Origin of the sequence: Halobacillus seohaensis, assembly GCF_042663045.1 — a bacterium.
GTDB lineage: Bacteria > Bacillota > Bacilli > Bacillales > Halobacillaceae > Halobacillus_A > Halobacillus_A seohaensis.
Map to the genome: position 1 here is coordinate 1 of NZ_JBHSZV010000031.1, position 52,509 is coordinate 52,509.

Below are 52,509 nucleotides of genomic sequence, written 5' to 3' on the forward strand. Positions count from 1 at the left end.
TGAATCTACTTTGGGATTCGATGTTAACGAATGGCGCTCCTCAATTTGAAGCTTACGATCGAGGAGAATTGGCGTTTGAAGATGCCGTTCGATATTTGATCCTAATGGATGAAGCTCATCACATCATTAATACAAAGAAGAAAAGTGAAAGTGCGCTTGATTTCCTCACGAAGTTTAGTCGAGAAGCTCGGAAATATTTTGGCGGCTTACTCTATGCGAGTCATACCATTCGGGACTTTGTGCCAGAGGGGTCGGATCAAAGTATGGTGGAAGAAATCAAGAAGCTTTTTGAGCTCACCCAATATAAAATCATCATGCAGCAGGATAGCAATAACTTAGAGATGATGCAGCAGATTTTCACCGGGCAGTTAAGTCAAAGTGAATTGCAAGCTATTCCCTACCTTCAAACAGGGGAGACGATGTTAAGCATACGGGCTGTTGAAAATATTCGCTTTAAGGTGGAGGTATCCGATGAAGAGTTAGCTTTGTTTGGGGGAGGTGCTTAACCATGCCTTGGTCATTATTGCTAGGGCTTGTCCCTCGAAAAGTATGGCTATGGTTGATCGGTTTGACCTTGGCTCTATTTCTTCTTCAAATCATCTTATTTGCGTCAGCTATCACCACATTAATTGGCTTTCAAAAGAGCCATTCCAGCGATGATGTTCAGTCAGTGGATGTGGTGGATGGAACGGCTCAAGTATCAGCTGCGGTGGAGCAATACCGGCCTTTATTTGAAGAGTACGCTGCCCAATATGGAGTGTCAGACTATGTGGAACTCTTAATGGCCAAGACCATGCAAGAGTCTGGAGGTAAACTCGATGATGTCATGCAAGCGAGTGGTGCGAAACGTTTCTCTATAAGTGCTTTTTGCACGAAATGAGAGGGTAGCTTAATCTATTAAGCTATCACAACTAATATATCGAGAGTTGGAATGAAGACCGTCATGTTGAGTCAAAACAACTTCGTTAAGTCTCCTGCATGCATAATTTATGAGTAGATAAATTATGTGTGAAGCCAGGTGAAGTCGGCTGAACAAGCCTAAGTAGCAGTATGCTATATGGCGTAGGATAGGCCGGACGGCTGAAAAGGTAACTATGGTGAGAATGTCCGGAAAAGGACTGACGAATTTGCGAATGTACGGGTCTAAACTTGCACTATATCGAAAGATATAGCATACGACAGTATGGTGGGATACCGAGAAGTAACTATCGCTTGGTCTGAACCTCGGGGTAGGCAACAAGGAGTCTACAATCTCACAGGCCCATAGCAAACACCTAAGGTTATCATGGATAGCTAGATATATTGGAACGTGGTAAGCAAGAAACTGTCAAACAAACATCTACTACTGGGCAGGTGTAAATAAGGCATGAGCTGAAATTACTTTATTCTTGTGAAAGTAGGGGCACAGTACCGAAGAAGCGTTTAACGAACGTGGAGGGATAGCCCCAAGTCTTATTTGTTTATGTTTGATTTCAAGAAAATGAAGTTCAACGGTCTGGTAGGAATGTGGGCAAGCACCGAGGAGGTGTCCACAGTTGAGCACAACAATGAGGTATTGGGAATATTACAACATGCAAGAAACTTTCGATAAGTTATTTGAAGAGAGTCAAGAAAACAGCTCTTTTTATGGCCTATATGAATTGATAACTTCCGAGAACAATATTTTATTGGCATATCGGACAATTAAATCCAACAAAGGTTCAAAAACCGCAGGGGTAGATTCTTATACAATTGATGATTTCAAACTAAAGGATAAAGAGACTTTCTTATTATTGGTTCGTCAGAACTTATCAAACTATAAACCTAACGCGGTTAAAAGAGTTCTTATTCCAAAACCAAATGGAGATCAAAGACCTTTAGGTATTCCAACTATGTTTGATCGTTTGATTCAGCAGATGATTAAACAAATTTTAGAACCCATCTGTGAAGCAAAATTCTATGAACATAGTTATGGATTTCGTCCCATGAGAGGGACAAGACATGCCGTTTCAAGAGTAATGTTTCTTATTAGCCGGAATAGTTTCCACTACGCCGTAGACATTGATATTAAGGGATTCTTTGACAATGTCAATCACACATTACTACTGAAACAATTATGGAATATAGGGGTTAAGGATAAGCGAGTACTAAAAATTATCTATTTGCTCCTAAAAGCTCCTATTAAAGGAATAGGAATACCGACTAAGGGAGTTCCTCAAGGAGGAGTCTTGTCTCCAGTATTATCTAACCTGGTTTTGAACGATTTGGACCAATGGATAGCAAAACAATGGCATTATTTTGAAACGGCCAACACTTACGCAAACGACGCAAACCAAAAACGCGCTATGAAAACAACCAAACTCAAAGAAGGATTCATCGTACGATATGCAGACGACTTTAAAATCCTAGCAAAAGATTTCCGAACAGCTCAGAAGTGGTTTTTCGCCACAAAATCTTATTTGAAGGAACGATTGAAATTGGATATCTCGCCAGAGAAATCTAAAATAATCAATCTTAGAAAAAACAAATCAGAATTTCTCGGGTATTCGTTATATGTTGTACCTAAAAAGAAGAAATGGGTTTGTAATTCCAAAATCTCAAATAAGAAAAAGAAACAAATAAAGACGGAAGTCAAGAAGAGGATTAAAGCCATTCAGAGAAACACAACGCGGAAAAATGTCCAACTATATAATGCGTATGTACTAGGGTTGCGTAATTATTTCAGATATGCCACACATGTCAATATTGATATGAAAGAGCTTGCTTTCAACCTATCATTGGTAATTTTCAATCGTCTTAAAAGTATTGGGAAATATGAGATACCCACTAAAGCACCTCCGGTGTATAAAAAATTCTTTAAGAATAACTACCGAACATTCAAGGTATGTGGAATTTATTTATTTCCACTAGCAGATATCCAAACCGTAACTATATGGAACTATACGCAGAGTCAAACACCTTACACCTTAAAAGGAAGAAGTATCGCCCAGCATAAGGAGTTGGACAGAGGAGTGTTAGTGGAGCTATCCAGATTATTAACTGCGAATATTCCAAATAGAAGTCTTGAATATTTAGATAATCGATTATCTAGGTACTCCATGACCAAAGGGAATTGTGAGGTATTTAAGGAATTTATAGTTGCTTCGGAAGTGCACTGTCACCACTATATTCCAAGAGAATTGGGTGGAACGGATAAGTATGAAAACCTTAGAATCATCCACAAAGATATTCATAGGTTAATCCACGCAACAGACAACCAGACGATTGAAAATTATCTAAAGAAATATCTTCTGACTGTGGAACAAGTCAAACAAATAAACCAATATCGAAACGCTTGTAATTTAAAAGAAATCAAACACTAAACGAATGAGATGGAACGCCGTATGAAGCGAAAGTTTCACGTACGGTGTGGGTGAGGGGAAAACATGGAGATCATTTCAAAGTGTTACCTATTCACATAGTCATTAGGGCTGCCTCCGAATACGATTGAAGATCCTGAACGAAGCATCGATGTAGGGATCGAATACTTTGCGGACATGTTAGAAAAGGCTGGCGGTGAGGTGAAGCTTGCCCTTCAAGCCTTTAATTTTGGAGGAGGCTTTATTGACTATGCTATTGGTCATAACAATGGCGAATACAGCAAGGAGTTAGCCGTTGAATTCTCTCAAATGAAATACCAAGAATTGAAGCATACCGGCATGTATTCCTGCATCCGTCCCGAGTCCGCTTCCACGGGTGCTTGCTACGGTGATATTGGTTATGTAGATGCTGTCTTGCGTTATCTCAAAGGAGGAATCGTTGAAGAAGATGTGCAACCAACCGGGAGTTGGGTGATGCCTATCTCAGGGGCATTAACGCAAACATCTGACTATGGAATGCGGTCGGATCCGTTTGACGGAACGAAGACCATGCACCGTGGAATTGACTTCGCTTGTACGAATGCGGTGACTCCAATTCGAAGCGTAGATAACGGTCAAGTGGTGAGTGTTCAAAGGGGAAGTTCCGGCTATGGAAATAGCGTCATTATTAAACATGAGGATGGATTATATAGTCATTATGCGCATCTGTTTACAATTCGTGTACAGAACGGAGATAGTATTCAAAAAAATGAAGAAATCGGAAAGTGTGGATCGACGGGGAACTCGACAGGACCTCATTTACATTTTGAAGTCATGACCGAAAATCAATACCGTTCGGATGTAGACCCAGCCCCTTACCTTGACCTATAAGAAAGGAGAAAGCCATGAATAAGCGAGTGATTTTTATCTTGTTTCTAATGCTCTTAATGGCTATCACAGCATTTAATGTGTATGCGCAACGCACAGCATCGAATGATGATCTGCAAGCTGACATTCAACAACTGCAAGAAGAAAATCAGCAAGTAGCTGAAGAGAAAAATGAATTAAAACAGACCCTCGACCAACAAGAGCCTGCTGAGATCCAAGCGTATCACAACGCCCTCGTCAAACAAGTTTCTGAATTTGTAGAAACGGCTTTTGTGCAAAACAAAGGGACGTACCAAGAACGAAAAGAGAAGGCGAAAAAGATCATGAGCGAAGATTTGTTGGAAACATTTTTCCCTACAGATACCTATAAAGGAGAAACGAAAGCTAGCGTGGGTAACATCGAATTGTTTATCAAAACGGGCCATCTCAGCAGCAACCATGCAACGGTATTAGTAAGGTTGGATCACACCCTTCATTCTTTACAGAATGATCAAAAGCAAGTCTCCCCGGTGTTTATAGAAGTGAAAGCTCAACGTCAGGAAGATCATTGGATGATGACGGAATTTACGGAAGCCATGAAGGAGAGGGATCCATGAAACGACCAACAAACATCATTACAGAAAGCACATCAAAAAAGTATGTAATTGGATTAAGCACCATGGCTGCGGCGCTACTTTTTTTCTTGTTTTCCGGTTTTGTATTTGGAAATCAAGATCGTGCAGAAGTTCAACAAACTCCGTTGCATGAACCGTTACATGTAAGAGGCGCGGGAGAGTTAATTATTGAAGAGTGGACCTATAATTCAGATGAAAACCTTATGGTTGTCACCTTGAATTTGGATCAATCAACGACCTTGTTAAATGATCAATTAATCTTTACTGCGCAAGAAAAAGAAAACCCGCAACGCGAGCTTCCTACCAGGATAGAGTATCACGATGAGTACCGATATGTGATCAGTATTCAAGAGATTAGTTCTTCTTTTGATGTGATCGCTTTAGACATCGCTAAGGACAAACGAAGTGAACATTCCTATGTTCAAGATGAACAATCAACATTTAAAGGAGGTGATGAAAGGGAAGAGTTAGCACGCGTTTATACCGACCAACGAAAGGTCAAAACCGATCAAACATTGAGTCTCCAAACAGAACAAGAATATGAAGTAGGTGCTGTATCACAGGAGATCAAAGAAGCAAAAAAATCAATCAAAGATAAGAAAGAACAGATTCTAACGATCGATGAACGATTAAAGGAAATGGATCAAAAGATTGTTGAATTAGAATCTGAACGACTCTTTGAAACGGACGAGGAAAAAGAGCGAACCACTGCTCGAATTGAAAAACTTGAAAACGAAAAAGATAGACTTCTTCGAGAAGCAACAGAGAACGAAACGATGATTCAAACGATAAAAGAGAAGCTCACCATGTTGGAAGAAAAACGAGAAATGATTGCGAACTAAAACGATAAGAATTAAGAGGAAGCATCAACACAAGGGCCACACAACCCTTGTGTAGTGACCACACACCCACGGGGGATAACGAAAATATGTTCCTATTCTAGCCTCACAGCGACTGCACATCTGGCAATTTTCTTGTGCCCTCGTTTTGCCCGGCTCTGCCGGGATTCACACGTAAAGTGGGAACAAAAACCCCTTATGCTCTTCTCTTTATTCACTAGTATCAGTGTCTTTATAAAAAGGAGTGATTGTAATGGAAGTAAGAATTCGTTATATGGATCCGAAAACTGTTCAACGAATTGACGAACTTGCGGAAGAAAAAGGTCTAAGTCGGCAAGAGTTTTTACATGCTCAGTTGCATCAGTTAGCTGTCTTTCGAGAAGAGAACAATCGTGAACAAAGACTCCAGCAATTAGTCGATCGAAACATTCAAACGATGGCTCATTGTTATACAGCGATTCGAGAAATGAACGATCTCTTACAGATTGAAGAACCAGGTGAAGAAGCATGAGTGAAACCGTAACGCCTGGAGTGGTTTTAAAAACAAAATTCGTGACAGCTAATAAGGAAGAATTCCAAGATTATGTGCAGTATGTGGACCGTGAAGAAGCGAAAGGCAAGGGGGAAGCACATCCGTCCATGTTTAGTTTATATAATCACTATATGGACGATCCGGGTAAAACATCTGCTTTGTTTACTCAGCAGTCGGACCATTTATCGTTGGAAGGAAAGCAGGGCATTAAATCATTGTTTGAACAGGCTCAAACGAAAAACAGTATCATGTGGCAAGATGTCATTACATTTGATAATGATTGGCTTCAAAAACGAGGTGTTTATGATTCAAAGACACACACCTTAGATGAAGATGCTTTGAAGCAAGTGACACGGAAATCCATGCAGTCGATGGTGAAAAAAGAGGAATTACAAGAGAGTGCTGTTTGGTCGGCAGCCATTCACTATAACACCGATAACATTCACATTCATGTGGCCACAGTCGAACCAAACCCGACTCGTGACCGTGGAAAGCGAAAGCCGAAAACTCTAGACGCGATGAAAAGTGAAGTCGTGAATGGATTGTTAGATCGAACGCAAGAACGAAATCAAATTAACTCGTTGATCCGTGACCATATGGTGAATGAAAAGAAAGAGGATAGCAGCATGAAATGGAGCAATAGAGAAATGAAACCTTTGTTTCTCGACGTATATAATCACTTGCCTAAGGATAAGCGACAGTGGCACTATGGCTATCAAACGCTGAATCCTATTCGACCAAAGATTGATGAATTCACGACAAGGTATTTAGATAAGTATCATGGCAAAGGTATGAAGCAGCTGCATGATAAATTGGATCAAGAAGTGAACGAATTAAAACAGGCCTACGGGGATGGGCCTAAGGATAAGAAGCGATACCAACATTACAAACAAAACAAGATGGATGATCTCTATAAACGAATGGGCAATGCATTCTTACAAGAAATGAAACGGTACGATCAACAGCAGTATCCTAGACAAACGACACAAACAAATGCCTCTTATAAGTCCATGCCATCAGGAATTCAATTGCAACGTTCCTTGAGAAGCATTCAACGTTCGATGGGACAAACATATGATCAGTTTATTAATGACTTGGATCATCAGAAGTTGGAACGAGATATCGATAGAGGAAGGTAGGGTTACAAGGATGAAACGACGTCAAAATGTCACGCTTCATGAAGAGACGATAGCGTTAATTAAAGAGTATCAGGAACAGCATCATATCCGTTATCCTGGTGAAGCTTTAGACCGTATGATTGAGGAATGGGAAGCGCAGAAGGCAACCGACCATTCGCAAGAATATCTCCTGAGTTTGATGGCTCAACGATTCCAAGAAGTATTTTCTGAAGAAGTAAAACGGTTGCGATTAGCAGCCAATCGAAGCGATAAAAATACACAGGTACTTCTTGAATTAATGAACGGTTTTGCGATGGATCAAAACTTAGAAAGCTGTGTTACGACACCAATTTTTGAGAGTCAAGCGATGAAGGATGCGAAACAAGCGGTGGAAGAAAGGATCAGTCATCAGCGTCAGAAGAGAATAAGCGCAACAGAGACTCAACCAGCATCAAGTTAATGGGTTGAATGAGTAATTATCCAACAAAGGAGTTGAAGGAATGCTTTTGTTTAATAGCGATTATGAAGTAGGTGTGTTTAAGCGTTTAATTGAAAATAATGAGCTCGTGATGGACGTGGGACAAGAGGAATATACCTTAACGTTAAGTGATGAGGAAATGGATGATCTTGAGCAGCATTTAGTAAATCAAGAAAACCTACTCATTCCTTTTAACAAGAAAACAAAGGAACTGATATTAAATACAGAACCTGATTACGATGAGGAAGAAATGGAAGAACTCATGAACATCAGTGAGGGAGCTGGGGATCATGGCGAAGACTAAACGATCCTATAAACAGAAATCACCGGAAAAGGTCAAAGAGGAGATCAATCGACTGACAGAGGGGATGGAAGAAAGTATTACTATACACTTTCATTCTCCTGAACAAATGAAAGAGTATCTAGACTTTATGGGGAAGTTCCATCGTTATTCTCCACGTAATACCGCACTGATTGATTCACAGTTTCCGGGAGCTGAAGCTGTAGGTTCCTACGCCTTTTGGAAAGATAAAGGGTTTTCCGTAAACAAAGGAGAGAAAAGTCTAAAGGTTCTCGTGCCCAATCGATTAGGCGAACAGTTTCAAGATGAAGAGGGCGAATGGAAACCTTTGAAATATGCAACGAAAACAGAAAAGCAACAAGTCAAAGACGGTCAACTCGACAAACGAGATGGCCGTCTTGTTTATTCTACCGGGAGTGTGTTTGATGTTTCCCAGACAACGGCCACTCAAAAAGATCTGCCTCAAATCTTTCCTAATAAATGGATCGATGGGGAGGTGGAAAACTACAATCACCTTCGACAAGGGATGGAGGCTATAGCCAATAAAAATAACATTAAAATTATAGAGCCTCATGAAGAGTTAGGAGCAGCTAAAGGAGTAAGTTACACCGGGCTAGATGAAGTCGCTCTGAATCCTCGCAACTCTGAGCGACAAGATACAAAGTCTCTGTTACATGAACTGACTCATGCCAAGCTTCATACAAAGGAAAATATAAATGACTACACCAAACCAGAGAAAGAATTTCAGGCGGAAATGACAGCTTATACCGTTGCTTCTTATTTCAATATTGATACCAGTGACTACTCATTAGATTATCTGCATCACTGGACCAAGGATCATGAATTTAAAGACCATGAAAGCCTGTTACAAGAAGTTCAGTCAACAGCTAAAGAATTTATTACAACCATTGAAGAATCTATGGGCCAAGAAAAGGAAGGGGAGAAAGATATGGGTATTAAAGAACAAAAACATGAAATCCAAAAGGAGAAACAAGAAAGAGAGGTATTACCTTCAGAAAAGCTTCGGGAGTTGTACAGGAGCCAAGTGAGCAAGGGTGAGAAGGATAGCGGGCCTTTTGGTAAGGAAGAAAAGGCCGAAGAGGAATATTCTCATCAAGACTTCAAAGACGCTTATAAAAAGGAGTTCATGAACTTTATTGAACCAACAGTCGGAAAAGAATTAGATAAAGAAGAAAACACAGACCGACAAGAACGTTTGGATCAGATGCGTGCTTTTCAAGAGACTCACAGTAAAGAAGAGGTGTACCAAATTAATAAGGAATCTCTTCAAGAATTAAAAGAGCTACCTTTAACGGATCGTGGAGAGCAGCGACTATCTCAAATCGAAAGTAACCTGGATCGAGAATTTCATGAAGAGAAAGGGAAGGAAAGCACCAGTTCGGAAATGAAGAATGGAAAGGAGAACAAGGAGGCTTTTCAGCAGAAGGAAAAGCAAAAAGAAAAAGTAGAAGTTGAACGATAGACAGGGAGTTTTCTTCCTGTCTTTTTTTATATCTAATTTTAGAAAGGAGGAAGTGCTGCATGGCCAAACATGTAAGCGCGGACCAAGTGGAGGTTGCTCGTAATGTGGATCTTATAGACTATCTGGAGCGTAAAGGGGAGCCATTGAAGAGAGAGGGACGATACTACCGACACCAAGTGCATGACAGCCTAGTGATTAAAGACCAAATGTATGTCTGGAATTCTAGAGACGAAAAAGGAGCTGGGGTCATAAATTTTGCGAAAATGTTTTACGGTATGAGCTTGCCGGAAGCTGTTCTCGATTTGAATGCACAAGGGTATAAAGAAATAGACAATCTCCAAGAGCAAAAGCCCAAGGAGCCTTATCAATATCCTTCCCATTATGAAGTGAACGATAAGAGAAAAGCAAAGAATTATCTTACGAATGAACGGAAAATTCATCCTAAGATTGTTAATTGGCTTGATAATAAAGGCTTAATTGCCCAGGACAAGCTGGGTAATGTGGTTTTCAAGTGGAGCCAACAGGGAGAGGTCGTTGGAGCAGATCGCCAAGGGACCTCTCCTATGAAAGATGGGCGAATGTTTAAAGGTATTGATAGGAATAGCCATGGTTCGGCTGGATTTTCGGTTAATATAGGTAAACCTAATTCCATTTACCTTTTTGAAAGCCCAATCGATGCCTTATCTTATTGGAGTATTAAAAAAGAAATGCTGCAAGATACTCGCTTAGTTTCCATGTCTGGGCTAAAGCGTCAAACTATGATTGATGAAATTAAACGAATGGGGAAAGAAGGTCATAAGGTAAAACAGATAACTTTTTGTACAGATAACGATAAGGCTGGGAGGGAGTTTGCTAATAAATATCATAAGTTAATAACCAATAATTTATCAGCCGTGGATTTCTCTAAGAAAAAAGACTGGAGTGAAGAGGTAATTCAAAATTCTAATACAAAAGTCCAAAGATATTTAGATAGGACAGTGGATAATAGTAGGGTGTAAATTAAAATGACCAGTCTTAACCTTACATTATTCCCAAATGAAAATAGAAGATCTAGTAGAAATATGCGAAGGGGTGTGTATATTATGAAAGGAGGTTACTTCTTTTAATATAGTAAATTAGATGCGGAAAGAGTATGGTGAATAAACGATATTATGTAGATACAATGGGAGCTGATCGAATCCTTTTTGTATGGTATATTTTAGAGGCCAAGAAGGAAAATGCAATAAAATGTTACTCAATTATAAGGTAGAGTTTTTTAAGGGGGAAAACATTATTTTTGAAGTAAAAGCTAAGAATTTAATTGGCAGAGGATTGTTTGCTAAAGAGTTTCCTAAAGAGTTCTCAGTTAGAGGCATAGAAGACACTTTAGAAAAACTAGACATATCTAATGTGAAAAAGGACGAAAAAAAATGGACACAAAGTTGTAGCTTCTCTATACCAAAAGTTGAACATGCAAGACGTGTTATGAACGTACCAACGCCATATCACCAAATAAAGCTTGCAGAATTTATATATCAGAAATAAGTGAAGAATTAAACCAGTTTTTTGACTCCTCTTCACTTTCGCTTACTAAGCCAGTTATTTCTGAAACTTCTGGGAGAGCATTAGTTAGAGAGCATAAATTCAGAACTAAAACTGATAAAAGAGTTGAGAATATATCGGAAAGTAAATTCATTTTAAAAACTGATATCTCTCGATACTTTCAAACTATATATACTCATAGTATTCCTTGGGCTTTACATGGAAAAGATTTTGCAAAGGGTAACAGAAGTGAAAGGTATTCTGGAAATAAGTTAGATAGATTGGTAAGGAGTATGCAGGATGGGCAGACTCTCGGAATTCCGACTGGCCCAGATACCTCATTAGTCTTATCTGAAATTATAGGTACATATATAGATAATAGGCTAAAAGAGGAGATAAAAGAGGTTAAGGGGTTTAGGTACACTGACGATTTCGAATTATATTTTAAAAATAGAGCTGATGCAGAAAACGCATTAAATAAGTTGTATAGAATTACTAGCGAAATGGAACTTAAATTAAATCCTCATAAAACTGAAATTATTACTTTACCTGATATTATTGAACCAGAATGGATACCTGAATTAAAGCTATTTAATTTTAGAGAACATGAAGAGGGTGAAAAGTTCGATTTAATTAGCTATTTCAGCAAAGCCTTCGATATGGCTAAAAAATATCCTGATGATGCTGTTTTAAAGTATGCTATTAAAAGAATAGATTGGACTATAAAAGAAGATAATTGGTACATATTCGAATCTCTCCTTTTAAGTATTGGTTTAATTGATAGTATAACATTACCGTTAATTAAATATAATTTAATAGAGTACCAAGATTAAGACTATCCCCTTAATAGGGAGAAGATATCAAATAGCTTAAATGAAACCCTTCACTCAAACATTCAATTAAATAACGATTATGAGTGTGCTTGGGCTTTAACAATAATAAATTATTTGGATTTAGACATCGATCAAGGAATTGCTGAAAGAATATTAAGGACAGATAATTCGTTTGTTGCTATATTATCGTTAGATGCTTATTATAAAGGGCGTGTTAAAGATGTAGTAAGTTTAGATCGGTTAAAATCTAACATAAAAACAGATTCGTTGTACAATGGTAATTGGATCTTTGTTTATGAAGCAGCTTATAATGATTGGTTTACTAATGCAAAGGAAGTAGTAGAAGAGGATAGTGTGTTTTCACAATTGTTAAAGTATGGAGTGAATTTTTATGATTCAACTAACATAGGTGAGGATTGGAAGGATACTAATGTAAATGATTACTAAAATGGAACACACAAATAAGGGTGGATAACAGAATGGGATACGATCCCTGAAATGATGAAAACGAAAAAAGCCCCTAGCACAGGGGCTTTACTATTAATGAAAAGTTATTCAAACCAATTATCTAATTCATAATGATCGGTTAACTTAGTTTTTGTTGCTGAACCTTCATGTACCAATCTTCTTCGGTTACTCTCAACCAAATTCAGAAGTTCTTGGTCTTGTATTTTCAAGTCTTTTAACGTAAATAGGGTAGTTTTATTTGTAAATGTCATTTTTGGAGGGGCTTCACTATAAGCCTCTTTAAAAGATTTAACGACGAATTGTAAGCTCATCTGTCGAAATTCCTCCATTTTTTTATCACTCACATCTAAATCGATGTCAGTATTGAATAGTGAAGTGACTTTATTACAAAATATTAATATCTTCTTATCAGTAATTATTCTATTGCAAATTGCGTTTATTACCTCCCTGTCAAATATGTCAAAAAGATCGTTGTAACTGCTGTGAGCATATTGAACACCCTCGATATAATATGCAATAGTATCTAAGAAGTTTTCTATCTCTTTTTTAGAGCTATTTGATAATAAGATGTTCCACATTTTTTTATTCGCTTGGTTCTGTTGAATAGTTTCAATCAACAACCTAGAAAAGACCCTAATGCGTGTTTCTGAGTCACTCTGGACGAGCTTAACATAAAGTGGATAGTCAAATCTTTGAGTATTATGATTGTAAAGACAATCAATGAACTCTTTTAAGACTAGTTCAAAGGATTTGTCAAGACTCTTCCTTTCCAAAACCTCCACTATTATCCTGTCCCACAGTTTATAATTGTTATGGTGATAGCCATTCCACCATAACGGTTGTGGATAACCCGTGTGCACGTTAATACCAGTCTCTAATAAATTGAACTCAATTAGTTTATCTACAATAACTGTAACACCGTTTTCCAGGATTTCTTCATTGAAGATAGCAGTTTGGATTTCAGTAGGAACCTTATTACTATTGAGGGCTACTGCTCTGATCCAATTCAAGTCCTCTCTAGTAGAGTTTAGAGTCATGTATATCTCTCTCTTTTCGCCCTCAGATAATTGATCCCAATGGTATATAAAGGTGAAAATGTTTGTAGTAATAAAGTTTGTATTTGGCTGCTTAAGTAACTCTTTAAAGACTGGTTCTCTAATTGTGCTGTCTGAGCCTGTTCCTTCCATTAAATAACTAGCAACACTCATTCCATAGTCATGAGCTGTGTTATATTTCCAGTAGTTGTTTAGCCAATTAAGCCAAGTATTAGCTAAATCAACTATTAATTCCTTATCATCTACATACTTGAGAGATGATGTGGCAACTTCGACCATGTGGGGTTCGTTGAGCCTAATTTGTTTAGATGGAAATTTGTTTAACAGTTCAATAAATACTTCGTACCATGTTAGCCACAAACTTGTCTTATTTTCCTCATTTAATTTAGACCACTCTATACTGTCTGTCTTATATTCGTCATAGAAGTTCTCCAAAAACTTAATTGAACGTACTGCCACCGGGATAATACTTAGGGATTCTTTAAAGTAGGTTAAAATTAATTTTTTGTTTTTATCACTGTACTTATCCCAACTGTTTAATGCTCCTCTAAATAACATGAAAATTACATTAGGGTGTTCGCTGTAGTCCAAATATACATCAATATTCTCTTCTAAATTAAACATATGATTACTAAAAAGGTGAAAAACCGCTTTCTCTCGAATGAAACTTTCGTCATACGTCAATCCAAGTTTTGCGATTCTCAGAGTAAGTTCTTCATTCTTTAAGTCCTCACCAAAATCTAGTAAGTTCCATATTTCTTCTGGAGTTAAAGTTTCATCACCTTTAGCTTTTTCCAAAAGGATGTAAATATTTTTATCTAATTTAGTAACTGCAAATATATTTCTTTTATTAGAAGGGTTATAGTAAGCCTCTCCAGCTCTCCAGAGTATACCGGATTCTTCCACCTTCTCTTGGAATTTAACTGACCTTATTAACTCTCTTTCTTCATCATCATTTAATATTTCTAATTTATCGTCAAAAAACTCTATTGACCTGTCCTTTACTGAAGGAAAGATTGAGTATATGGATTTAAATATTATCTTTTTAACGCTGTCAACTGGGTGTAGGTTATAATACCATTCAAGGGTCGACAGAGCAGACATACTTGAGTTTTTACTAAGAGAAGATAGACTTGACTCAGCGTATGAAAGTGTCTGTGCACTATCGAATAGGTCATCAATACCTTCCGCAAATAATATCTTACTTGCATGGTGATATATAGGGTGTGTGAAAATAATAGACCTTTTAATTTTATCGATATATATATAACCATGGCTATTCAGGTACTTAATTTCTTGTTTGAAATCCTCGCTTAAATCGAAGTGCTTTTCATACTTAGGGAATTGATCCTCAAAATCTGTTTTGAAAGTCATCTCTTTACCAGGCTCTCTATCGTCTATTAAACTTGGTTTCTCAGATGTATTGCTAAGTATAAATGTCAAATCATTGATTGATACTTCCCTTAAAGTATTGGAGCTAAGACCAAGCGCTATGAATAGTTTTTTAATCGTTCCCCCCCGCTGGCCAATTTTTTCTGCGAGTTGTTTTGAATCTATCCTTGCTAAATCAATTATTGAAACAGCGCTTAGTTCTTGTAAAGATTCAAGGTTTTTCTTTTCATTAAATAGGAGTTCTATTTGTCCCGGTTGCAAAGAATTAACTCCTTCATTTATTGATAGCCAATGAGAAACATTATTTAAGATGTTCATAGAAGATGATGAACTACCAAAATATTTAGTCCAAAGATTTTCCATAAAATCGAAATTATCAACTGTGAGATCATACCATGAAGTTCCCGATAAATTGCAATCTGATACTACCGTTTTCCCCATTGTACCTAATAAGATATCTGTTCTGCTTGTTACAATAATTTTTTTACTAGGAGTACTATTGTTTATAAGTTGGCTTACTTTTCTTAATGCTTCAAGTGAATTCTCAGTTTTAGTAATGGACCCGAATGGATCATCCAGTATTAATAACCGGTCCTCTTTGGTAGAGTGTCTAAAGAAAGTTAAGGCACCTTCATCTCCGGATAGTTCGCCTGTAATTTTGACATTGTACCCTTGCTCTTGATAGTTTTGACCTATTTCTTCTGCGAGATAAGTTTTTCCACAAAGAGAGGATCCTGTAAGTAGCAATGCGTTACTTTTTTTAATATAGTCCAGACAATATTCTTTTTCTTGCCTATGAATTTTATATTCATCATATCTAAAGATTCTTGTCCCTCTATACTTTTCTAAAACGTCTATGATAATTTCAGTAATAGATACCCCGGAACCCTTTTCTTCTCTAACTATAAGAAGAAGTTCATTAATAGCTGATATAATTTCAGATTCTGGTACCGCGTAGCTTTTGTTTAATATACGTTTTAAATTTTCCTTGACATCCTCAAAACTAAATAAATCATATACTTTATTCCTTTTTAGTATGTTTCGAAAAGCATTATTGTTGTTTTTCTCCAAGAACCATTCTAAGAAATTTTTCCTTTTATTACTTAAGGTTTTTTCATCAGTATAAGTTTCAAGGATTTTCACTTTTAATTTTTTCAAAAAAGTATTGCTTAATCCAGTGTTAAGACTAGCATTAATTGAATCTTTATTGTTAATAAATTTACTTACATCGTCATTGCACCTTGCATTGGTATAATAAGAGACAAATCGATTTTTGTTTTGTTTTAACTTTGTGAATAGATTTTGGGTATGGCTATTTTTGTCAAAGTGGCTAACCCAATTTGCGAACTCTTTCAGGTCAACCTGCGTTTCCCTATGTTTAACTTGAACATCAATGATATACTGCTCGCCTTCTTCACTAAATCCAAGCTGTAAGTCTTCTCCATTCTCGCTTTCAACATATATTTCAATATTGTCTTTTTCAATGTATTTAACTGCTAAATAGGCTGAAACAAGATATTGGTAATCGTATCCTATTTGACCATGAATTTCGACCGACATTAATACCCCTCACTTTTCCTTAGGTTTTTGGTTAATACACAATATTCTCGTAAAAGACTGAAGTGACCTTCATTTTCTACTTTTTGTAATGATGTTAAGTAACAAAAATGCACACCTTCTATCCATTTGAAAGCTGTGGGATACTTGATCTACAAGATCATTAGGAGGTATGATGCCCATGACTCAAAAAGAAAAACGAATATTTTGGAAAGATCGGACTAGATCTAGGACCGTCGGGTGCATATAATTCCATTGAGGCTTTCATTAAAATGCATATTTCCTCTTCAGTAAAGATGTATGGGGTTGTCCGCCCGTGACATTTCCCAAACATCCCTTTTGGTGGCATCTGTGCCATAGGATCCTTCGGATTGTCTCCATCCTTCTTGCCAAATACCATCGTGAATGCCCTGGGTAGCTGGACGTGAATGTAGTAAGTATGCTTCAATAGCTTTGCCTGTAATAGCATGGAGTGGAAGACTTCTTTCAGAATGTGATTTTGTTTGTTTGATAATTATAGTTCCCTGTAGCCAGTCAAAGTCATCCAATGAAAGTCTAGCGACTTCCGAATATCTGAGACCTAAATCATTTAAACATCGTGCAATTGAGTAGTTGCGGGATCCAGTTGGATTTGACCGAAATGATACACCGTTGAATTTTCACTTGCTGGAGCGTTAGGATCTCCTTGCATTTTGTCCTCCACTACAAAGCCGCCACCATGAACATAAAAATTAGTTGGACGTTTTTCGTCAAATATACCTTTCGGTGTAAGGATATCTAAATAACTTCTTGGATATTTATCCCCGTATTGAATATTATTTGTTAACTGATAATTACCATCAATAATCGTGGTTTTAGAGTGCTCCTTTGCTTCGTAATAATTATGACCCTCCGTAACACTTTGAAAAAATGAAGTTATCGTAATTAAAACAATTATGGAAATCTACTTAAAGCGAATACGTCAGTGGGCTTATTTAGAAATGAAAAGGGCTAAAAAAGAAGTGGAGAATAAGAGACGAAGAAGAGTTTATTTAGAGTTATATCACAACCATAAACTTATTTATATGTTATGCATTTTATTTAACACTAACAGGTGGCTTTAGTAATTGACAGAGAGAACTTGCAGGATTTAATTAGAGAAACTGTGGAAAATTAATTAATTTTTCAATGCTATGTAATCGTGAATTAACGATTAAACGTCATTCCTTATAATGAATGACGTTCGAGTTAGAAGAGGCTAAATTATTCAATAACGCAGAAAAGTTTTTTCATTTGTTCGAGTTCAACAAGAGTACATACTGAACAACCAATGGAAGCCTTTTTCAGGAATAGCTTTTCTGTTAAATCGCCTGATTATGTTTGTGGAAATAAGTTCAAATTTTAATAAAGTATAAATAGAGTACACTTTGTTGGGGTTATTTTAATTTTGTTTAAGAGAGTGTGAAGTCTATTAATCTTTCGATCTACCTAGAAAGGAAAGAATTTTGAGCGTTAATTTGATATAATAGTCTGTAAATAAAATGTAAATTTCATTGATGAAAGAGGTCTATAGATGACAATTATTGATTTGGAAGATAAAATTTTTGAAATAATAAAACAAACTGACAAAAAGGATTTTTTATTTGAATTGCTTGATGTTTATGATATTCCGCGAGCTACTATTACACGCTTGAAAAACGGAAACCAAAACCTCGCAAAACAATCTGGTGAAGTTCATTTAAAGAACAAGGTTTGGTTTAAGGAAACAAATAAGGGTGAACTTTTTGGTGGTTTTAGTAAAGTAGAACAACAATCGGGTGAACTTTCAGCCAAGCCACGCTACCTATTAGTAACAGATTTTGATGGAATATTAGCAAAGGACACTAAAACTAATGAAGCAATTGATATTAAGTTTGAAGAACTGCCTCAATATTTCGACTTCTTTCTAGCATGGAAAGGAATAGAAAAAGTTGATTTTGAAAAAGAAAACCCAGCTGACATCAAAGCAGCTGAACGCTTTGCACGCCTTTATGATGTTATTTGCAGAGAAAATGAAATCTCTGAAAACAACAAAGAATTAGATTTGTTTCTTATTCGGTTGTTGTTTTGTTTATTTGCAGAAGATACCGATATTTTCACAAGGAACAGTTTTTCGAACGCTATCAAGACATTGACAGCAGAAGATGGTTCTGATTTAAACGATTTTTTCAGCGAATTTTTTAGTGTATTAGATGAAGTTGATAGAGATAACGTTAAGACTTACCTAAAAGAATTTCCTTATGTCAATGGGCAGTTGTTTACAGGACCACATAAAGAATTAAAATTTACTGCAAAATCTAGAATACTAATAATAGAATGCGGTGAATTACTAAACTGGTCCAAAATCAACCCAGACATTTTTGGTTCAATGATTCAAGCTGTCTCTTCTAAAGAAAACCGGAGCCATTTAGGCATGCACTACACGAGTGTTCCTAACATTATGAAAGTTATAAAACCATTGTTTTTAGACGACTTATACAAAGCTTTTTCAAAGGCTTATAACAGCATGGATAAATTGAACCTGCTTTATGAGAGGATAGGGAAAATAAAATTTTTTGATCCAGCTTGTGGCTCTGGAAATTTTTTAATTATAACCTATAAAGAATTAAGACGTTTAGAAATAAATATTCTCTTAAGACAAAGAGAATTGTCAGAATATATCATGTATCTCCCGTCTGTGACTCTTGATCAATTTTATGGTCTCGAGATTGAAGATTTTGCACATGATGTTGCGAAGTTATCGCTTTGGATTGCTGAACATCAAATGAATATGGAATTAGAAGAAATTTTTAATGATAAAGTCCGTCCTACTCTTCCTCTCCAATCTGCTGGTGATATACGTTGTGCAAATGCCTTGCATGTGGATTGGGAGGAAATTTGTTCTAACGGTAAAAATGAGGAAGTATATGTGTTTGGAAATCCTCCATACCTGGGGTCATACCGTCAAAAAGCAGAGCATAAAAGGGATATGGCTAATATTTTTAAAGAGATAAAAGGTTATAAAATATTAGACTACATTTCAGCGTGGTTTTTCCTTGGGGCTAAGTACATGGAGAATTCCAATACATCTTTAGCCTTTGTTACGACAAACTCAATTTCTCAAGGTGATCAAGTTGCTACATTATGGGGCGAAATTTTCAAGTGTAAGATTGAAATAAACTTTTCGTATAATTCCTTTAAGTGGAAAAATAGTGCGAGGAACAACGCAGGTGTTACGGTTGTAATTATCGGACTTAGTTATAAGCCTAAGAAAAAGAAAAAAATCTATTCTGAAACGGGTTCTAAAGTTGTGGAGAATATTAATGCGTATTTGACAGAAGGAGAAAATATTTTAGTAAAGAAAAGAAATAAATCGATTAATGGATGGCCAAAAATGTCATATGGAAATAAAGCAAATGATAAAGGAGGATTAATTTTCTCTATTAAGGAGTACGAGAATGCTATTAATAAGTATCCGGAATTATACGAGTACTTTAAAAAATTAATTGGAGCCGATGAATTTATCAATGGCGGATATAGATACTGTCTTTGGTTAAATGAAAAACAGTATGAGGAGATAAAAGATAATCCTATTATAAAGCAAAGAATGGAGTATATTACAAATATTAGAAATGAAAGCTCTGATTCTTCTGTTAATCGAATAGCTAATCAACCATATCGTTTCAGAGATATTAATGAAACAAATAGCTATTCAATAGTTGTACCTTCAACATCTTCAGAAAACCGTTACTATATACCGATGGGGATTGTAGATTCAGAAAAAATCCTTACTAATGCAGTTTATGCTATTTACGATGCAGAAATCTTCTTATTGGGTATATTAATGTCAAGAATGCATATGGTCTGGTGTAAAGCGACTAGTGGTAGACTTGAAACACGGTATCGGTATTCAGCTGGTCTTAGTTATCATACATTTCCATTTCCAGAAATATCAAAAAGGCGAAAAAGAGAAATCGAGAAAGAGGTACTACAAGTATTAGATATACGGGAGGAGATGGGTGGTTCCCTAGCCGATTTATATAATGTTAGTACTATGCCTAAGGAATTAAAAGAGGCACATGAAAGATTGGATGGAATAGTTGAAAGAGCATATCGCTCTCGTGCTTTTAATTCTGATGAAGAAAGATTAAAAGAATTACTAAAAATGTATAATAATGTAATTGAAAGCTAGGTGCTGTATGGAACATTTATTTGAAATTAAATACCATCAAACTGGTCAAAGTAAGAATATAAATAAATACGGTATGCGGGAAATGCAAGCAAGAGCTTTTGATAAACGTAATTCACAATACCTTTTAGTCAAAGCACCGCCTGCGTCAGGGAAATCTAGGGCGTTAATGTTTATTGGAATGGATAAGCTGATTAACCAAGGGTTAAAGAAAGTTATAGTAGCTGTTCCTGAACGTTCGATTGGATCATCGTTTAAAAATACAGACTTAAAAAGTTTTGGGTTCTATGCAGACTGGAAAGTTGATCCAAAAAATAACTTAACAACTGCTGGTGGAGGGAGTTCAAAAGTTAAAGATTTTATTCGTTTCATGGAATCAAATGACAAAATTTTGATATGTACTCATTCTACATTAAGATATGCATTCGAAAGAATCGATGATAAAGCTTTTGATAACTGTTTGCTTGCTATAGATGAATTTCATCATGTTTCGGCAGATGTTAATTCTCGATTAGGTGAATTGTTACGTAGTATCTTTCATAATTCATCTGCGCACATTGTCGCAATGACTGGCTCATATTTTCGAGGGGATTCGGTGCCAATTCTTTTACCGGAAGATGAAGAATTGTTTGAAAAAGTAACGTATTCCTACTACGAGCAGCTAGACGGATATGAATATTTAAAAGGATTTGGAATTGGATATCATTTCTATCAAGATAAGTACACATCTGCAATTAATGAAGTATTGGATACAAATTTAAAGACTATTATTCATATCCCAAATGTGAATTCTGGTGAATCAACAAAAGATAAATACGATGAAGTAAATCAGATCATAGATTTGATAGGTGAAGTGGAATATCAGGACGAAGAAACTGGTATCCTATATGTTAAAAAACATTTAGATGGGAAAATATTAAAAGTTGCCGATTTAGTTGACGACCAGGCTAGTCGTGAAAGCATCGTTGAGTATTTACGCAATGTTAAGGAGTCAAAAGACTTAGACATAATCATTGCTCTTGGGATGGCAAAAGAAGGGTTTGACTGGCCATTTTGTGAACATACGTTGACGGTAGGTTATCGTGGTTCACTTACAGAGATTGTTCAAATCATCGGTCGTTGCACTCGTGACAGCCCCAATAAAACTTATGCTCAATTCACTAATCTAATTGCAAAACCTGAAGCAAAAGATGAATTAGTAACACATACAGTAAATACAATGCTTAAAGCTATTTCCGCCTCCTTATTAATGGAACAAGTCCTAACCCCTGACTTTAAATTTAAACGAAAAACAGAAGATAGCAACCAGTCTTCCACACCAGGAGAATTGTTCGTTAAAGGAATGAAAGAGCCATCTACAGAAAAAGTTAAGAAGATTATAGAAAATGATATAAATGATTTAAAAGCAAAAATTATGCAAGATTCTCAAGTTCAAAAATCGTTTACGGGAGAAGTAGATTCCAAAGTCCTAAACAAAGTGTTAATACCAAAAGTGATTCAAAAGGTGTATCCAAACTTATCAGATGAAGAAATTGAGGAAGTTAGACAAAACGTTGTTTTAGATACTGTAATGAAAGGAGCTAAGTCTGAAGTTACAGGAAGCAAAGAATTCATTCGCATGGGAGATAAATTCGTTAATATTGAGGATTTGGACATTAACTTAATTGATACAATTAATCCATTTCAAAAGGCGTTTGAGGTACTTTCGAAAGAATTAAATTCACCAGTGTTAAAGCTGATCCAGGAATCTATTGATGCAAAACGCATAATATTTGATGAAGATGAATTAGTTTACATTTGGCCAAAGGTTGAGGAATTCTACCAATCAACCGGAAAACGACCCGATCCAAGGTCTGAAGATCCTATAGAAAGACGTATGGGAGAATCTGTAATCTATATGCAAGAACTAAGGAGGAAACGTGAGAATGGCAAATAGATACAATTCCATTGAAGAAATCATGAAGAGTTTACTATTTACTGAAATCACAGTGACCCCTAAAAAGGTTCCCGAGATTCAAAATGACCTTGAAGTTGAAAAATTTATAGAGATAGTTGATTTTGTTAAAGAAAATGGACATGAACCATATAAGGTTCCTAATGAACTATATGAAAGAAGTCTCGCAAGTCGATTGATTGGAATACGTAAAAACCCGGAACGTTTGGAATATTTGAAACAGTACGATGAAATTGGGCTACTAGAAAAGAAAGAAAGGGAAGTCGTAATTCCTAAAGTCTCTTCCGTTGAAGATATTCTAGATAGTGGTTCTTCAGAATTGCTAGGAGATAATTCTGTTAGCGATCAAGCAAGTTCTATTTTTGATACTAGCGAACTACCAAAAGTTACTACAATGCCTGATTATGTTGCAAAACGAAAAAAGTTGAAAGATTTCGCAAGGTATGAGGAACTTTTTAAAAGGTGTCACAGGGAGATTACAGAAGGAAAACGAAAAATTGTATCATTTAAGAATGAACAGGATATACAGCCAAATAGTTTTTATGTATTAAAAGGAGTACTCCTTTATGTTGAATATGTTGGGGAACGGAAAAAAGTAAAAGGTAAAGTTAATGCTAGACTTCGGTGTGTTTTTGATAACGGAACAGAATCAAATATGCTGCTCCGTTCTCTTTCTGCTGAATTATATAAGCATGGAAGACGTGTAACAGATAATGAAGACACTTTATTAGATAATGTTAGAGAAGATGATCTTTCTTCAGGTTTTATTTATGTACTAAAATCATTGAGTACAGATCCACAAATCCGTGGTATTAAAGACTTATATAAAATCGGCTTTACAACGGGTTCAGTAGAGAGAAGGATTAGGAATGCAGAGAATGAGTCAACCTATCTCAATTCTCCCGTTGAAATTGTCTCTACTTTTCAAGTGTTTAATATAAACGGCAGAAAATTTGAAACGGCAGTTCATCATACACTTTCTAATAAAAATTTGGATGTTTCTATTCAAGGAGCCAACGGAAAAATGTTAGATCCTAAAGAGTGGTTTGTTGTAACGTTAGAAGAATTGCAACAAGTGATTGACCAAATTATAATGATGGTTAATCTGTCTGATTAGAATATATTTTTATCAAATAAACTCCTATACGACTGGATTTTTCTCGAAAAATCCTAACAGCTAAAAGCCTCTCTTAAGATAATCAATCTTAGGGGAGGTTTTTTTATGTGTTCATGCTTTTTCCTTAGAATATTATCTTAATTTATTTTTAGCTTTTTTTAGTCTCGTTAATTTTTTATTGAACCTTAAATTCGATCCCTACCCATTTGCATTATTAGTATATTTCCATGGATTAAATAAGTCATCTTTGTCATTTATTATAAACGAAAGATTGTTGGAAAACGAAAAAATTTTTAAAAGAATTACTAGGGAAGGAACTTTCTATATTAAAATTGTGTTTTCTGACATACCTCTGACACATTCAGGTTTTATAGTGAAATCATAATTTAAATATTAAGAAATGAGGGCTTAGGAAATGAGAGAAAAGAAACAGTCTCTTTTTAAATTAACCGGGTTGTCTTTGTCCGCTGGTGTATTAGGTTCTGCGCTTACGTTAGGGATAACTTCTTACGGTGACAATACAGACGTGAATCCGACTGCTGTTGAAAGTACATCTGAAGAAACGGTTGATGTCGACGTATCACAAATGTCTACAGATTCATATTTGTCTACAGCTGATATTGTTGCAGATGCATCCGATGCAATAGTCGGAGTCGTTAATATGGCAATACAAAATGGTCCATTCCAAAATAGTGAAGATATAGTAGAAAGTGGAACGGGATCGGGTGTCATCTATAAGGTTACGGATGATGCCGCTTATATCGTCACAAATAATCACGTAGTAGAAGGGGCATCCGAAATTCAACTCTCTCTTAAGAATGGAAAAGAAGTGAGGGCTGAACTGGTTGGGGCTGATGCCCTCACTGATATCGCCGTATTGAAAATTGAGGGCGACTACGACATGACACCTCTGGCATTCGGGGATTCCGAAGATATTCGGGCGGGAGAAGAGGTTATTGCTATCGGTAATCCTTTAGGGCTTGACTTATCCAGGACCGTTACCCAAGGCATTATTAGTGCGAAGAATCGCACGATTTCCGTGTCAACTTCTGCTGGGGAGTGGGATCTAGATGTCATTCAAACCGATGCAGCGATCAATCCTGGAAACAGTGGGGGAGCACTTATCAATTCCTCCGGCCAATTGATTGGGATTAATAGTCTGAAAATAGCAAGTGATGATGCAGAAGGACTTGGCTTTGCCACACCTAGTAACAATGTTGAGGAGTTGATCGAAGATATCACAAAGGATGGCAAAGTAAATCGTCCATATCTTGGAGTCAGTGTGATAGGGATCGATCAAGTTCCTGCTTATTACTCACAGTCGCCTCCTGAGGATGTGAAAGAAGGGGTCATTATTGGGTCTATAGACGATATGTCTGCTGCGGCGAAAGCCGGACTGAAGAAAGAGGACATTATTGTATCTCTCGAGGATCAGTCAGTAACTAGTGCAAGTGATCTTCGCAAGTATCTTTACACGAATCACAAAGCCGGTGACAAAGTGGCCATCAAGTTTTATCGTGACGGAGAAGCACAGACAATCCAAGTCACGCTGACAGATCAGTCTGAATGATAATTAAACAAGGGGGAAGGTAGAATGAACAAAAAATTCATGATAGGAGGCGGAGCATTTATCGTTGCGGTAGTGCTCTGCATCTTCCTTATTTTAAATATGAATGCAGAAGAAAGTGTAGCGACTGTCAATGGAGAAACGATTGAGAAGGAAGAACTGTATGATCTGCTTGTAAGTCAATATGGAGAAGACGCATTGGACTCTCTAATTACAAGCAAAATCGTACAATTAGAAGCAGAGAAAAATGATATCGAAGTGAGTCAAGAGGATATTGATGACGAGTTGGCTAGCTATTACAATCAGTATGACGGTGAAGAAGGTTTTCAAAGTGCCTTGGAAGGAAGCGGTATGACTATTGCTGATTTCAAAGAAGACGTGGAAGAATATTTGGCTATGAATCAATTACTTAAAGATAGAATTTCTGTTACGGATGAGGAAAAGGAAGCGTATTTCGAAGAGAATAAAGAGAGCTTCAACCAACCAGAACAAGTGACTGCAAGGCATATTTTAACTGAAACAAAAGAAGAGGCACAAACGGTTCTTGATAAGTTGGAAGAAGGAGAAGACTTTGCTGATCTCGCTGCAGAATATTCGACAGATGACACCACGAGTGGATCTGGAGGTGACCTCGGTACCTTCGGCGAAGGAGAAATGGTGGAAGCTTTTGATGAGGCTGCCTTTTTCTTGGAAGATGGGGAAGTGAGTGATCCGGTGGAAACGGAATACGGCTTTCATATCATCGAAGTGACTGATCATACGAATGAGAAGGAGTCTGTCTATGAAGATGTGGAAGATGAAGTAACAGATGCACTGAACGATTCCAAGCTAAATGAAGAATACAGCGTTTGGCTCGAAGAAAAAATGACAGAGTATGAAATTAACAATAACCTATAAGATAAGTGGAGAAAAAAGATCAGTCGAAAAAACGACTGGTCTTTTTGTATAGTGGCGGATCACCGCTTATTGGTTTGTAGTCGAGCAATTACTTAATGGTGAAAAAAGTAAACACGTTCAGCACCTGCATGAGACGAAACAACGTGGTTGGTGCACAAAAGAAAAAGACACTAGTTTCCCAAATGTCTCACATGAATACAATGATGAGATTGGTCAAAAGAAAGTTAAGCGTAGTTGGATAGATTCGAAAGAACGCATGGGCAGCGTTATTGTAGCTGGTACGGAAAAGTGAAAGTCAAAGAACAGACGCTTATGAAAGCTGCCTGCCAGAATCCTTTTCGGTTATAAATTGTAACGGAGGACCCAGACCATAACACTCCCGAGGAAAACGGATACCCCGCAATATGGGTTTCACGAGCGCGCTCGGGCGTTCGTCCGCAGAAAGAGAATGGTCTGGTGCTCCTGAAGACAAGAATAAAGCTTGTAGAAAAACACGGGGTTTCTTACAAGCTGAAAAGACTGCCGATAGCTCGGCAGTCTTTGTTAAGCACGATATCTTTTAAAAAGGTTGATAAACACGGTTGTTCCAAGCAATAAGATGACTAGCACGGAAACGGAAATCAGGTTTCTTTTTTGTGAAGCTGTGTCAGCGGTTGAACTGCCTTCCATCCTGGGCATGCCTTGTGGTCTTTCTCCGCCCATGCCTTCAGGAAACCCCCCATCTGGCATGGCGGGTATTTCACCTTCCTGCCTTCCTTCTGGCATTTGACCTTCTTCCATTCCCTCTGGTCTATCACCATTTCCTTGTCCGCCCACCCCTGGCATGCCGCCACTGTTTTCACTGATTCCTTCTCCATCGTCATAGCTAGGAATATCTCCATCCAGTTGCTGTTGAACGTTCTCTATCCTTTGTTCAAGGAAGCTGGTGATTGCTGGATACCCGTCAACAGCTCCGCTGCCTGTATTAGCCTGGAATTCGTCATACGTATAAAAAGCAGTAGGGTCCTCCTTTACAGAATCACTGATTAAATCTTTCACTTCACTTACTCGTTGTTCAATATTATCGAGTTTATTTAATGTTTGTTGAATGTACGTGTGATAGGTTTCTTTATACTGGTCATCTGATAGCACGTAATCCGTCAAAGGGTGTTGTTCTACAGAACCTATCGTAGGTTCGTCGATAAGCATGGTGATTTGTTCTTCATCCCCCATTCCCCCTATGGACATGTTGTGGTCCCATGGAAGGAAAGTGAATATACCGTCTTGTTCATATAAGTAATAGTTGTGGCTTAAATTCCCCTGGTAGCTGTCCATATTTGCCATAACAGTACTGACCGCAAGATAGCGCAAATATGAATCAACATCGAAATAGTCTTCTACATTCTTTCCTTCATCGAGAGCTTCAATGAAATCAAGCAGGTCGGTATTTGTCTCCAGACCAATTTTCTGTTCGAGGTTCGTGCCTTCAATGCCCATGCCCTCTTCCCAAGAGAGGCCGGCTCCTATATTTGCTTTAAAGAGGTTGCCTGTGGAATTTCCGAAATGGCGCTCCAGGTAAGGTTCTTCAATGTTTTCAACACTCAAATACAATCCGTAAGATTTCCCGTTCACGGATACATGAACAAAGGAATACTCTGGTGTTTCAATTCCCATTTCTTCCATGATTTCATAGGTCAAGTACTCTCGCATATAGGAAGGATCGGCAAAGTTATTGTTCAAGTTAATTTTTGTGAATCCTTCTAAGTTCTGCTCTATATACTCATTGAATTTTAACTTGAAGCTGTAACGTTCGGAATCCGAGTTTGCTACAGAGTTTAGAGAAGAATTCCCCTTAAATCGTACTCCTGTGTAAGGAACGTCAATTCCGTTATAAGTGACAGCAGCTTCCTTGTATTCTTCCTCTAAAGGATTTTCCAGCATATCTTCAAAATCAGATTCTTCGATTTCAATATTTACTTCACTGATCTCTTCTTTGTTGAAGATGGACGTTTCCTCTGCGCTTATTGTTAGTGTAGTGGTGAGCAGTATAAGGATTACCATAGCACTTGCAGTAAGGTTTTTTTTCCACATTGGTAATGTCATCACCTTTCTATAAACCAAAAGGGTGCTCTCCCCATATGGGTGACACACCCTTTTTCTTATTATTGGACATAATCTCCGTTATAACTTAGTAAGACTGCATTCTCTACTCCTTGTACATTCGTTATGCTGTTGACGAAGCCAGCTTCTTTCTCCTTCAAACGGATTTCGAATGTGATTTCTGTCTCCGAGTCTGTGACAGATTTTTGCTTTATGTCGTAACGGTTGACGGCTTTTTTCATTTGGTCAAAGATGCTTTGTTCAGTATCATCTCCTGTGAAGTTGACGATAAATAAGTAAGGAGTCTCTGATTTTGACTTTTTCATAAAAACAAATAGGACAATACCGATAAGGATAGAGCCTAAGATAGCTAATGAATAGAAGCCTGCTCCAATGATGATTCCACTGGCGAGAGCCCAAAATAAGAACACTAGATCTGTCGGGTCTTTGATTGGGGTTCGAAAACGGACTATGGAGAGAGCTCCGACCATCCCAAGCGACAAGACAAGATTGGATCCTATCGCCATGATGACAAGCGAAGTAATCATAGAGAGCCCGACGAGTGTGATGTTAAAGTTTTTTGAGTACAGAACCCCGCTGAAAATCCGCTTATACAAAGTGTAGATAAACAGTCCTACTAAGAAAGAGAGAAGCATAGTAATTCCTATTTGCAGAAGCGAAATATCTGTATTGAAGTTGGATAATACTTCTGTATTTAAGAGATCTGAGAAAGATGTTTCATTATTATTGTTATTTTCCATTATTGATCCTCCCAAGCATTTGATTTAGTGAATTTGCGACAAATCGTGTACTTCGAAGCAGCCTGCCGCTGAAGTCCGTTTAATTGAAGGGCATCCCGAACATAATTGGGAATATACTCATCAAATTTCACTTCCATAATATAAACTGGTTCATCTAGAGCTTTCACTGGAAGTAAATCAGGATCAAAGGGATTAATTTTGTTAAGGCCGGTGCGCAAGTCCTTGTCAAAGGTAATGCGGACATTGCCTTCTTTTGCAACAAAGGCTTCCCTTATATAATCCACTATAACTTTCGGTCTTAATAGGCGGTTCTTCATTTCATGACGCACTTCCTTAAGAAGAGGAGAGGACGTACCATTTAGAACGGAGAATTCGTTATCTATGAGACGTTCCAGTGTATCCCTGGAGATAGCTGCTCTTTCCTTGGCGATGAAGGTATTCCGTTTAATCTTCTTCTCGAAGTGGATGACTGAATCACTCCTGTTATAGAGCCGAACTCGATATTTGTGCCGGTTTTTAATGCCGGCTTGCTTTTCTTGTAAAGCTTTATTCTCTATATCGTCAAAATAGACGCTTCGAATATGATATTCTCCTTTGTGATCAGCGTGGGTATCTTGCTTAAGAAAATGTTTCAGCCGGTGCCGGATCAAGTAGTATTGATGATAATTGACATAGTATTTCATCTCATTACGGAACTTTAATTTCTTGACCATGAATCATGACCTCCTTGCGTTAGTCTTACTTTAAACTCAGAATGTGTCAGGGAGATGGCAGGGGAATAAAAAGCAAGCAGAAGTTAAAAAGCTTCCTAATTATATAAGTTATTAAAGGATTCATGTTTGACATTCCGTTGACACACGATTGTGTTATTCTGAATCTAGATTGAACTGGAGAAGGTGAGCAGAAAGTGGAGAAAATAATGATCGTCGAAGATGAAATGCCGATCAGCCAAGTGTTGAAGGCTTACTTGAAAAAAGCGAACTATGAAACCGTGCAAGTATTCAGGGGAGATGAAGTTCTTAGAAGATTTGAGGAAGAATCCCCTTCTTTAATTATATTGGATGTCATGCTTCCTGGCATAAATGGGTGGGATGTCCTGAGGAAAATACGGGAGAAGAGCGACTGTCCTGTCATCATGCTTACGGCGCTGAGTGAGGTGGATGACCGTCTGAGCGGACTCAATCAGGGGGCGGATGATTACATTGCTAAACCTTTTGTAGGGGATGAGGTAGTTGCCCGAACCAAAGCTGTTCTTCGACGGATGGGAAAACAAACTTTGCCGGTTAAAAGCTTCGGAAAATTAGAGGTGGACCTTATTGGTCACAGGGTAAAATTAGGCGAGGAAGAGATCATTTTGACCCCACGTGATTTAACGTTATTGACATTTTTTGCAGAGCATCCTAATCAGACGTTTACGAGAGAACAGTTGATTGAAAAGGTATGGGGATGGGAGTACGAAGGCAGTGACCGTGCTGTCGATGTGAGCATCAAACGTATCCGAAATGCGCTTAGAGGCTGGCCGGTCTCTGAAGGGGAAATACGAACGCTTCGCGGGTTAGGATACCAGCTCAGTGTTTACTGATAAGAAAATTCCTTTGCAGCGGTATTGGACGACAAGATATGTTTGGACATTGGTGGTAGGACTCCTGGTAATCGGCCTTATTTCGGCTATCTGGATCCGGCACCAAACGTTAGAAAATCGTTTGAGCATGATGGAATTTGTAGCCGAACAGACGGCAGGTCGTTTGGTGAATGACGGAAGGGTTAAGCCGAATAAAGAAGAAGATATTTTTGTGCAGGGCCGGGAAGACTTCATGAATATGAACAGCAGACCTAACTTATATGTCGTGGATCAAGAGGGGAAAGTATTGTTTCAAGAACGTCCGGCTGGGCAAAATGCGCCTCATAGTTTCACTGCCTCCTTATTGGATGAGCAAGGAAGCGTACAAAAAGTAGATGCATTATCTGAAACCTTTTACCTTGTGAAAAAACCGATTGAAATAAACTCCACAATGTTAGGCTGGGTCATTGTCACCGAATCCAAAAAAAATCTGACGACGGTTGATCAAGAATACTGGCAGCTTTCCCTCATGCTTGTAAGTCTGGCTCTGTTAGGCTGGTTGGCGATTTATTTCTTATCCAGGCGGCTGTCGAAGCCAATCAAGGGAGTCGCTCAAGCGGCTAGAGAATTACAAGCAGGTAATTATGGCTTTCACATCCAGAGTGAGGACGTAAGAGAAGAAGAAATATATGACCTCATTCAATCATTTCAGGAAATGTCTTATAAATTAAAACGCCTCGAAGAGTTACGGAGTCAATTATTGGCAGGGGTAACACATGAGCTCAAAACTCCGGTGACCTCAATTAGTGGAATGCTGCGTGCAGTTAAAGACGGGATCGTGGAAAAGGAAGAAGCAGAAGAATTTATTGATATTTCCTTAAAAGAAACGGAGAAATTAGAACGGATGGTGCTCGACCTCCTCGCTTTCAATACTTTTGCTGCCAATTCTTTTCCTTTAGCTAAAGAAGTTCAATCCATCAACCGCACCGTGAAAGATGCTGTGCATCGCTGGGAAGTCGGACAGGAGAGAGAAGAACGGATTCATTTATCCCTACATCTCTTACCGGAGGAGATAGAGATACGAGTCGATCCTATGCGTTTTCAGCAGATCATGACGAACCTTCTTAATAACGCGTCCCACGCGATGGAGGGAGAAGGGAAGATCTTCATCAGACTCCACTCGGAGCAAGGGAAGATTGATATAGATGTAGAAGATACGGGCACAGGAATTAAAGAAGAGGAAAAAGATTTCATATTCGAGCGTTTTTATCGTGGAGAAGACAAAAAGTATAAAACTGGTGGGCTAGGTCTTGGTTTGCCATTCAGTAAAATGATCGCAAAGTCGCTGGGAGGAGACTTGATCTTGTATGAAAGCTCTTCAAGAGGAACGGTCTTCCGTATTACGTTACCTAAACAATAAACTAGGTAAACTCAGTAAATTAAATGTTACACTTGTGCCAAATGCCAGAGTGACTCAAAAATAAAGGTTATTTCGGCTGACAATATTGACGAAGCCCTACGAAAAAGGAACTGGACAGTATGTCGGATTTTGAATCGGATCCTTACAATGGTTTTTCTGTTGAATATTTAAGTCCATCAAATGGGGAAACAGCGCATCCGAACATTTCATCTAGGGTTCAGAAGCTGGAAGCAGGATTCCATTCTAAAGTTCACCGTCATACAAGATCTAAAGTCCTACACGTTTTTAAAGGAGAAGGTTATACAGTTATAGATAGTGTTCGATATGATTGGGAAGAAGGCGTCCTTCTCGCTATTCCGAACTGGGCGTGGCATGAACATGTTTCCACCTCCGCAGATGACACGTACTTGTTTACGGTAAGAGACCTGCCGAGGATGGAGAAGCTCGGTTTGGAGAGGGAAGAACCTTACCAAGAGAATGACGGCCATCAAAAAGGAAAGAAGTGTTTAATCCTAAATTGCAAAAGATATAAGGATGAGTTTCAATTAAATTATATGGTCAATCAGGTTTATGTCTGGTTGACTTTTTATATTGGTTATATATAGCGGAGACAAACTGAAGGAGAGTTTTTATTCAGGGACAGTAGATGACATACTCTTTCTCATTATTTGTTATTTTTATTCAGTCTTATTAAAAGAACTAAGACTGAATAAAGCTAGAACTCACATGTTATTTAGATATTATTTTTTGCTATTTATATGGATAAATCCATGGACGGCATGATGTGACAACCCCTAATCCTTGTATGTGTACTTGGTGTAAGATTAGTTAATGCGGTGATGGAAAATATATAGTCTAAGTATCTTGTGGGAGATTGCTTAACCTTATATAAACATGTAAAATAAGTGTTCACGTGCTTTTTTGCATAGTTAGAGCTTTTCACAGGAAAAATAAAGTGAAATATGTTTTTTCGTTTTTTCTTATTCGTGATTTTTCAGAAAAACACGAATAATATATGCAAAATAGGGTATTTGACTAATGACAAACATAAAAATAAGTATTAAAATAAACTAAGAGGGGGGTGTGTAAGTTGACTAATCCGACAGTAATACAAAATGCTACTATACATGACGTTGCTGATTATTTCCTTGATAAAGGAAATATGGGTACTGAAGAAGCAATTACACACTTAAAACTCCAAAAACTTGTCTACTATGCTCAAGCATGGTATGTAGCATTAAATTACGGTAAGAAACTTTTTGACTCTAGAATTGAAGCGTGGATGCATGGTCCAGTTTGTCCAGAGTTATACAATGAATATCGAAATTATGGATATAAAGAAATAGAACGACCAACTTCATCGCCAGAGTTCATTGATGGTATTACGGAAGTTTTAGAATCAGTGTGGGAAGTTTTTGGTTCGTACGATGGGAAGTTCTTAGAAGAATTGACTCACTCAGAAGATCCGTGGATAAATGCAAGGAAAGGTCTTCCGGAAAATGCAACAAGTAACAAGGAAATAAAAATTGACGATATGAAGAATTTTTACAGTGATTATTTAAACTAGGAGAGTTATAAGAACTCTTCTTTTTTAATGTACTTGGAGGTAAAAAATGTCATTATTGGTCGATATTACAATATCTTTGATGCTTATTATTTCTCTTATATACATAGTGAATTACCTAGTTATTGTAAATAACCTTCAAAAGTGTATTGACTACATTTCTGGAAAGAAAGCCAACTTTGTAGTAAGGCTGTACTATATTATAAGAGATTTTTGGTGTTATTATGCAGATAATGAGAAAAATGATAGGAAGTTGTATTTGTCCGAAAGACTTGCCCAGACATATTTAAAAATTAAGATTCTTATATCAAGGTTAGAATCGTTTCCTTTCTCCTTATTAGGATGTATAACAATTGTCTTTCTCTTTTTTTTGCTTTACTGGTTTATTCCACTTAATTCAATAATATTTTATGATTTATGGGTAGAAACATTCAAGATCATTGGTATTAAAGGTTATGTTGGAGGTAATGAAGCTACTATATATGAAATAATGAAAAGTGTAATAAAGGCTATGTCCATTGCATTTTCAGTACTTTTGACATTATACATTTTCACATATAGAGAAAGAAAAACATTTTCTGTGAGTTTAAATAACGCAATGAATAGCAACAACTTTAGCTTTCTGATAATATTAGTAACTGTTATTTATGGTAATCTTTTATTGGTATTGGTTAAATCCAATCAGTTATTTAATAGTGTACTATCTATTAATAGATTTATAACCTTACTATTATTGTTACTAATTTCAAGCTATGTTTTAGTGAAAGTTATCAAAGATATGATTTTGGGCATTGATTATAATTATACTATTAATAAATCCATAAAAGACATGGATGATCTTTCATATATTTCTCACCTTGCCCCAAATGGAAAACAAAAGGACTATATAGATGATTACGTGATAAGGCATATTGAGGGTTTTAACCAGGTTATTAGCTACTGCATAGATAATGATTTATATGATTACAGTAAGCTGCTTAATGAATGGGAGAAAATACTTGTTGCTTATAAAACCGGACCGCCAAAAGCAGAAGAGGTAATGAATGCTAACAGATTTTATCTAAGTAATAATGTGTCTGGCGATAAAGTATATAAGACTTTTATGAATATACATCTATCAATTATTCTCTACTTGGCTGAACATAATAGATATGCTGAAGCTATTACTTGTGTGGAACAATTAAATGACCTTCTTTCTCCAGCTAAAGGGTTTAATGAATTAAAAAACGTTTATCTTTCAAGCTTGCACAGGTTGTTTACAATTACACAAGAGGAACATCCAATTGTATCAACTTCAGTGTTAGATCAACTTAGTAAATACAGCAGTCATGAAATCTTAACAGATAAATTTATAAGTCTGGATATATTTACTGCAATAATGACTAGGTGTGTAGAGAAAGGCGACGTAAACCAACTTAGTATTTATGCTTATTCCATTTTAGATGCCAGAGAGATAAAAAATAAAGATCAGGTTATTAAAACCAAAACACAAATAGATGACAAGATGCTACAGTATCTCAGAAGAAAAATGACGAATCAAACGTTCAACAAAGCATACATATATTCAATATTTCAAGTATGTCTGAAGTCACTTGAAATAGGTAATTACCCAGCTGTAGGTTTTCTAATGAAATTTTTAATTACAAATTTTCATAGAACAAATGAATTGAAAGAGACCTTCACTAAGTTATATGAGAACAGAGGGGAAGTTAATCCTTATATACAACTTAAGGATAAAGACAATGATTATTTTAACCGATTCATTTTTAAAACTAGTGCAGATGAGTATTGCATACGTAAATTAGGGATTTTATTATTTGGACAACAAATTTATTCTGATTACTATAATCTACCTAAGAAAACCACTAATATTAAAAAGAGTATTGATCATTATGTAGATATTCGTGCTCTGTTTAGTGGGTGTGACTATTATAAATATACATTTTCAAAAATAGAGAGTGCTAAAAACGATTTTGGATTGCTATTTTTGAAAGAAAGTGATTTCTTAAAAACATTAAATAAATTAAATACTAGACTCATCAAAAGCAACGACATAAAGTATTTCGAGCAGTTGTTTAACTTCTATATAAAAAAATCTATCAAATCTTCATAGAACTAATATAAAGGAATTATAGAAGTACCATAATTAGGAATAGTTTCGTGTGCTCAATAGTATTTCAATTAAAAAGAGTAGGTACCTACTCTTTTTCAGCTATGTTAAATCATTTATAGATATAGGTTAGGAGCGGTTTGGGTTATGGCAGCAGTTGATTTGATGTAACTGCTAAACCGAAACTTATACAGTAAAAGCGGCTTCTTATTACAAGAGGTTGCTTTTTTCAATCTACACGTATTTTTCTTGATTTAAACAGTCAACATGTATATGATTGAATTACATTATAATATAATTTAACTTAAAACTTAATATTAACTACCCCGTTTATTAACGGGGTCCTTCGGGGTCGGGTGAAGTTACATACCGATCATATAATAAAATTAAAACCACAATCTTATGTATTAAAGATTGTGGTTTTTTAATAATCCTGGTGGGTTTCAATCAACCTGACTTGTTATTGACCCTTTGATTACCTTCTAAAAGTATAGGCGATACTCTACTATTAAACCCCCAACAAATGTGCTATAAAATTATTAGAGGGGGAATTGAATTGGCAAAGGTTGTAATTCCAAAAGAAGACTTATATGATTTATACGTTAATCAAAAATTTAGTTTCACTAGAATTAGCAATATATACAACTGCTCTCCAGGTACGATTAAAAACCGATTGCGCGAAAACAACATTCCTATTCGTTCAAGAGCGGAGTCCTTGGGGCAACGGCTCGACCTACAATTAGGGTTCTCCCTAACGGCAGAAATGATCATGGAGAAAGTTAACGAAGGCATGTTTATTTATGAAGTAGCTGATTTTTATGGAATAAACCGGAAAGCCATTACAAAGAAGCTTACAAAAGCAGGAATCAATGTGTCTGAACTTGGAAGCCATCAAAAGAGGATGGATGAACATAATAGCAGGACCAGCAAGGAGTTCTTTTCCGACCCTGATCGTTATAAACAGCAATCAAAATGGTTAAAGGAATTAAGAGAAAAGAGAACAGAAGAGACTCAATTGAGATATGATACAGCTCATTTAAGAGATTATCAGGAGTACAAAAAAGTTTGCCAAAGAATCGTTGATAAGCACTATGGTAAAGAGCGCCCTGAAGGTATGCAGTATGACCACAAATATTCTGTGCGTGATGGGTACGATAATGGGGTGCCGGCTCCAATTCTTTCTCATCCATCTAATCTTAGGTTAATATCTGCCTGGGATAATAATTCAAAAGGGAATGGTAGCATTATTACTACTCAGGAACTTTATGAGGGGCAGGGACTAAACTTGGAATCTTCGATGAAACAAATAGAAAAACAGTTTAAGTCCTGTGATTATTGCGGGAGTGAATTCGAACCAAGGAACAGCAAACATAGATTTTGTAACCCGAAATGCAATAAAAACTGGCAATATCACAACAAAAAGAATGATCAGTCCTCCAAAAAGCAACGGAATCTTTTATGAGTCTGTATGGCTCAATCCTTCACCAACACTCCTTAGGTCCTGTTCCGTTTACCTTACGGCCGTACCGAACAAGTTGAAGTATAAGAACAAAACTACGTTCACAAGAAGAAAAGAAGACATTCGTTTACTCAGCGTGCTAGTACGCTACATATCGTACCAATTATAAAATGAAAAAGCTATCGAGATTTTGATACGCTTCCTATTAAATAGATAGATTTTATTAGAGTTCTATTTTGTTTTGTTCATAGCTCCTAAATCCTAAAGAGGGTTCTCTAAAGAGATATTTGTGACTGGATTCTGTCTGGGTATTGTTCATAAATAGTGATATCTTATTTAACCTCAATGTAGTACGGGCAAGTTAAAACACCTTTTATATAGGGGGGATTAATTCATAATTGTTAGTATTTAATTCCCTAAGAGAATGGGCGGCATGATGTGATAACGACCAAAACCTTATTAAGACAAGGATTAGAAATAATTTGACTGGATTTTGACAGGAATTCTTTAATGTTTTGCCTAAATTTAAAAGGCCTCTCAAAAAGTTCATAGAACTTTTGAGAGGCCTTTTTATCTTCCTTTACTTCAATTGGTTTACTACCTTCAACAAAGATATTCAGGCCAATATAATTATAAATTAATTCAAACAAGCTTTTATATTGCAATTATCCTTAGCGTATAGTTTCGTTGTTGATGCTTTGCTAACCTGACTTTGTCATTTGAAATCTTGACAGAAACCACGACGAACATGTCGGGACTTATATGTTATCAAAAAGGTTATCTAATACACATATTGAAATTTTGTTTTTGATACGACTTTTGGGATCGGAATAACAAGGGTAAAGGAATAAATTCTCTGCCTCGGATATCTGTATCAGAAACGAACGTTTTAAAGATAAGCAAGGAAAAGGTATACCCTTCTTTTTTTTAATACTAAAGGTAAATAATGGGCATACTAATTCAGCCAGTAATTTTGGAGGAGGGAAGTCTTGTAATGTCCATAGAACAAATTATTTTGATAATGGTGTGGATAGTAACTTTCTCTGCTCTTTTAATATTCATTCCAACAGATAAAATTCTTCATGCTTTAGTAGCCTTTCATATTAAGCAGTGTATAACATGGTTGCTTGGTATTATTGTTGTTGATATGAGGCTGATTAAATATCCTGTAAGGTTGTTTGATTATGTAACCAAGGCAAGTTTTACTTTTGAATTTTTTGCATATCCTGCAATCTGTGCCATCTTTAATGTTCATTATCCAGAGAAAAAAAATAAAATAGCTAAATTTGGTTACTATGCTCTATATACTTCAGTCATTACAGTTATTGAGGTAATACTTGAAATAAATACTAATGTAATTGAGTATATCCATTGGTCTTGGTACTGGACTTGGATAACCTTATTTGTAACATTTTTTTTGGCACGTTCATATTATAAATGGTTCTTTAAGAGAATATATTCAAACACTGGACATGCAGAATAATCGAGAGAAACTGTGGTTTTTGAAGAGCATAATTGTAAGGTGAATGTCTTTCATTCACCTTGCAATTATTGGATTTATTGCAGTTTTTTAAACGAATGTTCCTTCTCCAAACATCCTCTCACACAACTCATCATAATTCTCATCCGCAGGTACGTAGGATTAGGCCATGTAGAACAAAACATTGAGCGTGAGACATTGCGTGTGAAAAATGGTGGGCACCATATTCCGACAAGCGACATCCTGAAAAGGGATACGACTTCTAAAGAGAATCTGCTTCGAAATGTATCCCTCGTTGATAATCTGGTCGTCATTGATAACAGTAAATCAGATGGAGAACTCGTTTTAGAAACCTCCAATGGCCATGTCCGTATAACTTTTGAGGTTGACGACATTCCTAACTGGGCAGAACCTATAAAACAGAAATACAATACGACATAAGGGCTTATTTCTTTAATAAATAGAATAAGCCCTTATGTTGTCGAAACTATGGAATCTATTCCCACCTATCTATTGCAATCTAGCATCTGTTTTTCCTATAAATTTGCTTTTTTAATCTAACCTACCATTCTTTAAGATGTTTCACTAATTTATAAAAGTAATCTTTTTAACGCCGTCCATTTTCCACTATAAGGAATATCCCAACCAAATATCAGCCCACTTTTCGCCCTCCTTTTCATAGGTGTTGAATGATTAGGAGAATATAAAAAAGTCATTGTCCATTCCTTTAAACGTATATTTGACATGTTCTGTTTTCTTATCCCAGCAAACAATCATATAATCACCATGTTGGTCTATCACAAGGAGGCGCTTCAGAAGATTCAACGATTGTATAATGTCGAGAAGGAAAGTAAAACGTGGACAGATGAAAAACGCCTGGAGTATCGGAAAGAGAACAGTAAACCGATACTGGAGGACTTTTTGGTGTGGCTGAAAAACCACAAATCCAAAGTTCTGCCGAAAAGCAAATTAGGGGAAGCCATCACGTATTGTTTAAATCAATGGAATCAGCTCGTGGTCTGCCTACATGATGGGCAGATAGATATCGATAATAATCGAGCTGAACGATCCATCAAACCATTTGTGATCAGCCGTAAAAATTGGCTATTTGCGAATAGCCTGAAAGGGACTGAATCCAGCGCCATCATTTTAAGTGTCGTAGAAACGGCAAAAGCCAACGGCTTGAACCCTCTCTACTATCTCACTTATTTATTTGAACAACTTCCTCAGGTAGACCTTGCCGATCCAGAGGCTTGGGAAGAGGTTCTTCCCTGGTCCTCATCGTTACCTGAAATTTGTCACGTTCCAAAGAAGTAATTCAATCATAGGACGAACCCTCATCTATTCATAGGTGGGGGTTATTTTACGCTTACGAAGGGTGAAACTAATGGAAGTCAACATCTCAATCGAGATGAAGGTTCCCCACGTGCCCTCGATGGTTAAAAGAAATCCTTGATATGCCGATCAGGTAAAAGCCATTCGTATTCGTAAGCTCCCTTCGAGGAGCTTTTATATTTATAAAAAAGTTTACTCAGCAGTGATTTGATAATTACTCATTATTTCTAGCTATCTGATCTCGGTCGGGTCCTTGTGGTGGTTGTTCCATCCAACCGTTTTCGATCATAATATTTGCTCCATCATTTGCGTACTTCGCAATTTCTGCGGTAAATCGAACGTAATGTGTTCCCAGGTCATGTCTCGGACTCGTTCCCATACTTTGTCCATAGCTTCCAATACTAGCAGCATTTAAAGCAGTAACATGGACCATCATCAGTTTATCTGAAAAAGGGGCAACACTGGAGTCCGTAGGTAAAATACTCCATGAGCTTGCCGAAGGAAGGAAGTCTTTGCTTAATACAGAACCAAAAGTTTCAACATGTTTATCGGCAATATCTCTTCCTCTTACCATGTAATCACGAACTTGTTGGGACTTTGCCACTTGACTAAATCCCATAAGTAGGGTTCGACCTAACTGATTTTGTATCAAATTAAAATAAATATTTGACATTTCAATAGCATTTAAGGGTCTGCGATTACCAAACCATCCTGCAAGATAACGTTTGTTTTGGACATATTCCACCTTTTTAGGTGCTGGAATATAAGGTGCTCTGATGAATGTCCCTTTGGACACCATGACTTCTGTAGCTTTGTTAAGCACTTTTGTCGACTCATGTAAGCATTCGGTAAAGTATTCACACATATCCAAACGAGCGGAGTTTGACAAAGCCAATGAGTAAGTTTTCAAACCAATTTTTCCGATATTTTGAATGTAGAATAGGTAAAAATCATCCGTGTACAAACGTGGGGCTTCTTTATGAACATCTACTTCCTCTGATAAACCATCAGGAATGGGAAGTTGTTCTTCCGTGAAAAATGATTTTAATTTTTTAACATGTGCCTGGGATTGCTTCATTACAAGTTCAAGAACAGAACGGATTTCTTTATCTTCAACATGAGACAAAAAAGTCCCGATGGAACAAATTGCTAACGTATCATTCTGATATGATGACCAAAGGTTTGCGATTTCTGCTGATGTAAGTTCAATTTTATGGTTGGTTTTGGGAGCTTTCAAATTTTTCTCCTCCATTACAAATATAGATTTTACAAGTATGTTTCCCAACTTCGTAAGGGGTATTCCACCATTAGAATTCTTTGTTATGAAGGCTTCATAAACCTTTTTGAGCCAGTGTATCTAAGGTTTTTCGGCACTAAATATAAATCGTAAAAGCGTAAACCTCAAAAACCCCCCAATCAGTATTCCGATGGGTAATGACAACATTGGTAACCAAATTGGTCCGAGTAATATTCCGTTTACTTTAAACGTTGCTGAATAAATAAGACCACTTGTAATGAAATAAGCGGAAAACACAAACGGAAGAAACGCTAAGGGTGCTTTTTTACCGTTTGCATCACTGTAAGCATCCCAAATCGCAAAAAAATAAAGACAAGGATAAAACATCAACCATTGATAATTCGTTTGTTCAATGGCTTTTTCAATTTCACCATGAAAACTCAGAATAATTACATCATTAAAGTTGGATTGGACATTAATCAATATTTCTAATCCAATGAAAAGTAATCCTTTGAAAAGCTTCCCGTTCAGAATTTGGGCAAACCCAGGTAAAGCTATACTCCAAAGGATTTTTTCAAGCTCATCTTTCGTTATCATTAGCATTCACTTCTATCACTTTTCTTTTTTTAACAATTCGCATCTATTTGGAGATGGGTTATTACTCCATCTCCCCATCTAAATAACCTTCAATTCTCTTCATTGAATTTTTCAGGTAACTTTATTTTTCTTAGTACAGCATTGAAATATTCTAGCTAAGGGGAAAAATAATTTTTCAATTTTAGAGCAAAATAAAAGAAGACAAAATATAGGAGGAATGCAGTATGCCTGAGAAACCTGCCATAACGTCATCCGAACTTGGTATCCTATGGCTTACATACCAAGAAAAAACGATGATTTTGCGAATGTTAGAATACTTTATTGAAAAAGCCGACGATGATAAAGCTAAAAAAATAATGGATGATTTATATAGTGAATTGGATAATTACGTTGATAAAATAACAGATATTTTTAAAAGTGAGGGAGCTGCAATCCCAATTGGATATACTTCTAAAGATGTCAATAAAGATGTTCCAAAGCTGTATGACAATGGTTTTGATATCATGTTCGTCCGGTTACTAAAAGAAATAAGTATGGGATTACATACGCTAAATATAAACATGGCGTACCGTGAAGATATTGTATTGATCTTAAAGGACCTTACCGCAATTACTCAAGCAACTTACAATTCTTGTACACAATATTTGATTGAAAAAGGGCTGATTGCTCGATCTCCTTATGTTTCAATGCCTGATTCCGTTGAGTTTGTTAAAGATAAAAGCTATTTGGCTGGACTTAATCCACTTACTAAAATTGGTAAAAAACGAACATTAAATACGATAGAAGTTGCTTATATTTATCATGGTATTGAAGCAAATGTTATGGGGTTACAAATGATTACCGGTTTTGCCCAGTGTGCCAATAGTTCCGAAGTACAGAAATTTTTTTCAAAAGGAGCAGAACTCTCCAAAAGTGTTATTAAAGAGATGAGTGAAACATTTCTCGAAGATGGTATTCAAATACCTGCTACTTCGGGCGGACATGCGACGCGTTCAACAGTTGCTCCGTTTTCTGATAAGCTTATGATGTATTGTACCAGTTTGTTTTGCAGTTTTTCTATGGGAGGGAATGCGGTAGGAAGTGCTTTTAGTTTACGGAACGACTTGGTAGCAAAAATGACAATTTTCACGAAAGATATTTTCGAATATGCCCATGAAGGTGCAAAAATAATGATTAAGAACGAATGGATGGAAGAACCACCGCAAATGGAAGAACGAAAAGATATAATTAAAAAGTCTTAAGCACTTGTGTTGTAAATTTTTCATAAGTGTTTTTGCTATTAGCTTTTTATGTTAATGAATCAGTTTAGTTTTAACTAGACAGCTTCCATGGTCTGAAACACTACCTCAAATCTGCCGTGTTTTTGGCTCAAAAATGAGGGAGGATGACATTCCTGTTCCTATGACTTTTCACGTACTAATCGAAAAGATTATGAAAACTATATTTTAACTGTTATATGGCATAAATTGGTTAACACAGATCTTAAACCTGTAAGCCAACAATACGTTAAACGCAAAAAGTACACATGCTTTAATGGATCTATATTTCCCACAAATAAACATAGAAATAGCGGGCCAATGGGACTTTATTGATCCCGTCCACAAAACTGTTCCCCTCTACTTGTAGAAACATTTATGAGGCTAGTTGGGACGTTTCATGATGGAATGATCTCGTATAACAAGCGAAGATATGAAACTACAAGAGAGATAGAGGGACCGGAGAAATGAATAGCTTATGGGAGTGATCGGAGAATAAATCCAGTCATCGGTCTGGATGTAGCGAAAGAAGAAAGCTAGATTCAGGCGTATTCTGCTCCGATTGGACTGTGATTTTTATGACATACTCTTTGGCATACTTTTATTCATAAGTATTTAAATTCTTTTACTTGGGATATTGGATTCGGACTTATTAGGGGTTGTGATTAATGGTTATTATGGGTTTTATTTAATACTATTTGATTAGGTAAAAACATGGGCGGCATGATGTAAGCTGTCCTCAAACCCTTTGATAGACAAGGATTTGAAACCCTATAAATGAATATTGACTGGATATTGACTGGATTTTTCAAAATTACAGTCTAAATCTAAGGAGCCTCTCATAAGTTCACAGAACTTTTGGGAGCTTTTTCTATAAAAAAATAGGGGATTTAAATAAGTAAGATTGATAATTTGGTTATTCCATTAAAGGGCCAGATTATGGAGTAACTCTTGTATTGCGTAGTAGACTATTACTGCGCAACAGATATCTTCATTTCAGGTGACTTTGTGAAAGAATGTACTTACCTTTCCAGTAACTCCTGAATTCAAATTACCAATTGAGCTTGTTATGGATGGGGAAGTTATGAAAGAAAATTTAGAACAAAATAAACTCACAGAGTCATGGTTGTATTCAGAATTTAAAAAACGTAACTTGACTCAACAAAACGTATTATATGCAGTTTTATCTGCTAATGGAAATATGTATGTTGATACATATGAAAACCATATTCATTTACCAATCGATGAAGAATAAATTGTCTAACTGTTAGTGAAGGTAAAAAAGTATAATAGGGTGGATAGGCACATCTATTATACTTTTTTATTTTGAAACAAATCAATCTCTAGCAAGTCCTCTTTCAAATGCAGCAAGATGATTTAAGGAGGCGTTACGTAATTGTTGAAAGACTATTCTCATATCAACAGGTAGATCGAATGATAAAAACTTATCATACATAGTAATGTTGTCTATTTCTCCTTGTACACCAGCGGCATAGGATGTTTTAATGCTTTCAGGTGTAGTTACAAAATTTTGCGCTATATCTTCTGGTAATGGTACTTGATACCGTTCAAATAGAGGTAATAATGCACTTATATGTCTCATTTCAGCTTGTTTAATTCTTGAAAAAGTTGGAATGTCACCAAAGGTTCTAAGAATATTTTCATACCTTGCTTGTGCCAAGTATTCATCCTGTAGAGCATAAGTTAGCATTTGAGGAAGTGTTAATGAGGTAGCACTTAATGCCCCTTTAGCCGCGTAATCATCATCTTGCCGATGAATATTGGTACTACCCATTAATTTTGAAATGAAAAACATAAACCAAACCGCATGATTTTGTTCGTCTGCTGCTGCACGTCGAAATCTATCTTTAATAAATGGGTCCAGTGCCTTATCAACTATATCTAAATAAAAATCAATCGCTTCTTGTTCATCCTTAAAGGCAAACTCAATTCCAGCTCGATACTTTTTGGGACATTGCTCAATGATTTTATACGTAGGCTGTTGTCCTGTTAAATTACGATAAATGTTGCTGAACTCTTCAAAGTGTAGTTTTTCATCTTGTTGTATCTCAAGTATTTTTTCCTTTTCATCATTTGTAGGTGCTAGGTTGGCTAATTTTCCATAACAAGCAATCGCACTATACTCAGCATTAATCGCTTTCTGAATATCATTTACAAGTTGAGTGTCATTGGCCATACGATAATAATCATTATAGTGTGTACCATAATGATAAAAATTGTGATTTGAATACATGTTTGTCCTCCTTCTGTTTAACTCTCAACTATTTTATGCTTTGTGTATGGGTTACTGTGCAAAGTGTATTCTTGTTGTAACATGGCAATTTTTCTGAAAAATGTTTTGATTTTGTTAACAACAAGCAAATTATTGATGCAAAAAATACACAAGTGCATAGGATGAATTTATAAACTTGTGAAGGGATTGAGAAAAATGTACTATGATCCTTATATGTATTCATGGCAATACCAATATCCTTATTATGGGAATGCACAAATGAATCATCATGGAAGACAGCCTATTTACGGGGCTTTTCCTGGTGAGGTAGGGCATGCAAACGGGTTTAATGGTTTTCGATCTTCTAATGGTCATATTTCTTTGAGAGACTATGGACCAAATCCATTTGTGATAAATATCAATGAAGCAACGAAGCAAAATGATACGTTTCGTACTGCCTTGTGGACAGGAGAGCATTTACAAGTTACTTTAATGAGTATCGATGTTGGGGAAGATATTGGCTTGGAGATGCATCCTAATGTTGACCAGTTCTTACGTATTGAACAAGGTCAGGGAATTGTTCGAATGGGTAAAAATAAAAATAATTTAAACTTTGAAAGAAATGTCTATGATGATTCTGCAATCATCATACCTGCTGGAACGTGGCATAATCTAACCAATACAGGTAATACTCCTTTAAAACTTTACTCGATCTACGCTCCACCTAATCATCCATTCGGTACTGTTCATGTTACCAAAGCAGATGCAATGGCTGCGGAGGAAGGCCATGGCAACGGAAATACTAATGTATTTGGTAAGACCCCAGATGAATGGGTAAAGCACACGGAATTTTTAGTTAATGAAGGGTTAGAGGACGTTAAAAGAGGTATCAATGCTACACATATTCTTCAAGAGTTTATTCTAATGGGAGTTCTTGTCGGGAAAGGTTATTCACCTGAAAAAGCATATGAAACAGTAGAAGAATGGGAACGTACAGGAGAATCCAAACTTCTTCAGCAAAGTAAAAATATGTAGAGATAGAATAAGCATTTTATTTTGTGGTTTACACGGTATAGTTCACAGCTAACTGTGACTTTAAGTAAAAGGAAAAATTACAGTTGATAGACAGGATCTTCCACAATCTGGCGGACTTCTCTAGTTAGGAGTTGCGTCTTTTATTATGGTAAAGTACAAATTGTGGAGTAACTCTTATACTACGTAGTAGACTCCAGTTTAAACTTTTGGAGGCTTATTTCGAAGAGGAGCAACTAACAAAACATAAGTCATTTGCCTCGCAGTACAAGAATACTGTTGATTAATTAAGGAGACGATTACGTTTATCAAGTGATCGTCTCTTCGTATTTGACTACATACTGCGCAACAACAAGTTTTTCCTAAGGGGAAATACTTCAAGGTACCCTATATAAGATATAAGGTACCTTTTATTTTAGATAAGGGGAGTTTTAATTGATATATTTTTCGCTAGTTTGCATCCATAAAGGGAATCATTAGGATTCTCTTAACAATTCTAGTTCTTCGATTGATAATGATTTAGGAAGTCGGTATTCATCTTTTGGAGCTTTTATATTGGTGGTTGGATCACGTTTAATATATTCTTCTGAGGCTAACCAACTAAAAAAACTCTTTAAAACAGATGATTTCTTTCTAATTGTGCTCATTCTTATGTTACCATCTTGACTTAAATACATTCGGACATCTGCTGTAGTTATGTCCTCAGCCTTCCTTTTTACGATATCAGCAAACATACTTAATTCCATGAGATAGTTGTCTAGAGTAAAAGGACTTAAACCTTCTAGTTTTTTTGCAGAGATGAACAATTGTATTTTATCCTCAAGGTCAGGATGTACCTCACCTAACTCAACTCTTTGAATATAATACTCTGATAGAACAGTAGATAATTTATTTTTTGTATTTTCTACATCAATAGTAGGATACAAATCTTTTAAATAATGGAGCTGAACTCGTAGCTATTCAAGAATTGTTAGGTCACAGTTCGCCAGATACCACACTTAGGTATGCAAAAATAACTCACGAAAGAAAACGCGAGCAGCATAAAAGGTTTTTGATTCAGTAAATTGCTGTCCATTTGATTAAATACTGTGTAGCAAATAGACTATTTTGACCCTAGGATTTTAAAGATTTAGTTTGAAACAGTATTATTCAACAAAAAAATAAATTCAAAAAAATATTGATAGCTTAATTAAAAATAGTGAATTTAAGTAGAAAAAATAATACAGCTCTCCATTCTAGAGAGGTGTATTTCATTACTTATCCTTTGCAATTTTTTTTCGATTGGGGGCAAGAGGTGGTTGTTCGAGCCACTTATTTTGAACCATCAGATCAAACCATTGCTTTGTAGTGGTAAGGTTTTTCAATATGATTTTTTCATAAGCTAATGTAAGGTCTGTTCTCATTGCAGTTGCTAAGCCTGCCCCTTGGAAAATTTGGGCGGTTTGATACAAAAATCCCATGTGAAATAGCATTAATTTGTCAGAAAAAGGAGCCTCTTGTGAATTTGTAATTTCAGATTCCCAAGACATAGGGACAGGTAAATTATCTTTTTGTAAGATATTACTTAGTGATTGAATATGTTTATCTGCAATGTCTCCTGACTTTACTAAGAATTTTCTCGTTTCTGTTGATTGAGCAACTTGACTAAATCCAATGGAGAGTGTCTTTGCTAAGATAGATTTTTTTAAATTTAAAGAAAGACTAATGATTTCTGTCGCTGCTAAATGTCTATTGTCACTAAAAAAACCGTCAAGAAAATTTTGTCCTGAAACATACTGTTGGTTTTCTTCTTCAGGATAAAAGTATGGATCTCGTTGAAAATGTCCCAGTTCTAAAAGTAAGTCAGTCGTTTTATGATAAATGTACTTCGCATCATTGTCGCAAGAATCATAAAACTTCCTTAAATCTTTACGTACTGAAGAACCAAGAGCTGTATTATGACCAATCAAGCCGTGTACCGACATAATGTGTAAATAATGTAGACAAAATATATCAGAGAATAGCCGTTTGGTCCCTTTATTTAAGTCAGAATCTGTAAATCCATTTGGTACAGGAAAACCGTCTTTTTTGATAAAAGTGACAATCTGTTCCTTTTGTTTTGCAAATATATGGATAGCTTCTTCCATAATTGCCTTAATCTTTTCGTTCTCAATTATGGTTACCATGTATTTATTTACACTATCAATAGCAGTACCATTCACAAATGCTCCCCACAAAGTCCCAATTTCAGCAGATGTAAGTTTTATATTTTCTTTATCCAAAGCAATCACCTCTACAATTAAAGTTAATTTTTTCTATTATGTGTATGTGTTGAAGAAATATCCCCAAAATGTAGGAAGGATTGTTTAAAAGGAACAATTGTTTTAAACTATGGGTTCGTATTTCGAAGAACAACTAACAAAAAAAGTTATTGCTGCGCAGTACAACTATACTGTGTAGTAGGATAATGTAAAAGATAAGCCCTACAGTTTATTAAATAGTAATCTGTAGGTTTATGGTGATTGGTAAACGTGTTCACAGATAAAGGGTCAAAAGCTGATATTGAGGCATGGGCAGGAAGTACCGGACATCAATATATAGGAACAATAGAAGAAGACGAAGTTCTTAGACATTATTTAAGAAAATCATCTGGTGAGGATTTCAAAGAGAAAAAGCACCCGAACACAACTACTAACGAAGAGCTTAAAAGAAAGTTAGCAGAGAGAAGCACAACGTGTGCTAACTCAAAACCAAATGGTAGGATATTTTTTGCCATGTAAAATAGTCATTTACGAAGATGAAGGACGAGTGAAAATTGGATTACCAAAGCCTACGGCCTTAATTGAAATGGTAAATGATACATCTATTAAAGAATTTGCAGAGGACATTGAAAATCGACTAATTATTTGTATTGATGAAAGTGTATAGAGGGGTTAGATTAGCATGATTAGAATGGTAGAGGTAGGTTAAATACCTTTATCGTTCTTTTTCTTTATATTCATTAAAAACACCTCCTAAATTATTTTATTTTCCTTGTTGAAATTGCCTTGAAGGATTTTGGCTAGTCGAACACTTGTATCAATAGAGTACACCCTGAATGAACATTAACTGAAAAAGACGATTATCCGATAGAGGATAATCGTCTCGTTACTTATTCTAGTAAAGCACCTTTATCTTGAACACTTGAAATCAAGATAATCAACCATTCTTTAATTGTTTAAAGCGTGTTTACACTAAAGAAGTATTGTATTACAATTTGTGTTGACCTAAACTTCTCACATTTTTAACCAATTTAGTGAGAACATGTAGAAAATGACCATATTTGATTAAGGACTCCACCTATAATGTGGGGTTCTTCTTATTATCACAGTAATTTTCTAAAACCGCATAAACCTTACTTAAGATTTTCCCCCTTATACGGAAGACTCGAAACTGAGACACTTCTAAGAAACGAACGTTATTGATAACGATATAGAGTTTATGCTTGAAAGGGGTGATTCCTAAACGGGAAGTAATTAGAATAAATATATAATAGAAAAGGAATAGCGTTAGAACCAACAAGTTAAAGGGGAATCATACGAACAAGCCAGGATAAATTACAAAATAAATTATAAATATCAATACATTTAGGGCTTGCAACCAATGGTCGAAAATTTAGCATAATCATCCTTTCGTAGAGCTCTTGATCAACGTTTATCATGGAACTGGTTTATCTCGTTTTCAAGATATTTAGTCAGCGACCCATGATCTAATGATATTGTGGCTCGTCATCGTTCTTTTATTCTGATTATCTTCGGTAGTCATTGAGTCGTTAGGAGATCTTCATTTAACAATAGTTTTCTTGATATATTAAATCTTACAAATGCTAATCCTCCCCGATCTAGTGCACACCAACGGTTAGAATTAAGATTTAATTAATCGGGTTAATTATATCAAAGTAATGAATGGGTGAAATAGTCCGGACTAGAGGGGGACATGATGATATAATATATCCAGATAGGAAAGAAAGGATAGTTCGAAATATACATAAAACACGATTCTGAGAAATATTTGATATTGAAGGGGGAGTAATAGTGTCCGCTTACGACGATGTGCCGCTTGACTTATTGAGGGGGCTTTATGCTGAAATCTATAAAAACATTCAAAAAGGAAATTTAACCGAAGTTATGTATTCTGAACTAGACCTCATGCAACAAGCTGCTAACAGAAAAGGTGTTCGTTTTCTCCCAACTCATAAATAGATCTTTTTTTGTTAACGTTAAATCTTATGATTTCCATAAGACAAGGGTCCAATGAAGGTTAGATCTATCCAATTGTGGCATATTCCTCCATCCAACAGCACGGTATTTATACCTCTGTACGCTTTTTGTGTTTTCCAATTCACGGCAACTCCGTTTAAGCAAATCAAAGAAGATGGTGGAAGAGTAAAGAAGAAAGGGGGAAATCTCAAATCGTAGTCTTTTGGAAAATGATTGAGATGGATGAAGCAGCCATTCTTGCTGTTACGAGGTCAATTCCCTTGAGGCAGGTTTCTCTTTCGAGTTATTTTTCAAATATAAAGAAGTGACTTTCCATTCCCTTAAACGTGTATGTGACATGTTTTTTTTTCTTATCCCAACAAACAATAACATAATCACCATGTTGGTCTACGACCTTTTTACCATACGGCAAATGAGGGTGATCCTCTATTGTTATCTCGTCCATTGTCATCAACTGGCTAAGTACATATTGAATGTGTCTGTTTTGGTCCATGAAAATCTCCTTTTTATCAGACAAATATTACCGCAACATTACGCTATTATTGCTAAAGTATTACCCGTTTTCATCCTTTTAAAACCTTATATATGGAATGTAGAAATCTGGCCAAAATTTAACTTTAAGGTTGATATATAAAGGGGCAGATTTTATACTTTTTTTGCGCAAAAAGAAGCTATCGACAAATTGATAAAAACACTTATACGATATACAATAATATTAACAGAACCCACCACGCCTCTTATCAATGCGGACCACGGTGGGTCATTTTTTTTTATTCAAGGGGAAATGCGAGAGTGGATACTGAAAAAGATCAATCAAAAATAAAACCACCTACAACCTTTAAAGAACAAGTAGAATTGTATAAAAACAGAAATTTATACATTAATAATTCAGAGTACTCAGAATTAATATTGCAAAGGATTAATTATTACCGTTTATCTGCATACACCCTCACAATGAAAAACTCTAATGAGCAGTTTATTGAAGGTTCATCGTTTAACAAATTACTTTCATTGTATGAATTTGATAGGAAATTAAGACTTTTACTTTTAGGTGTATTAGAAACCATCGAGATAGCATTTCGAACGCATATTTCATATGAAATTGCACATAAATATGGACCTCTCGGATATAAAAATAAAGAGAATTTTATAAATGAGCAATTTCACGAAGAGTTAAAGAACTAGAAAAATCCTTTAAAAAAAGTCGTAAGAGTGAACTATTCGTTGAACACCATTATAAAAATTACGCCGGAAACTTTCCAGTTTGGGTAGCAATGGAAGTCACTTCATTTGGGACTATTGCGAAATTATATAAAAATTTAAAAGAGGAACTTAAAAAGAATATTGCAACAGTATATTATAATGTTCCTTATTATTATATAGAAAGTTGGCTGCAATCATTAACAAATGTCAAAAACGAATGTTATTGATATGAAATGGGTTTCATGATTGAAAGGAGAATCTTCAACAATCGGGACAGATTTTGGAGGAAATTATCTCTTATTAATAAATTCATTCTGTTATCAGTTTCTTAAGAAAAGTAACCCTAAAATTAATGCGTCATTTACCACTGAAATTCACAGGGCAGTTATCTTGAAATCAAGTCTTCCACATAAGGGCAGGATTGTGGAAGACTTGATTTCGAGATAATGTGTAATGCTCACGCTTAGAAAAGGAGATAATTGATGTGTAATCCCCTGTAATTAAAATTAATGGAATGAGAAGCAGTACTTCTTAATAAACTTAATTTTATATAAAAAAGTATATATTAACTAATTTTTTTGCCTTTTATATATAAATTTTTATATGTTATGATGGATTAGTCAATTGAAAATTTATATACTTCTAACCTTAAATACGATAGTAGAAGCTGTTCTTAAACTTCAAAAAAGTTGATCGAAATTTTTATATAAAAAGGTATAAATTAAGGTGGGAGGTAGAGTGACATGGAAGAAAGGAAACAAATATTGCAGAAATACATTCCTTTAGCAAAATCTACGGCTGAAATGTTTGGACATCATTGTGAAATT

The 52,509-nt window shown here is 36.2% G+C and carries 46 protein-coding genes and 4 pseudogenes; 39 read left to right on the forward strand and 11 right to left on the reverse strand.

Annotated features, from left to right (window positions below; all coding sequences use genetic code 11):
- From ACFQIC_RS12170 to ACFQIC_RS12240, 15 genes and pseudogenes are all read left to right on the forward strand, one after another.
- Positions 1 to 506 (forward strand): annotated as a pseudogene (locus tag ACFQIC_RS12170) (VirB4 family type IV secretion system protein); the annotation flags it as partial.
- Positions 507 to 508: 2 nt separating this feature from the next.
- Positions 509 to 880 (forward strand): lysozyme family protein, encoded by a 372-nt coding sequence (locus ACFQIC_RS12175; RefSeq protein WP_390217122.1) that lies wholly within the window; start codon positions 509 to 511, stop codon positions 878 to 880.
- A gap of 655 nt (positions 881 to 1,535) precedes the next feature.
- Positions 1,536 to 3,341, forward strand: a complete 1,806-nt coding sequence (gene ltrA / locus ACFQIC_RS12180) for a group II intron reverse transcriptase/maturase (RefSeq protein ID WP_204707131.1) — start codon at positions 1,536 to 1,538, stop codon at positions 3,339 to 3,341.
- Positions 3,342 to 3,449: 108 nt separating this feature from the next.
- The gene (locus tag ACFQIC_RS12185) at positions 3,450 to 4,208 is read left to right on the forward strand and encodes a M23 family metallopeptidase (RefSeq protein ID WP_390217139.1); all 759 of its coding nucleotides are present in this window, start codon (positions 3,450 to 3,452) and stop codon (positions 4,206 to 4,208) included.
- Positions 4,209 to 4,222: 14 nt separating this feature from the next.
- Positions 4,223 to 4,801 carry a hypothetical protein gene (locus ACFQIC_RS12190; RefSeq protein WP_204707129.1) on the forward strand — a complete coding sequence of 193 codons (579 nt, stop codon included), beginning with the start codon at positions 4,223 to 4,225 and terminating at the stop codon, positions 4,799 to 4,801.
- Positions 4,798 to 5,661 carry a hypothetical protein gene (locus ACFQIC_RS12195; RefSeq protein ID WP_204707127.1) on the forward strand — a complete coding sequence of 288 codons (864 nt, stop codon included), beginning with the start codon at positions 4,798 to 4,800 and terminating at the stop codon, positions 5,659 to 5,661. The genes ACFQIC_RS12190 and ACFQIC_RS12195 overlap by 4 nt, the downstream gene beginning before the upstream one ends.
- 250 nt (positions 5,662 to 5,911) lie before the next feature.
- Positions 5,912 to 6,169, forward strand: a complete 258-nt coding sequence (locus ACFQIC_RS12200) for a hypothetical protein (RefSeq protein ID WP_014644921.1) — start codon at positions 5,912 to 5,914, stop codon at positions 6,167 to 6,169.
- Entirely contained in the window at positions 6,166 to 7,329 is a 1,164-nt protein-coding gene (gene mobP2, locus ACFQIC_RS12205; RefSeq protein ID WP_204707125.1) for a MobP2 family relaxase, read from the forward strand. The genes ACFQIC_RS12200 and mobP2 overlap by 4 nt, the downstream gene beginning before the upstream one ends.
- A gap of 10 nt (positions 7,330 to 7,339) precedes the next feature.
- On the forward strand, positions 7,340 to 7,768 hold the full coding sequence (locus tag ACFQIC_RS12210; protein WP_204707123.1) for a hypothetical protein: 429 nt from the start codon (positions 7,340 to 7,342) through the stop codon (positions 7,766 to 7,768).
- A gap of 40 nt (positions 7,769 to 7,808) precedes the next feature.
- A complete protein-coding gene (locus tag ACFQIC_RS12215) occupies positions 7,809 to 8,090 on the forward strand; it encodes a hypothetical protein (RefSeq protein ID WP_204707121.1) in 282 nt (93 codons plus the stop codon).
- On the forward strand, positions 8,077 to 9,570 hold the full coding sequence (locus ACFQIC_RS12220) for an ImmA/IrrE family metallo-endopeptidase (protein WP_204707118.1): 1,494 nt from the start codon (positions 8,077 to 8,079) through the stop codon (positions 9,568 to 9,570). Before ACFQIC_RS12215 ends, ACFQIC_RS12220 begins: the two co-directional genes overlap by 14 nt.
- Before the next feature lie 59 nt (positions 9,571 to 9,629).
- Positions 9,630 to 10,568, forward strand: coding sequence for a toprim domain-containing protein (locus tag ACFQIC_RS12225; protein ID WP_204707116.1), 939 nt, complete (start codon positions 9,630 to 9,632; stop codon positions 10,566 to 10,568).
- 190 nt (positions 10,569 to 10,758) lie between these two features.
- Positions 10,759 to 11,094 (forward strand): hypothetical protein, encoded by a 336-nt coding sequence (locus tag ACFQIC_RS12230; RefSeq protein WP_390217123.1) that lies wholly within the window; start codon positions 10,759 to 10,761, stop codon positions 11,092 to 11,094.
- A gap of 56 nt (positions 11,095 to 11,150) precedes the next feature.
- Positions 11,151 to 11,924 carry an RNA-directed DNA polymerase gene (locus ACFQIC_RS12235; RefSeq protein WP_465260870.1) on the forward strand — a complete coding sequence of 258 codons (774 nt, stop codon included), beginning with the start codon at positions 11,151 to 11,153 and terminating at the stop codon, positions 11,922 to 11,924.
- A gap of 114 nt (positions 11,925 to 12,038) precedes the next feature.
- Entirely contained in the window at positions 12,039 to 12,371 is a 333-nt protein-coding gene (locus tag ACFQIC_RS12240; RefSeq protein WP_204707112.1) for a hypothetical protein, read from the forward strand.
- A gap of 104 nt (positions 12,372 to 12,475) precedes the next feature.
- Here ACFQIC_RS12240 and ACFQIC_RS12245 read toward each other — a convergent pair whose 3' ends face one another.
- On the reverse strand, positions 12,476 to 16,399 hold the full coding sequence (locus tag ACFQIC_RS12245; RefSeq protein WP_204707110.1) for an nSTAND3 domain-containing NTPase: 3,924 nt from the start codon (positions 16,397 to 16,399) through the stop codon (positions 12,476 to 12,478).
- 284 nt (positions 16,400 to 16,683) lie between these two features.
- Positions 16,684 to 17,001 (reverse strand): tyrosine-type recombinase/integrase, encoded by a 318-nt coding sequence (locus tag ACFQIC_RS12250; RefSeq protein ID WP_204707589.1) that lies wholly within the window; start codon positions 16,999 to 17,001, stop codon positions 16,684 to 16,686.
- Positions 17,002 to 17,948: 947 nt separating this feature from the next.
- Here ACFQIC_RS12250 and ACFQIC_RS12255 point away from each other — a divergent pair.
- From ACFQIC_RS12255 to ACFQIC_RS12275, 5 genes are all read left to right on the forward strand, one after another.
- Positions 17,949 to 20,585 carry a class I SAM-dependent DNA methyltransferase gene (locus ACFQIC_RS12255; RefSeq protein ID WP_204707108.1) on the forward strand — a complete coding sequence of 879 codons (2,637 nt, stop codon included), beginning with the start codon at positions 17,949 to 17,951 and terminating at the stop codon, positions 20,583 to 20,585.
- A 7-nt stretch (positions 20,586 to 20,592) separates the two neighbouring features.
- Positions 20,593 to 22,518 carry a DEAD/DEAH box helicase gene (locus tag ACFQIC_RS12260; protein ID WP_204707106.1) on the forward strand — a complete coding sequence of 642 codons (1,926 nt, stop codon included), beginning with the start codon at positions 20,593 to 20,595 and terminating at the stop codon, positions 22,516 to 22,518.
- Positions 22,508 to 23,653, forward strand: coding sequence for a GIY-YIG nuclease family protein (locus tag ACFQIC_RS12265; protein ID WP_204707104.1), 1,146 nt, complete (start codon positions 22,508 to 22,510; stop codon positions 23,651 to 23,653). The genes ACFQIC_RS12260 and ACFQIC_RS12265 overlap by 11 nt, the downstream gene beginning before the upstream one ends.
- Positions 23,654 to 24,068: 415 nt before the next feature.
- Positions 24,069 to 25,223 carry a S1C family serine protease gene (locus ACFQIC_RS12270; protein WP_204707102.1) on the forward strand — a complete coding sequence of 385 codons (1,155 nt, stop codon included), beginning with the start codon at positions 24,069 to 24,071 and terminating at the stop codon, positions 25,221 to 25,223.
- 24 nt (positions 25,224 to 25,247) lie between these two features.
- Positions 25,248 to 26,117, forward strand: a complete 870-nt coding sequence (locus tag ACFQIC_RS12275) for a peptidylprolyl isomerase (protein WP_204707100.1) — start codon at positions 25,248 to 25,250, stop codon at positions 26,115 to 26,117.
- A 543-nt stretch (positions 26,118 to 26,660) separates the two neighbouring features.
- Here the strand turns inward: ACFQIC_RS12275 and ACFQIC_RS12280 are convergent.
- From ACFQIC_RS12280 to ACFQIC_RS12290, 3 genes are read right to left on the reverse strand one after another with little or no spacing between them, the layout of a single operon-like run.
- Complete coding sequence (locus ACFQIC_RS12280) at positions 26,661 to 28,199, reverse strand: CotH kinase family protein (RefSeq protein ID WP_390217143.1); 1,539 nt, start codon at positions 28,197 to 28,199, stop codon at positions 26,661 to 26,663.
- 59 nt (positions 28,200 to 28,258) lie between these two features.
- The gene (locus ACFQIC_RS12285) at positions 28,259 to 28,957 is read right to left on the reverse strand and encodes a DUF4956 domain-containing protein (protein ID WP_204707096.1); all 699 of its coding nucleotides are present in this window, start codon (positions 28,955 to 28,957) and stop codon (positions 28,259 to 28,261) included.
- A complete protein-coding gene (locus ACFQIC_RS12290) occupies positions 28,957 to 29,670 on the reverse strand; it encodes a polyphosphate polymerase domain-containing protein (RefSeq protein WP_204707094.1) in 714 nt (237 codons plus the stop codon). Before ACFQIC_RS12290 ends, ACFQIC_RS12285 begins: the two co-directional genes overlap by 1 nt.
- A 194-nt stretch (positions 29,671 to 29,864) precedes the next feature.
- On the opposite strand from ACFQIC_RS12290, the gene ACFQIC_RS12295 reads away from it, so the two are divergent.
- From ACFQIC_RS12295 to ACFQIC_RS12335, 9 genes are all read left to right on the forward strand, one after another.
- Complete coding sequence (locus ACFQIC_RS12295) at positions 29,865 to 30,539, forward strand: response regulator transcription factor (RefSeq protein WP_204707091.1); 675 nt, start codon at positions 29,865 to 29,867, stop codon at positions 30,537 to 30,539.
- Positions 30,529 to 31,938, forward strand: coding sequence for a HAMP domain-containing sensor histidine kinase (locus ACFQIC_RS12300; protein WP_204707089.1), 1,410 nt, complete (start codon positions 30,529 to 30,531; stop codon positions 31,936 to 31,938). Before ACFQIC_RS12295 ends, ACFQIC_RS12300 begins: the two co-directional genes overlap by 11 nt.
- A 119-nt stretch (positions 31,939 to 32,057) precedes the next feature.
- Positions 32,058 to 32,543, forward strand: coding sequence for a cupin domain-containing protein (locus tag ACFQIC_RS12305; protein ID WP_204707086.1), 486 nt, complete (start codon positions 32,058 to 32,060; stop codon positions 32,541 to 32,543).
- A 485-nt stretch (positions 32,544 to 33,028) separates the two neighbouring features.
- Positions 33,029 to 33,505 carry a Panacea domain-containing protein gene (locus tag ACFQIC_RS12310; RefSeq protein WP_390217126.1) on the forward strand — a complete coding sequence of 159 codons (477 nt, stop codon included), beginning with the start codon at positions 33,029 to 33,031 and terminating at the stop codon, positions 33,503 to 33,505.
- A gap of 46 nt (positions 33,506 to 33,551) precedes the next feature.
- Positions 33,552 to 35,615: a hypothetical protein gene (locus tag ACFQIC_RS12315; RefSeq protein WP_204707084.1), complete on the forward strand. Its 2,064-nt coding sequence runs from the start codon at positions 33,552 to 33,554 to the stop codon at positions 35,613 to 35,615.
- A gap of 553 nt (positions 35,616 to 36,168) precedes the next feature.
- The gene (locus ACFQIC_RS12320) at positions 36,169 to 37,074 is read left to right on the forward strand and encodes an eL24 family ribosomal protein (RefSeq protein WP_204707082.1); all 906 of its coding nucleotides are present in this window, start codon (positions 36,169 to 36,171) and stop codon (positions 37,072 to 37,074) included.
- A 991-nt stretch (positions 37,075 to 38,065) separates the two neighbouring features.
- The gene (locus ACFQIC_RS12325) at positions 38,066 to 38,554 is read left to right on the forward strand and encodes a CBO0543 family protein (protein WP_204707080.1); all 489 of its coding nucleotides are present in this window, start codon (positions 38,066 to 38,068) and stop codon (positions 38,552 to 38,554) included.
- Between the two features lie 195 nt (positions 38,555 to 38,749).
- On the forward strand, positions 38,750 to 38,992 hold the full coding sequence (locus ACFQIC_RS12330) for a hypothetical protein (RefSeq protein WP_390217128.1): 243 nt from the start codon (positions 38,750 to 38,752) through the stop codon (positions 38,990 to 38,992).
- Positions 38,993 to 39,337: 345 nt separating this feature from the next.
- Positions 39,338 to 39,868: an IS66 family transposase gene (locus tag ACFQIC_RS12335; RefSeq protein ID WP_390217130.1), complete on the forward strand. Its 531-nt coding sequence runs from the start codon at positions 39,338 to 39,340 to the stop codon at positions 39,866 to 39,868.
- 232 nt (positions 39,869 to 40,100) lie between these two features.
- Here ACFQIC_RS12335 and ACFQIC_RS12340 read toward each other — a convergent pair whose 3' ends face one another.
- Together ACFQIC_RS12340 and ACFQIC_RS12345 are read right to left on the reverse strand one after the other, a co-directional pair.
- Positions 40,101 to 41,123, reverse strand: a complete 1,023-nt coding sequence (locus tag ACFQIC_RS12340) for a DUF3231 family protein (protein WP_390217132.1) — start codon at positions 41,121 to 41,123, stop codon at positions 40,101 to 40,103.
- A gap of 120 nt (positions 41,124 to 41,243) precedes the next feature.
- Positions 41,244 to 41,720, reverse strand: a complete 477-nt coding sequence (locus ACFQIC_RS12345) for a hypothetical protein (protein WP_204707073.1) — start codon at positions 41,718 to 41,720, stop codon at positions 41,244 to 41,246.
- A gap of 224 nt (positions 41,721 to 41,944) precedes the next feature.
- On the opposite strand from ACFQIC_RS12345, the gene ACFQIC_RS12350 reads away from it, so the two are divergent.
- The 3 genes and pseudogenes from ACFQIC_RS12350 (at position 41,945) to ACFQIC_RS12360 (ending at position 44,231) form a co-directional block, all read left to right on the forward strand.
- Positions 41,945 to 42,961, forward strand: coding sequence for a DUF3231 family protein (locus tag ACFQIC_RS12350; RefSeq protein WP_204707071.1), 1,017 nt, complete (start codon positions 41,945 to 41,947; stop codon positions 42,959 to 42,961).
- 174 nt (positions 42,962 to 43,135) lie between these two features.
- Positions 43,136 to 43,312: pseudogene (locus ACFQIC_RS12355) on the forward strand (AbaSI family restriction endonuclease); the annotation flags it as partial.
- A gap of 721 nt (positions 43,313 to 44,033) precedes the next feature.
- Entirely contained in the window at positions 44,034 to 44,231 is a 198-nt protein-coding gene (locus tag ACFQIC_RS12360) for a YetF domain-containing protein (protein WP_465260871.1), read from the forward strand.
- A gap of 81 nt (positions 44,232 to 44,312) precedes the next feature.
- Here the strand turns inward: ACFQIC_RS12360 and ACFQIC_RS12365 are convergent, their stop codons facing one another.
- Positions 44,313 to 45,230: a ferritin family protein gene (locus ACFQIC_RS12365; protein WP_204707068.1), complete on the reverse strand. Its 918-nt coding sequence runs from the start codon at positions 45,228 to 45,230 to the stop codon at positions 44,313 to 44,315.
- Between the two features lie 213 nt (positions 45,231 to 45,443).
- Here ACFQIC_RS12365 and ACFQIC_RS12370 point away from each other — a divergent pair, with 213 nt between their 5' ends.
- Positions 45,444 to 46,244 (forward strand): cupin domain-containing protein, encoded by an 801-nt coding sequence (locus tag ACFQIC_RS12370; protein ID WP_390217135.1) that lies wholly within the window; start codon positions 45,444 to 45,446, stop codon positions 46,242 to 46,244.
- Positions 46,245 to 46,717: 473 nt separating this feature from the next.
- Here the strand turns inward: ACFQIC_RS12370 and ACFQIC_RS12375 are convergent, their stop codons facing one another.
- Positions 46,718 to 47,167, reverse strand: a complete 450-nt coding sequence (locus tag ACFQIC_RS12375) for a tyrosine-type recombinase/integrase (RefSeq protein WP_204707064.1) — start codon at positions 47,165 to 47,167, stop codon at positions 46,718 to 46,720.
- Between the two features lie 41 nt (positions 47,168 to 47,208).
- On the opposite strand from ACFQIC_RS12375, the gene ACFQIC_RS12380 reads away from it, so the two are divergent.
- The gene (locus tag ACFQIC_RS12380; protein WP_390217137.1) at positions 47,209 to 47,304 is read left to right on the forward strand and encodes a hypothetical protein; all 96 of its coding nucleotides are present in this window, start codon (positions 47,209 to 47,211) and stop codon (positions 47,302 to 47,304) included.
- A gap of 190 nt (positions 47,305 to 47,494) precedes the next feature.
- On the opposite strand, the gene ACFQIC_RS12385 is transcribed toward ACFQIC_RS12380, so the two are convergent.
- Positions 47,495 to 48,502: a DUF3231 family protein gene (locus ACFQIC_RS12385; protein ID WP_204707062.1), complete on the reverse strand. Its 1,008-nt coding sequence runs from the start codon at positions 48,500 to 48,502 to the stop codon at positions 47,495 to 47,497.
- A 255-nt stretch (positions 48,503 to 48,757) separates the two neighbouring features.
- Here ACFQIC_RS12385 and ACFQIC_RS12390 point away from each other — a divergent pair.
- The 3 genes and pseudogenes from ACFQIC_RS12390 to ACFQIC_RS12400 all read left to right on the forward strand — a co-directional run.
- Positions 48,758 to 48,940, forward strand: a pseudogene (locus ACFQIC_RS12390) (sulfurtransferase TusA family protein); the annotation flags it as partial.
- Between the two features lies 1 nt (position 48,941).
- A pseudogene (locus tag ACFQIC_RS12395) lies at positions 48,942 to 49,148 on the forward strand (DUF302 domain-containing protein); the annotation flags it as partial.
- Between the two features lie 1,145 nt (positions 49,149 to 50,293).
- Complete coding sequence (locus tag ACFQIC_RS12400) at positions 50,294 to 50,461, forward strand: hypothetical protein (RefSeq protein ID WP_204707060.1); 168 nt, start codon at positions 50,294 to 50,296, stop codon at positions 50,459 to 50,461.
- Positions 50,462 to 50,762: 301 nt separating this feature from the next.
- On the opposite strand, the gene ACFQIC_RS12405 is transcribed toward ACFQIC_RS12400, so the two are convergent.
- Positions 50,763 to 50,972, reverse strand: coding sequence for a hypothetical protein (locus ACFQIC_RS12405; RefSeq protein ID WP_204707058.1), 210 nt, complete (start codon positions 50,970 to 50,972; stop codon positions 50,763 to 50,765).
- Between the two features lie 299 nt (positions 50,973 to 51,271).
- Between ACFQIC_RS12405 and ACFQIC_RS12410 the strand changes: the two genes are divergently transcribed.
- Both ACFQIC_RS12410 and ACFQIC_RS12415 read left to right on the forward strand, forming a co-directional pair.
- Entirely contained in the window at positions 51,272 to 51,664 is a 393-nt protein-coding gene (locus ACFQIC_RS12410; RefSeq protein ID WP_204707056.1) for an Abi family protein, read from the forward strand.
- Positions 51,640 to 51,909, forward strand: a complete 270-nt coding sequence (locus ACFQIC_RS12415) for an Abi family protein (RefSeq protein ID WP_204707583.1) — start codon at positions 51,640 to 51,642, stop codon at positions 51,907 to 51,909. The genes ACFQIC_RS12410 and ACFQIC_RS12415 overlap by 25 nt, the downstream gene beginning before the upstream one ends.
- Positions 51,910 to 52,509 lie beyond the last annotated feature (600 nt).

Coding starts and splice junctions, on each gene's coding strand:
- ACFQIC_RS12175 (WP_390217122.1), top strand. CDS start 509: ATGCCTTGGTCATTATTGCTAGGGCTTGTCCCTCGAAAAGTATGGCTA.
- ACFQIC_RS12190 (WP_204707129.1), top strand. CDS start 4,223: ATGAATAAGCGAGTGATTTTTATCTTGTTTCTAATGCTCTTAATGGCT.
- ACFQIC_RS12195 (WP_204707127.1), top strand. CDS start 4,798: ATGAAACGACCAACAAACATCATTACAGAAAGCACATCAAAAAAGTAT.
- ACFQIC_RS12200 (WP_014644921.1), top strand. CDS start 5,912: ATGGAAGTAAGAATTCGTTATATGGATCCGAAAACTGTTCAACGAATT.
- mobP2 (WP_204707125.1), top strand. CDS start 6,166: ATGAGTGAAACCGTAACGCCTGGAGTGGTTTTAAAAACAAAATTCGTG.
- ACFQIC_RS12210 (WP_204707123.1), top strand. CDS start 7,340: ATGAAACGACGTCAAAATGTCACGCTTCATGAAGAGACGATAGCGTTA.
- ACFQIC_RS12215 (WP_204707121.1), top strand. CDS start 7,809: ATGCTTTTGTTTAATAGCGATTATGAAGTAGGTGTGTTTAAGCGTTTA.
- ACFQIC_RS12220 (WP_204707118.1), top strand. CDS start 8,077: ATGGCGAAGACTAAACGATCCTATAAACAGAAATCACCGGAAAAGGTC.
- ACFQIC_RS12225 (WP_204707116.1), top strand. CDS start 9,630: ATGGCCAAACATGTAAGCGCGGACCAAGTGGAGGTTGCTCGTAATGTG.
- ACFQIC_RS12230 (WP_390217123.1), top strand. CDS start 10,759: ATGGTATATTTTAGAGGCCAAGAAGGAAAATGCAATAAAATGTTACTC.
- ACFQIC_RS12245 (WP_204707110.1), bottom strand. CDS start 16,399: ATGTCGGTCGAAATTCATGGTCAAATAGGATACGATTACCAATATCTT.
- ACFQIC_RS12255 (WP_204707108.1), top strand. CDS start 17,949: ATGACAATTATTGATTTGGAAGATAAAATTTTTGAAATAATAAAACAA.
- ACFQIC_RS12260 (WP_204707106.1), top strand. CDS start 20,593: ATGGAACATTTATTTGAAATTAAATACCATCAAACTGGTCAAAGTAAG.
- ACFQIC_RS12265 (WP_204707104.1), top strand. CDS start 22,508: ATGGCAAATAGATACAATTCCATTGAAGAAATCATGAAGAGTTTACTA.
- ACFQIC_RS12270 (WP_204707102.1), top strand. CDS start 24,069: ATGAGAGAAAAGAAACAGTCTCTTTTTAAATTAACCGGGTTGTCTTTG.
- ACFQIC_RS12275 (WP_204707100.1), top strand. CDS start 25,248: ATGAACAAAAAATTCATGATAGGAGGCGGAGCATTTATCGTTGCGGTA.
- ACFQIC_RS12280 (WP_390217143.1), bottom strand. CDS start 28,199: ATGACATTACCAATGTGGAAAAAAAACCTTACTGCAAGTGCTATGGTA.
- ACFQIC_RS12285 (WP_204707096.1), bottom strand. CDS start 28,957: ATGGAAAATAACAATAATAATGAAACATCTTTCTCAGATCTCTTAAAT.
- ACFQIC_RS12290 (WP_204707094.1), bottom strand. CDS start 29,670: ATGGTCAAGAAATTAAAGTTCCGTAATGAGATGAAATACTATGTCAAT.
- ACFQIC_RS12305 (WP_204707086.1), top strand. CDS start 32,058: ATGTCGGATTTTGAATCGGATCCTTACAATGGTTTTTCTGTTGAATAT.
- ACFQIC_RS12315 (WP_204707084.1), top strand. CDS start 33,552: ATGTCATTATTGGTCGATATTACAATATCTTTGATGCTTATTATTTCT.
- ACFQIC_RS12325 (WP_204707080.1), top strand. CDS start 38,066: ATGTCCATAGAACAAATTATTTTGATAATGGTGTGGATAGTAACTTTC.
- ACFQIC_RS12335 (WP_390217130.1), top strand. CDS start 39,338: ATGTTGGTCTATCACAAGGAGGCGCTTCAGAAGATTCAACGATTGTAT.
- ACFQIC_RS12345 (WP_204707073.1), bottom strand. CDS start 41,720: ATGATAACGAAAGATGAGCTTGAAAAAATCCTTTGGAGTATAGCTTTA.
- ACFQIC_RS12350 (WP_204707071.1), top strand. CDS start 41,945: ATGCCTGAGAAACCTGCCATAACGTCATCCGAACTTGGTATCCTATGG.
- ACFQIC_RS12365 (WP_204707068.1), bottom strand. CDS start 45,230: ATGTATTCAAATCACAATTTTTATCATTATGGTACACACTATAATGAT.
- ACFQIC_RS12370 (WP_390217135.1), top strand. CDS start 45,444: ATGTATTCATGGCAATACCAATATCCTTATTATGGGAATGCACAAATG.
- ACFQIC_RS12405 (WP_204707058.1), bottom strand. CDS start 50,972: ATGGACCAAAACAGACACATTCAATATGTACTTAGCCAGTTGATGACA.